The 57,671-nt window shown below is 61.3% G+C and carries 51 protein-coding genes and 1 pseudogene (2 of these 52 running past the window's edge); 27 read left to right on the plus strand and 25 right to left on the minus strand.

What is annotated here, in order from left to right:
* The 7 genes in view from tssH to tssA are tightly spaced (at most 32 nt apart) and all read right to left on the minus strand, a layout consistent with a single transcriptional unit that may run on beyond the window.
* Positions 1–259, minus strand: the 5' portion of a protein-coding gene (gene tssH / locus M2397_RS09415) for a type VI secretion system ATPase TssH (protein WP_259242726.1). Its footprint begins 2,309 nt before the window's first position; the window shows 259 of its 2,568 coding nt (coding positions 1–259); it begins with the start codon at positions 257–259; its stop codon lies off the left edge, out of view.
* Between the two features lie 12 nt (positions 260–271).
* Positions 272–1,279 carry a type VI secretion system baseplate subunit TssG gene (tssG, locus tag M2397_RS09420; RefSeq protein ID WP_167655814.1) on the minus strand — a complete coding sequence of 336 codons (1,008 nt, stop codon included), beginning with the start codon at positions 1,277–1,279 and terminating at the stop codon, positions 272–274.
* On the minus strand, positions 1,243–3,030 hold the full coding sequence (tssF, locus tag M2397_RS09425; RefSeq protein ID WP_259242727.1) for a type VI secretion system baseplate subunit TssF: 1,788 nt from the start codon (positions 3,028–3,030) through the stop codon (positions 1,243–1,245). The genes tssG and tssF overlap by 37 nt, the downstream gene beginning before the upstream one ends.
* Positions 3,020–3,421 carry a type VI secretion system baseplate subunit TssE gene (gene tssE / locus M2397_RS09430; protein WP_145337601.1) on the minus strand — a complete coding sequence of 134 codons (402 nt, stop codon included), beginning with the start codon at positions 3,419–3,421 and terminating at the stop codon, positions 3,020–3,022. The genes tssF and tssE overlap by 11 nt, the downstream gene beginning before the upstream one ends.
* Before the next feature lie 14 nt (positions 3,422–3,435).
* Positions 3,436–4,911, minus strand: coding sequence for a type VI secretion system contractile sheath large subunit (tssC, locus tag M2397_RS09435; protein ID WP_131699307.1), 1,476 nt, complete (start codon positions 4,909–4,911; stop codon positions 3,436–3,438).
* A 27-nt stretch (positions 4,912–4,938) separates the two neighbouring features.
* A complete protein-coding gene (gene tssB, locus M2397_RS09440) occupies positions 4,939–5,436 on the minus strand; it encodes a type VI secretion system contractile sheath small subunit (protein ID WP_131699306.1) in 498 nt (165 codons plus the stop codon).
* 32 nt (positions 5,437–5,468) lie between these two features.
* The gene (gene tssA / locus M2397_RS09445) at positions 5,469–7,025 is read right to left on the minus strand and encodes a type VI secretion system protein TssA (RefSeq protein ID WP_259242728.1); all 1,557 of its coding nucleotides are present in this window, start codon (positions 7,023–7,025) and stop codon (positions 5,469–5,471) included.
* Positions 7,026–7,496: 471 nt separating this feature from the next.
* Between tssA and M2397_RS09450 the strand changes: the two genes are divergently transcribed.
* A complete protein-coding gene (locus M2397_RS09450; protein ID WP_048729440.1) occupies positions 7,497–8,012 on the plus strand; it encodes an Hcp family type VI secretion system effector in 516 nt (171 codons plus the stop codon).
* Positions 8,013–8,065: 53 nt separating this feature from the next.
* Here M2397_RS09450 and M2397_RS09455 read toward each other — a convergent pair whose 3' ends face one another.
* Entirely contained in the window at positions 8,066–8,887 is an 822-nt protein-coding gene (locus tag M2397_RS09455) for an aldo/keto reductase (RefSeq protein WP_259242729.1), read from the minus strand.
* Between the two features lie 106 nt (positions 8,888–8,993).
* Between M2397_RS09455 and M2397_RS09460 the strand changes: the two genes are divergently transcribed.
* The 12 genes from M2397_RS09460 (at position 8,994) to M2397_RS09515 (ending at position 24,939) form a co-directional block, all read left to right on the plus strand.
* The gene (locus tag M2397_RS09460; RefSeq protein WP_131699303.1) at positions 8,994–9,488 is read left to right on the plus strand and encodes a DUF1543 domain-containing protein; all 495 of its coding nucleotides are present in this window, start codon (positions 8,994–8,996) and stop codon (positions 9,486–9,488) included.
* A 588-nt stretch (positions 9,489–10,076) separates the two neighbouring features.
* Complete coding sequence (locus tag M2397_RS09465; RefSeq protein ID WP_044274278.1) at positions 10,077–10,358, plus strand: peptidylprolyl isomerase; 282 nt, start codon at positions 10,077–10,079, stop codon at positions 10,356–10,358.
* Positions 10,359–10,488: 130 nt separating this feature from the next.
* Positions 10,489–12,348, plus strand: coding sequence for an extracellular solute-binding protein (locus M2397_RS09470; RefSeq protein ID WP_259242730.1), 1,860 nt, complete (start codon positions 10,489–10,491; stop codon positions 12,346–12,348).
* On the plus strand, positions 12,348–13,409 hold the full coding sequence (locus M2397_RS09475) for a microcin C ABC transporter permease YejB (RefSeq protein ID WP_027608619.1): 1,062 nt from the start codon (positions 12,348–12,350) through the stop codon (positions 13,407–13,409). The genes M2397_RS09470 and M2397_RS09475 overlap by 1 nt, the downstream gene beginning before the upstream one ends.
* The gene (locus M2397_RS09480) at positions 13,409–14,431 is read left to right on the plus strand and encodes an ABC transporter permease (RefSeq protein ID WP_259242731.1); all 1,023 of its coding nucleotides are present in this window, start codon (positions 13,409–13,411) and stop codon (positions 14,429–14,431) included. The genes M2397_RS09475 and M2397_RS09480 overlap by 1 nt, the downstream gene beginning before the upstream one ends.
* Positions 14,432–14,441: 10 nt before the next feature.
* Entirely contained in the window at positions 14,442–16,016 is a 1,575-nt protein-coding gene (locus M2397_RS09485; RefSeq protein WP_131699300.1) for an ABC transporter ATP-binding protein, read from the plus strand.
* On the plus strand, positions 16,013–17,404 hold the full coding sequence (locus tag M2397_RS09490) for a sigma-54-dependent Fis family transcriptional regulator (RefSeq protein ID WP_131699299.1): 1,392 nt from the start codon (positions 16,013–16,015) through the stop codon (positions 17,402–17,404). Before M2397_RS09485 ends, M2397_RS09490 begins: the two co-directional genes overlap by 4 nt.
* 292 nt (positions 17,405–17,696) lie before the next feature.
* A complete protein-coding gene (locus tag M2397_RS09495; protein WP_131699298.1) occupies positions 17,697–19,088 on the plus strand; it encodes a GntP family permease in 1,392 nt (463 codons plus the stop codon).
* A 7-nt stretch (positions 19,089–19,095) separates the two neighbouring features.
* Complete coding sequence (locus tag M2397_RS09500) at positions 19,096–19,869, plus strand: 3-hydroxybutyrate dehydrogenase (protein ID WP_131699297.1); 774 nt, start codon at positions 19,096–19,098, stop codon at positions 19,867–19,869.
* 162 nt (positions 19,870–20,031) lie between these two features.
* The gene (locus M2397_RS09505) at positions 20,032–21,984 is read left to right on the plus strand and encodes an acetoacetate--CoA ligase (RefSeq protein ID WP_259242732.1); all 1,953 of its coding nucleotides are present in this window, start codon (positions 20,032–20,034) and stop codon (positions 21,982–21,984) included.
* A 140-nt stretch (positions 21,985–22,124) separates the two neighbouring features.
* Complete coding sequence (locus M2397_RS09510) at positions 22,125–24,632, plus strand: PAS domain-containing protein (RefSeq protein WP_259242733.1); 2,508 nt, start codon at positions 22,125–22,127, stop codon at positions 24,630–24,632.
* A 31-nt stretch (positions 24,633–24,663) separates the two neighbouring features.
* On the plus strand, positions 24,664–24,939 hold the full coding sequence (locus M2397_RS09515; protein WP_010564624.1) for a peptidylprolyl isomerase: 276 nt from the start codon (positions 24,664–24,666) through the stop codon (positions 24,937–24,939).
* Between the two features lie 139 nt (positions 24,940–25,078).
* On the opposite strand, the gene M2397_RS09520 is transcribed toward M2397_RS09515, so the two are convergent.
* The 8 genes from M2397_RS09520 to M2397_RS09555 all read right to left on the minus strand — a co-directional run bounded on the left by M2397_RS09520 (position 25,079) and on the right by M2397_RS09555 (position 31,512).
* On the minus strand, positions 25,079–25,990 hold the full coding sequence (locus M2397_RS09520) for a sugar kinase (protein WP_259242734.1): 912 nt from the start codon (positions 25,988–25,990) through the stop codon (positions 25,079–25,081).
* Positions 25,991–26,000: 10 nt separating this feature from the next.
* A complete protein-coding gene (locus tag M2397_RS09525; protein WP_145337517.1) occupies positions 26,001–27,209 on the minus strand; it encodes an amino acid deaminase in 1,209 nt (402 codons plus the stop codon).
* A gap of 9 nt (positions 27,210–27,218) precedes the next feature.
* Positions 27,219–27,983 carry an IclR family transcriptional regulator gene (locus tag M2397_RS09530; RefSeq protein ID WP_259242735.1) on the minus strand — a complete coding sequence of 255 codons (765 nt, stop codon included), beginning with the start codon at positions 27,981–27,983 and terminating at the stop codon, positions 27,219–27,221.
* A gap of 106 nt (positions 27,984–28,089) precedes the next feature.
* Positions 28,090–28,479, minus strand: coding sequence for a RidA family protein (locus M2397_RS09535; protein ID WP_010210958.1), 390 nt, complete (start codon positions 28,477–28,479; stop codon positions 28,090–28,092).
* A 16-nt stretch (positions 28,480–28,495) separates the two neighbouring features.
* Positions 28,496–29,278, minus strand: coding sequence for an amino acid ABC transporter ATP-binding protein (locus tag M2397_RS09540; protein ID WP_131699291.1), 783 nt, complete (start codon positions 29,276–29,278; stop codon positions 28,496–28,498).
* On the minus strand, positions 29,275–29,937 hold the full coding sequence (locus M2397_RS09545; RefSeq protein ID WP_131699290.1) for an amino acid ABC transporter permease: 663 nt from the start codon (positions 29,935–29,937) through the stop codon (positions 29,275–29,277). The genes M2397_RS09540 and M2397_RS09545 overlap by 4 nt, the downstream gene beginning before the upstream one ends.
* 11 nt (positions 29,938–29,948) lie before the next feature.
* Entirely contained in the window at positions 29,949–30,611 is a 663-nt protein-coding gene (locus M2397_RS09550; protein ID WP_115488214.1) for an amino acid ABC transporter permease, read from the minus strand.
* Between the two features lie 52 nt (positions 30,612–30,663).
* Positions 30,664–31,512, minus strand: coding sequence for a transporter substrate-binding domain-containing protein (locus M2397_RS09555; RefSeq protein ID WP_027608633.1), 849 nt, complete (start codon positions 31,510–31,512; stop codon positions 30,664–30,666).
* A 332-nt stretch (positions 31,513–31,844) separates the two neighbouring features.
* On the opposite strand from M2397_RS09555, the gene M2397_RS09560 reads away from it, so the two are divergent.
* On the plus strand, positions 31,845–32,093 hold the full coding sequence (locus tag M2397_RS09560; RefSeq protein ID WP_131699289.1) for a hypothetical protein: 249 nt from the start codon (positions 31,845–31,847) through the stop codon (positions 32,091–32,093).
* A 74-nt stretch (positions 32,094–32,167) separates the two neighbouring features.
* Positions 32,168–32,458: pseudogene (locus M2397_RS09565) on the plus strand (thioredoxin family protein); the annotation flags it as partial.
* Between the two features lie 19 nt (positions 32,459–32,477).
* Here M2397_RS09565 and M2397_RS09570 read toward each other — a convergent pair.
* The 3 genes from M2397_RS09570 to rpiB all read right to left on the minus strand — a co-directional run bounded on the left by M2397_RS09570 (position 32,478) and on the right by rpiB (position 35,861).
* A complete protein-coding gene (locus tag M2397_RS09570; RefSeq protein WP_131699288.1) occupies positions 32,478–34,046 on the minus strand; it encodes a TerC family protein in 1,569 nt (522 codons plus the stop codon).
* Positions 34,047–34,355: 309 nt separating this feature from the next.
* A complete protein-coding gene (locus tag M2397_RS09575) occupies positions 34,356–35,336 on the minus strand; it encodes a sugar-binding transcriptional regulator (protein ID WP_027608636.1) in 981 nt (326 codons plus the stop codon).
* A 63-nt stretch (positions 35,337–35,399) separates the two neighbouring features.
* The gene (rpiB, locus tag M2397_RS09580) at positions 35,400–35,861 is read right to left on the minus strand and encodes a ribose 5-phosphate isomerase B (protein WP_016969738.1); all 462 of its coding nucleotides are present in this window, start codon (positions 35,859–35,861) and stop codon (positions 35,400–35,402) included.
* Between the two features lie 283 nt (positions 35,862–36,144).
* On the opposite strand from rpiB, the gene M2397_RS09585 reads away from it, so the two are divergent.
* From M2397_RS09585 to dhaL, 7 genes are all read left to right on the plus strand, one after another.
* Complete coding sequence (locus tag M2397_RS09585; protein WP_167655805.1) at positions 36,145–37,632, plus strand: sugar ABC transporter ATP-binding protein; 1,488 nt, start codon at positions 36,145–36,147, stop codon at positions 37,630–37,632.
* The gene (locus tag M2397_RS09590) at positions 37,629–38,606 is read left to right on the plus strand and encodes an ABC transporter permease (RefSeq protein WP_145337513.1); all 978 of its coding nucleotides are present in this window, start codon (positions 37,629–37,631) and stop codon (positions 38,604–38,606) included. The genes M2397_RS09585 and M2397_RS09590 overlap by 4 nt, the downstream gene beginning before the upstream one ends.
* Before the next feature lie 36 nt (positions 38,607–38,642).
* Positions 38,643–39,650 carry a substrate-binding domain-containing protein gene (locus M2397_RS09595; RefSeq protein WP_259242736.1) on the plus strand — a complete coding sequence of 336 codons (1,008 nt, stop codon included), beginning with the start codon at positions 38,643–38,645 and terminating at the stop codon, positions 39,648–39,650.
* An 89-nt stretch (positions 39,651–39,739) separates the two neighbouring features.
* Positions 39,740–40,495, plus strand: a complete 756-nt coding sequence (locus M2397_RS09600; protein ID WP_259242737.1) for an SDR family oxidoreductase — start codon at positions 39,740–39,742, stop codon at positions 40,493–40,495.
* Positions 40,496–40,522: 27 nt separating this feature from the next.
* Entirely contained in the window at positions 40,523–41,638 is a 1,116-nt protein-coding gene (locus M2397_RS09605) for an alcohol dehydrogenase catalytic domain-containing protein (protein WP_167655803.1), read from the plus strand.
* Positions 41,639–41,782: 144 nt separating this feature from the next.
* Positions 41,783–42,784, plus strand: coding sequence for a dihydroxyacetone kinase subunit DhaK (locus M2397_RS09610; protein ID WP_259242738.1), 1,002 nt, complete (start codon positions 41,783–41,785; stop codon positions 42,782–42,784).
* 3 nt (positions 42,785–42,787) lie between these two features.
* The gene (gene dhaL / locus M2397_RS09615; protein ID WP_167655802.1) at positions 42,788–43,435 is read left to right on the plus strand and encodes a dihydroxyacetone kinase subunit DhaL; all 648 of its coding nucleotides are present in this window, start codon (positions 42,788–42,790) and stop codon (positions 43,433–43,435) included.
* On the opposite strand, the gene M2397_RS09620 is transcribed toward dhaL, so the two are convergent.
* The gene (locus M2397_RS09620) at positions 43,392–44,288 is read right to left on the minus strand and encodes a LysR family transcriptional regulator (RefSeq protein ID WP_131699281.1); all 897 of its coding nucleotides are present in this window, start codon (positions 44,286–44,288) and stop codon (positions 43,392–43,394) included. The genes dhaL and M2397_RS09620 overlap by 44 nt on opposite strands.
* Positions 44,289–44,438: 150 nt before the next feature.
* Here M2397_RS09620 and M2397_RS09625 point away from each other — a divergent pair, with 150 nt between their 5' ends.
* Positions 44,439–45,947, plus strand: a complete 1,509-nt coding sequence (locus tag M2397_RS09625) for an MFS transporter (protein WP_259242739.1) — start codon at positions 44,439–44,441, stop codon at positions 45,945–45,947.
* Positions 45,948–46,061: 114 nt separating this feature from the next.
* On the opposite strand, the gene sohB is transcribed toward M2397_RS09625, so the two are convergent.
* Positions 46,062–47,087: a protease SohB gene (gene sohB, locus M2397_RS09630; protein ID WP_131699279.1), complete on the minus strand. Its 1,026-nt coding sequence runs from the start codon at positions 47,085–47,087 to the stop codon at positions 46,062–46,064.
* Between the two features lie 195 nt (positions 47,088–47,282).
* On the opposite strand from sohB, the gene M2397_RS09635 reads away from it, so the two are divergent.
* Together M2397_RS09635 and M2397_RS09640 are read left to right on the plus strand one after the other, a co-directional pair.
* Positions 47,283–47,993: a histidine phosphatase family protein gene (locus tag M2397_RS09635; RefSeq protein WP_167655800.1), complete on the plus strand. Its 711-nt coding sequence runs from the start codon at positions 47,283–47,285 to the stop codon at positions 47,991–47,993.
* 56 nt (positions 47,994–48,049) lie between these two features.
* Complete coding sequence (locus M2397_RS09640) at positions 48,050–48,364, plus strand: SCP2 sterol-binding domain-containing protein (RefSeq protein WP_005788868.1); 315 nt, start codon at positions 48,050–48,052, stop codon at positions 48,362–48,364.
* Positions 48,365–48,431: 67 nt separating this feature from the next.
* Here the strand turns inward: M2397_RS09640 and M2397_RS09645 are convergent, their stop codons facing one another.
* Both M2397_RS09645 and M2397_RS09650 read right to left on the minus strand, forming a co-directional pair.
* Complete coding sequence (locus M2397_RS09645) at positions 48,432–51,107, minus strand: MGH1-like glycoside hydrolase domain-containing protein (RefSeq protein ID WP_145337504.1); 2,676 nt, start codon at positions 51,105–51,107, stop codon at positions 48,432–48,434.
* Between the two features lie 69 nt (positions 51,108–51,176).
* Positions 51,177–52,586: an OprD family outer membrane porin gene (locus tag M2397_RS09650; RefSeq protein ID WP_167655799.1), complete on the minus strand. Its 1,410-nt coding sequence runs from the start codon at positions 52,584–52,586 to the stop codon at positions 51,177–51,179.
* Between the two features lie 298 nt (positions 52,587–52,884).
* Here M2397_RS09650 and M2397_RS09655 point away from each other — a divergent pair, with 298 nt between their 5' ends.
* Entirely contained in the window at positions 52,885–54,261 is a 1,377-nt protein-coding gene (locus tag M2397_RS09655; RefSeq protein WP_259242740.1) for a VOC family protein, read from the plus strand.
* A gap of 256 nt (positions 54,262–54,517) precedes the next feature.
* Here M2397_RS09655 and M2397_RS09660 read toward each other — a convergent pair whose 3' ends face one another.
* A complete protein-coding gene (locus M2397_RS09660; protein WP_053128262.1) occupies positions 54,518–54,742 on the minus strand; it encodes a DUF465 domain-containing protein in 225 nt (74 codons plus the stop codon).
* 175 nt (positions 54,743–54,917) lie between these two features.
* Here M2397_RS09660 and tkt point away from each other — a divergent pair, with 175 nt between their 5' ends.
* The gene (gene tkt, locus M2397_RS09665; RefSeq protein ID WP_259242741.1) at positions 54,918–56,981 is read left to right on the plus strand and encodes a transketolase; all 2,064 of its coding nucleotides are present in this window, start codon (positions 54,918–54,920) and stop codon (positions 56,979–56,981) included.
* A 67-nt stretch (positions 56,982–57,048) separates the two neighbouring features.
* Here the strand turns inward: tkt and uvrA are convergent, their stop codons facing one another.
* Positions 57,049–57,671: the end of an excinuclease ABC subunit UvrA gene (gene uvrA / locus M2397_RS09670; protein ID WP_259242743.1), read on the minus strand. 1,897 nt of this gene lie beyond the right edge of the window; the window shows 623 of its 2,520 coding nt (coding positions 1,898–2,520); its start codon lies off the right edge, out of view; it ends in the stop codon at positions 57,049–57,051.

Raw genomic sequence — 57,671 nt, forward strand, 5'->3', positions numbered from 1 at the left:
GGGTAAACACAGGATTACGCGAGGCACTCGTGCCAGCTTGGGGATGCAGGGCCGCCTGCAGCTCGCCTGGCTCCACCCCCGCATCCACCAACGCCCGCACCAGAATGCCGTGGGGGTATTCCAGCAGGGTCAGCAGCAGGTCCTCCACCAACACTTCCCTGCCGCCGCGTGCCACGCAACGTTCCGCCGAGCGTTCAAGGTCTCGGCGCGCCTGGGGAGCCAATGTCTGTATAAGTTGTTGCAGGTCCACATTCATCATAATCATTCGTCCCTAATCAGCATTGCTGGTCACAATGACCACACCGTCGGCACACCCATGCGCCAGCCAAGTTGTCCAGCCGAGACGGCAGACGTTGTGTTCGCCGATGTGCAATGGCCTGATTTCCTCCTTGAGCAGTACCAGGCGCAGGTCATAGGCCAGAGGGTCGCGTGCCGTCAGCCGTAGCAATGCGCACAGCAACGGATAGTCCCCACCCGTGGGTAAAAACTCATGAAAACGCTGCCAGCCCAGGCCCTGCACATGCACCCTGAACTTGCCGCTGCGGTCAGTGACCCGACTACCCAGCACCTGGTCATGACCGAGCACACTGTTGGTGGCACCCAGCCGATTTTGCTGGGGGACGGCAATGACCACCGAGCGTTCTACCCACTGCTCGACGAACAAGCGGGTGTGCTTGAAGTAGTAACGCAGCACCGTCTCGATCAAGGCTGCCGAATGGGCTCGCAGGCTGAGTAACCCCAGGTAGGGCAATAGCCGTTTGCAGTTCAATTGGGTAGTCGCGCGGAGGTGCTGGCCCTTCAACCCGATCAAGGCAAACATCTGCTCGGAAAAGACATCCCGGGCGCCAGCCTGGAAAAACGCCCGGTAGCGGTACTTGCGCCAGATCGGCAGCATCAGCCGTTGTAACCGATGATGAAACAGGTCGAGGAAGTCCCGGGTAGCCTTGCCGCCCGCACCGTCAACAATCGCTTGTTCGCCATAAAACGCCGGCAATGGCGAACAAGCGCCGCACAGCCCCAACACGTTGAGGCAAAGACGCGCGCGCAATTGACCGTGTTCAACAAAAAACTCCACCCGCTCAATATCGTGACCGGGGAAACCAAGACCCGGGTTGGCCTGAAACTCCAACAAGTCATACAGCGCGTCGTCATCCAGCATCGGATGAGCATCGCGCAAACGCCTGATCACCTGCAAAACCGCCTGGAACAGCGAGTATTCGCGGATGACGCTGGACAGTGCCGTCAAAGCAGGGGCTGCTGGCCCATCCGGGGTGGCCATAGGTACACGTCTCCTTGTGTGCTGATGACTCGCAATTCGTGATAGGTATTAAGGCTGGCGTAAAGCGCGAAGAATTCGTTGAGTACCGACGCGAACACAAACACCTCGCCCTGGCCAAGAAAACCTTGTGGATCAATCGTCAGGTCGATTCGTAAGCCCCTGAACGGCAAGCCACGGTGCAGTCGGTCGACAGCCGAGTGCCTGATGGATCGCAATGCGCCAAGCTTTCGCTCACTGACTTTCTGCGCCTGTCGGTCGTGGTAGCGCGGCAGGTCGTAGGTTTCGAGAATGACCTTCAAGGCATTGATGTCGGTCAATGACAGGTAGTTGAGCGACATGTTGCTGATGAGCCGCCAGAGAAAGTCCTGCTCCAGGGGGGGCGAATAGCTCGCGGTCGGCATGCAGATATTACGAAACGACAACCCTTCCGGTGTCTGCTCGCAAGGTTGGTTGATCTCCCCGATCTGAAGCAGCCGAGGCAGGTCGTGGTTGGTACACGTCAGCTCGATCGACAGGGTTTCCGGGCCATGCTCCGGAGCATTGGAAAACCCTAGCCAGGTATCGAGGCCCGCGTGCTGTGCCGATGCATGTTGGCGAATGCTGTAGCTGGCGGAGGCCGCCGACAGTGCGTCATCGCTGTCATGCTCGAAGGACTCAAACGGTACGTAGGTCCGATATCCCGACCCGCCGGGGCGCCAACCCGTGACACTGTCCACGGAAAATACACAGGCGTTTTCCCGTGAGTATTCCCCCGGTATCACCAGGTATTCGTCCTGCTTGCCGTCCAGGCGGATCGGCACGGCGTCATGTTTGAACAAATTGGCGATGGGCGTGCAGTACAGCTTCACGTTGTCCAGGGTGGGGTGATGGGGATCACGCCATGGGTTACGCAGTTTGAAACGCAGCACCACCGCACACACCTGCTTGAGCAGCTCATAGGGCAAACCGTGCAGTACATCCAGGCCCACCACGTCGACAAACAGGTACTTGTCAGGAAAGGCAAAGTACTCCTGCAAATGACGATATCCACGAAAGGTATTCATTGGATACGGAATCAACGCCTGCTCCTCGCTGAATCCCACCGGGCGTACCCGGTCGGCGCCCAATCGCAACGAGAGGGGTTGCCCATCCTCCCCACTGACCGGCAGGCCATCGCGCCCCAAAGGTAGCAACTCGATACCCTCGAGATGACGCAACAGGCTCAGGTACAGCCCTTGGCTGATGCAGCGATCACCCGCCAGGTGCAGACGTAGTTGATCGAACGTCCATTCACTGAAGTTGCCCCCGACACTCATGTCCAGGTGCAGGCTCAACAGCGCAACCTCGCCCTGGAGGCTGTATTCCAGAGCGCTCAGTTGCAGCGGCAGGACTTGCGTGGCGTAACAGGTACGGAAGCGACAACGCTCACCCTTGAGGGCAGCACTTTCGACCGGGGTATCCCGCGCGACAATCACCCCAGGGCCGACGTGCTTCAACGGATCAAACTGCAAGATGCTGAAGGCGGGCATCGGCCGCATGTAGTTGGGCCACAGCAAATGCATCAAGGAATGAGTCAGCTCAGGCAGCTCATCATCCAGTTTCTGGCGCAAGCGACCGGTGAGAAACGCGAAGCCCTCCAACAACCGTTCCACATCCGGGTCCTGCCCTGGGTCGGCAAGAAACGGCGCGAGCGCAGGGTTACGTTCGGAGAAACGCCGCCCGAGTTGACGCAACGCACTCAGCTCGCTCTGGTAATAACGATTAAAGGACATCCGGCAAAACCTCGACTCGTCCGGGCTCGCATAGTCGCGCAACGAACACCACGGGCTGCTTGACACCCGCCACCATCAGCGTGGCCTCAATGGAGAACGCCTGGGCCAGAGGGTCGTGATCGCGCGGCAATGCAGTAACCTGCACCTGCTTCAATCGTGGCTCGTAGGCCCGTATGAATCGCTCGATCAACAAGCGCGACTGGCTCAATGACTCATGCAGGCTCTGGTTCATATCATTAAGATCGGGCAAGCCGTAGTCCGGCAATGTCTGAACACTGCCCGCACGGATACTGAGCATTTTCCCCAGGTGGCTGGCAATGGACGTCACGCCACAGGCATGTGCGGCCGCCGGGCGTTCGAGGCGCTCGAAAAGGCTATGTTTGTGGGGCATCCCCTGACCTTCTTTCATTCTTTGTCGAGCTTGCCAACCAGAGACAAAGTGAAGTCCGCCCCCATGTACTTGAAGTGCGGTCGCACACTCAGGTTGACGCGGTACCAGCCAGGCTCGCCATCTACGTCACTGACAACGATGCGGGCCGCTCGCAGCGGACGCCGCCCACGCACTTCGGCACTGGGGTTTTCCTGGTCGGCGACGTACTGGCGAATCCACTTGTTGAGCTCCAGCTCGAGGTCTGTGCGCTCTTTCCACGAACCCAACTGTTCACGCTGCAATACCTTCAGGTAATGGGCCAGCCTGTTGACCACCATCATGTAGGGCAACTGGGTCCCCAGGCGATAGTTCAGCTCGGCGTCCTTGCCCTCTGCGCTGATGCCGAACTGTTTGGGCTTCTGCACCGAACTGGCGGAAAAAAACGCGGCATTGTCACTGCCCTTGCGCATCGTCAAGGCAATGAAGCCCTCTTGCGCAAGTTCGTATTCGCGGCGATCGGACACCAACACTTCGGTGGGGATCTTGGTCTCGATTTCGCCCATGCTATGGAAGTGATGCAACGGCAAGTCTTCCACGGCCCCTCCGCTTTGCGGACCGATGATGTTCGGGCACCAGCGGAACCGCGCGAAGCTCTCGGTCAGGCGTGTGGCGAAGGCATAGGCGGTATTGCCCCACAGGTAATGCTCGTGGCTGCTCACCACGTTTTCCTGGTAGGCAAAGGTCTTGACAGGACACTCAAGGGGATCATAGGGCGTACGGAGCAGGAAGCGCGGCACGGTCAGACCGATATAACGCGCATCTTCGCTCTGGCGAAAGCTTTGCCATTTGGCAAATTGCGGCCCTTCGAAATGGTCCTTGAGATCCTTGAGGTCAGGCAGTCCCGTGAAGCTTTCCAGGCCGAAGAACGCCGGCCCGGCTGCGGCAATAAAAGGCGCGTGCGCCATGCACGCGACACTTGAAGCGTATTGCATCAGTTTCACATCGGGCGCGCTGGGGGACAGGAAGTAATTGGCAATGATCGCGCCCACAGGCTGACCACCAAATTGACCGTACTCAGCGCTGTAGACATGTTTGTACAACCCGGATTGAGTCATTTCCGGTGAGTCTTCGAAATCATCCAGCAAGTCTTGCCGGGAGACGTTCAACAGTTCGATCTTGATGTTTTCACGAAAATTGGTGCGGTCGACCAGCAATTGCAAACCTTTCCAGGAAGCTTCCAGGGCCTGGAACTCCGGGTGGTGCAAAATTTCATCCATTTGCTGGCTGAGCTTCGTATCGATCTCGGCAATCATTCGGTCGACCAGGCGCTTCTTGACGGGCTCGCCGTGGTTCTGTGGTTTGATCAACTCCTCGATAAACGCCGAGACACCCCGCTTGGCGATGGCATAGGCCTCGTCATCCGCACTCAGCAGTGTCTGGGCAATGATGTTGTCGAGGATGCTGTAATCCTCACTGGTGTGTTCCGGTATCGGATTCTGTTGGGTGGTCATGCGGTCAGTGTCCTTTTACTGAAAATGTCAGGCGGTGTGGTTGCCCAGTTCCAACTCGGCCAATACCCGGGCGCGGGACTCGTCATCCGCCAGGGCGTGCTCAATGGCTTTGCGAAAGCTTGGTGTATTGCCCAGCGGTCCTTTGAGAGCCATGAGTGCTTCACGCAATGCCATCAGCTTGTGCAATTCGGGTATCTGCTCCACCAGGTTCGCGGGATTGAAATCCTTCATGGCATTGATACGCACCTCAATGGCCAGCTCCTCGACCTCAGCACACTCCTGCAGGCGATTGGGTACGTTCAGCGTCAGGCTTAGCGCTTGCTTGGCCAGCACGTCATCAAGGGTGTTCTTGTCGATGGCAATGGGCTTGCGGTCTTCAAGCTTGCGTACATCCTCACGCTGGGTGAAGTCACCCAGCACCAGCAGCTTCAACGGCAGTTCGACTTCATCCTGCGCCCCACCGATGGCGGGCTTGAAGGTGATATTGATACGTTCCCTGGGCGCTACCGAACCTTCTTTGGCCATTGTGTTTCTCCTTTTCCAAGTGGCTCGAAAGCCTATTCAAGTACCGCTTCAAGATCGAAGAGGCATAGCCTGCGATGGGTGTCTTCCTTACGCTCGCGCACGGCCTGGTTTTGTGGCAACAAGTCACAGCAACGATGAAGCAGTTGGGTCACTTGCAAGGCCAACTCCGGCTCCCAGTGTTCCAGGCCCCTGCGTTGCAGCTCGTTGTCCAGATGTTCGAGCTGGATCTTCGCCAACTCGTGTTTGCCCGCCTGCCCACATAGACGCGCCTGCGCAAGTCGCCAATGAAAACGGGCACGATCGCTGTGAGCGGCATGCATGCCCTGCTTGAGTTCATGGACGGCCGCCTTGAGCCCGTCCTTGCGCAGCCGCAGTCGTGCCGCTTGCAAGGCCGCCTCCCAAGGCTCGGCATCGGCATCCACCACTGTCAGTGATTCGGGCAACTGCAGATGACGGGCAACCTGCTGCGCGATCCAGTTGCGCGTGGGGACATCGGCAAAGGGAGCACCATCGTGAAAACGAAACTCGGGCAGGTTGGGCAAGCGCTGCAGCAACAGAGCAAAGTTCACTTCCAGCTCAGTCATGGCCAGGTCGGCCTGCAGCGCTTCCAGGCACTGCCAGACCATGTACAACCCGTCAAACCAGAACAGCGCACCGGCGAGACTGGCCTCGAGTTCGAGCATCAAGTCGGTGTAATGGCCTTGGGCAAGCCGCTCCTGGTAACGCTTGAGTTTGTCGGGTGCAGGCCCGCGCAAGGTGGTGATCCGTTCGCTGTCAGCGTCCGGGTAGCTGACGAGGGTCAGCCAGGTCAGCGCGCGATTCAGGCGCAGTGCGCGCAGGTCAGCGGCGTTCTGGCGCAACCACCAGGCACACAAAGGACGAGCCTGATCCTGTAAGGCGCGCAGCAACTTGTGGGCATCTTTCTCGGTGCCCACCACAACCTCGGCATTCTGCAACAGGGTGGTCACCTGCTTGACCTGCCCCTGCCCGGCAATATCGTCCAAGCTCGCGACCGGAGAATCGTCTTGCGCAACACGCTCCAACCGCTGGGCCAGTTGCCTGCGAGTCGGCAGGAACAGCGGCGCGTTATCTTCCAGGCGCTCGACACAGCACTTATCGAGACACACCAGATGTTCAAGCACGGATTCGAACAAGGGCTGCTGACCCTGCAGCGACGGGCTTTGCGCGAAGAGGGACTCGAGGCGCCCCGCCAGCCAACTGAAGGCTGCGCCACGAGTACGCGGTTTTTCGGGATAGACCGCAGACCAATGATGCTCACAGAGATAGCGCAATAACCCAAGGCCGGCCAACAGCCCTGGAAAGGATTCCCGTTGATACAATGCCCAGGTCAGCCAGACGACGACCCGCAGATCCTTGGATTGTTGACGCAACAGGTACTCGCCGATTTCCAGGACCTTCTGCCAGTCGGTCTGGACGCCCGCATGAATCGATTGCGCCTTGCCCAATTCGAACTCCAGAACTTCATACTCACTTGAATAGCGCATATCGCTGCCGGCAAAACTCGTCCGCGTGCAGGGCGACCGTGCAAGTTCAAGGTAATCGTTATAGAGTTTTTCTGAATAAGACATTCGGCACAATTACCCAAAACAAAAAGTTCAAAGCATTAACATTTAAACCATATATCAAAGCGCCATCCAATCTTCGCCAGCGCCACCGCAAAGTTCGTAAACCTTAGCCATGCAAACAGCATTCAACAAGCAGCGCCTCGACACTTAAGTAATTTCCTACAATCACTGCAATTCAAGGCCTGCGCAGGGTTTTGCGCAGTTAAACCCTCATCTGTTTCCGAATATCCTTGCCAAGCCCAATACCAACAAACCAAACTCCATGAGCAACTAAATGCGCACTTATGCGCAACGTATTCTGCATATATTCGATTAAATCATGCACCTCCAATCAAAAAACCACCCCACTGACCGCCGGACCCACTGTTTTTATTGGGACTGATACTTTCGGGCACGCTTCTTGTTAATGAGAGTTGCCCGACCGGCACCATTACCGGTTGGAACGACCTCATCAATCAGGCAAGGAAACCCGTCATGCCAACACCCGCGTATCTTTCCATCACCGGTGTCAAACAAGGTTTGATTACGGCAGGCACTTTTACCCAGGACTCGGTAGGCAACATTTATCAGGAAGGCCATGAAGACCAGATTCTGGTCCAGGCCTTTGCTCATCAGGTGATCATCCCCCGCGACCCGCAGTCGGGTCAGCCGACGGGCCAGAGGGTCCACAAGCCGTTGATGATCAGCAAGGTCTTCGATAAGTCATCGCCCTTGCTGTTCAGCGCATTGACCAGCGGTGAAGAGGTCAAATGCCGACTGGAGTGGTTCCGAACATCATCGGCCGGCACCCAGGAGCACTACTTCACGATTGAACTGGAGGGCGCGACGCTCGTGGACATCCAATCCCGCATGCCCAATTGCCAGGACCCGGACAATGCCCACTTCACTCACCTGGAGGATGTGTATTTCACCTATCGCAAGATCGTATGGACCCACGAAGTGTCCGGCACATCCGGATCGGATGACTGGCGCAGCCCGGTAGCGGGTTAAGTCGGACCTGTGCAGGAACGGGTGCCAGGGATGGCACCGTTTCTGCCAAGCAGCTACACCATCGCCAAGGGATGCTTGCGCTTGGGTGCGCCGAACACCCGATCGATGGCATCCAGGTCGTGCTCATCCAGCACCACCTTGGCGGCGGCCGCATTGAGCCGTACATGCTCCGGGGTGACCGCCTTGGGGATGGCGATCACACCGTCCTGGCGCAGCACCCAGGCCAGGGCGACCTGGGCGGGCGTGACCTCGTGGCGGCGGGCGATCTGCTTAAGGGTCTGGCTGGACAGCAACTCCCCACCCTGGGCAATCGGGCAGTACGCCATCAGCGGCAAATGGTGTTGTTGCCACCAGGGCAACAGGTCGAATTCGATCCCGCGCTCTTCGATGTTGTACAGCACCTGATTGGTCGCGCAGGCCGGGGATGCGAGTTCCTGCAGGTCGGCCACATCGAAATTGGATACGCCCCAGCGGCCGATCTTGCCCGCCTCACGCAGGCGCTCGAACGCTTCGACGGTTTCTTCAAGCGGGTACTGGCCACGCCAATGCAACAGATACAGATCAATGTAGTCCGTGCCCAGGCGCTGGAGGCTGGCTTCACACGCACGGGGCACGCCCTTGTGGCTGGCGTTGTGCGGGTAGACCTTGCTCACCAGGAACACCTGGTCGCGCCTGCCGCTGATGGCTTCGCCGACGACCTCCTCGGCGCCACCCTCGCCATACATCTCGGCGGTATCGATCAAAGTCATGCCCTCGTCGATCCCCAGTTGCAATGCCGCAACTTCGGCGCGGCGCCGGTCTGGGTCTTCGCCCATGCGCCAGGTTCCCTGGCCGATGACAGGGACGGGAACGCCCGCCAGATCAATGGTGCGCATGACAACCTCCTGATGAATTCGCGGATTAACAGTGTGGCATTGCCCGGACAAAAGGGTTCAATCGAAGTATGGTTACCCTTTGCCAAGTCGCCAGGAAGGACCTGCAATGCTGTTTGTCGTGATGCTCGGGGGCAAGCACCCACGGGCAAGAATTGAAGTTCACGATGTGGTGTTCGCCGTAGCGGACACGCTGGAAGGCACCTACCCGCAATTGCGCGAGGGCTGGTTTGGCAGCCCCAAGGGTGTGCATATTGATTCGTGGATGGCGGTGGATGGCGTCGACGGCTGGAAGGTCGAACTCAGCCAACTGGCCCCCGCTGCCGACGCCCATCACCTGTACTTCATCAACCTTGGCGGCTATGAAACCAACAGCTTTGGCGAAGCCCACCACTACCTGCTGGTGGTCGCCCGCAACAAACAGGAGGCAACCCGCAAGGGCAAGCAACAAATGTTGCGCCACTGGTCCCAGGCCCACACCGACGGCGTGATGGATATCGACGACTGCCTGCCCATCGACCTGGTGGACGGCCGCTACCTGCACCTGGTGCAAGGTGACCATCGGCCGATCATTCAGCAGAATGACTACATTGTCTTGAATTGATGGGGGCTTATTCGACCGGACATCAGATGACTTAGGTAATGTCAGACGTAACACTGCTGTTGCTCGGCTCTGGCTCTGGCTCTTGATCTTGATCTTGATCTCAGGCGCCCCATCAAACACGCTGGCCGAACGCAGGCTTGAATCCGTGGCTAACCCGGCAGGACGCCGGGTTAGCCACGGATTCAAGCCTGCGTTCGGGCACACCGAGCCTAGGCGAGGTGCCGAGTGTTGGGGCAAGAGCCCTTTTGGTTACTTTGGGCTGGGCCGGCATTCCGGCTCTTTTCCAAAAGTGACCCGCCGTAAGGGCGGAACCCTAAGTGGCAGTTACCGCAGCAACGGATATGTACTCGGTCTGATCCAACATCCTGGTCGGCTGTCATGCCGCCATCGGGAGCAAGTCGAATCGTCGCACCGCCCCTCCCACATTTGATCTCTATGCATCAGGCAGATATCAGTCTGCTCTGGATCTCACTCCATCACGCCAATACCCAAGCTCAACGCACCAACCAGAAACCCAGCGGAACTTTGCCAGGAAATAACCGCCTGAATCCGGTACGCTCACCGTTTTTACTCAAGGAGTTAATCCCCATGGCCAAAGCCACCGCCCGTCACATCCTTGTTGCCACTGAAGACAAGTGCAACGAACTCAAGGCCCAAATCGAAGGCGGCGCCGATTTCGCAGAAATCGCCAAAGCCAACTCCAGCTGCCCATCCAGCCGCCAGGGCGGTGACCTGGGTTCGTTCGGTCCAGGCCAGATGGTTAAAGAATTCGACACCGTCGTCTTCAGCGCCCCGGTCAACACCGTGCAAGGCCCGGTGAAAACCCAGTTCGGCTACCACCTGCTGGAAGTCACCAGCCGCCAGGACTGATCCCGTCCGCGCTGCTGCTTGAAACAACGGCCCGCCTTTTGGTGGGCCGTTGTGCATGTGACGACTGGCGACGCTGATGCTGTTAGCGTACAAATCCTTATTCTTCTTCACCCGGCGTTCAAGGCTGACAATGCGATTGGCTTTTTCCAGACTGCTCAGTACCTCCCTGGCCCTGCTGCTGGCCAGCACCGCCGTGATCGCGGCGCCCCAACCGTCAATGACCGTATACGGCGAGCCGGCCAAGTATCCCGCCGGTTTCAGCCATTTCGACTACGCCAACCCCAACGCCCCCAAGGGTGGCAGCCTGCGACGCTCGGCGATTGAAATCGGACGTTTCGACCATGTGCTGCCGTATATCGACAAAGGCATCGGCGTCTCCCAGGTCGACGGCTGGCTGTATGCGCCCCTGGCCCTGCGTTCCCTGGACGAACCCTATACGGTGTATGGCCTGGTTGCAGAGAAGATGGACCGCGCGGACGACGGCCTGTCCCTACGTTTCTTCCTCAACCCCAAGGCGCGTTTTGCCGATGGCAAGCCGATCACCGCCGAGGATGTGCGCTACAGCTTCAACCTGCTGATGACCCAAGGCAGCCTGCGCTTTCGCACGTTGTTCGCTGATGTCAAGCACGTCGAAGTCGAAGGCCCGCGCCAGGTCCGTTTTGATTTTTCCAGCAACGAAAACCGCACCCTGCCCCTGGATATCGCCACCCTGCCGGTGTTCCCCGAGCACTGGTGGAAGACCCGCGACTTCGCCAACGGCGGTGGCTACGAAGCCCCCCTAGGCAGCGGCCCGTACAAGGTCGGCAAGATCGACTCGGGCAGCACCATCACCTTTACCCGCGACCCCGACTGGTGGGGCAAGGACCTGCCCGTCAGCCGCGGCCTGTACAACTTCGATCACCTGAGCCTGGAGTACTTCGGCGACACCGAAGTGGCCCGCCAGGTATTGCGTGGGGGCGCCTACGACTTCAACCGTGAGTTTTCCGCCACCGGCTATTCCATCGGCTACAACGGCCCGGCCCTGGACGATGGCCGCCTGCAACGCGCGCACTTGGCCAAGGACATGCCGCAACCGGCCCAGGGTTATGTGTTCAATGTGCAAAAACCAATGTTCAAGGATCGTCGCGTGCGCCAGGCCCTGGCGATGCTGTGGGACTTCGAATGGGCCAACCGGCAGATGATGCGCAACGTGTACATCCGCCAGCAAAGCTACTTCTCCAATAGCCCGTTGGCCGCCACCCAACTGCCCACTGCGGAAGAACTGGCAATTCTCGAACCCTTGCGCGGGCAGATTCCCGACGAGGTGTTCACCCAGGTGTTCAAGGCGCCGGTCACCGATGGCAGCGGCATGATCCGTGACAAGCAGCTGCAAGCCCTGGCGCTGCTGGAAGACGCCGGCTGGAAGCCAGACGGCGACAAACTGGTCAACGCCGAGGGCGAGCCGCTGGCGTTCACCTTCCTCAATGCCCAGAACGGGCTGGAACGCCTGTTGTTGCCGTACAAACGCAACCTCGCGCAGATCGGCATCACCTTGAATATCCGCCGCATCGACTCTTCGCAATACGTCAACCGCTTGATGGCCCGCGACTACGACATGATCGTGACGGGCTTCCCGGTCACCACGTCGCCCGGCATGGAGCTGTACAACTACTTCGGCTCGACCGCCGCGTTCGATCCGGGCGCCAACAACTACATGGTGCTCAAGGACCCGGCCGTCGACAGCCTGATCAAGGGCCTGGTCAAGGCCGACACCCAGGCGCAGATGCTTACCTATGCCCATGCCCTGGACCGGGTGCTGCAATGGAATTACCTGTGGATCCCCAATTACTACCCGCCCGGCACCTCCGCCGCTTGGTGGAACCGCTTCGGCCGCCCGGCCATCGAGGCCAGGAATGATGAAGCCCTGGAAACCTGGTGGGAAATCAGCCCTACCCCGCTGACAAATGAACAAATGAATGCCGAATTGAAAAAACGCGCAGGAGCTCGCTGATGTTTGCCTATATCGTGAGGCGCCTGCTGCTGATCATCCCGACGCTGGTGATCATCCTGCTGGTGAATTTCGTGATCGTCCAGGCCGCCCCCGGCGGGCCGGTGGAACAAGCCATCGCTCACTTGCAGGGCATCGGCGGCGGCGCGGTCGGCGGCTCATCCGGCGACGGTGTCAGCAGCGGCTCCCGCGCCAGCCGTGGCCTGGACCCGAAACTGATCAAGGACATCGAAAAACAATACGGCTTCGACAAGCCCGCGCCGGAACGCCTGTGGCTGATGCTCAAGAGCTACGCCCAACTGGATTTCGGCAACAGCTTCTTTCGCGGCGCCACCGTGATCGACCTGATCCTGGAAAAGATGCCGGTCACCATTTCCCTCGGCCTCTGGGCTACGCTGATCACCTACCTGGTGTCGATCCCCCTGGGCATTCGCAAGGCGGTGCGCCATGGCAGCAGTTTTGATGTGTGGAGCAGCACCGCCATTGTGATTGGCTACGCGATGCCGGCGTTCCTGTTCGCGATGTTCCTGATCGTGGTGTTCGCTGGAGGCACTTCATTGAACTGGTTCCCGGTGCGCGGGCTGGTCTCGGAAAACTTCGCCGAGCTGAGCACCGTGGGCAAGATCGCCGACTACTTCTGGCACCTGGTACTGCCGGTCAGCGCGCTGGTGATCGGCGGGTTCGCCACCCTGACCATCCTGACCAAAAACTCGTTCCTCAATGAAATCACGCGCCAGTACGTCGTGACCGCCCGCGCCAAAGGCTTGAGCGAACGGCGGGTGCTGTACGGCCATGTGTTTCGCAACGCCATGCTGCTGGTGATCTCGGGGATTCCCCAGGCGTTTATCAGCGTGTTCTTTGCCGGTTCGCTGTTGATCGAGGTGATCTTTTCCCTCGATGGCCTCGGCCGCATGAGCTACGAAGCCGCCGTGTCCCGGGACTACCCGGTGGTGTTTGGCTCGCTGTTTATCTTCACGTTGTTCGGCCTGCTGATAAAACTGATCGGCGACCTCTGCTACACCCTGGTGGACCCGCGTATCGACTTCGCCGCGAGGAACGCCTGATGCTTAACCTGTCTCCCGTGGCCCGTCGGCGTTTCGAACGGTTCAAGAAAAACCGTCGCGGCTGGTGGTCGCTGTGGCTGTTTATCGGCCTGTTTATCCTGACCCTGGGCGGCGAGTTGATCGCCAACGACAAGCCCTTGGTGCTCAGCTACAAGAACGAGCTGTATTTCCCGGCGTTCAAGCGCTACACCGAGCAGCAGTTCGGCGGGCAACTGCCGTTCCAGGCCGATTACCGCAGTGACTACGTGCAAAAGCTGATCAAGCAGGGCGGCGGCTGGATGCTGTTCCCGCCGATTCCGTTCAGCGACGACACGCCCAACTACGAATTGACCCGCCCGGCCCCCAGCCCGCCCTCGACGGTGAACTGGCTGGGCACCGATGACCAGTCGCGGGATGTGTTGGCGCGGGTGATCTTCGGCGCGCGGGTGTCGATCCTGTTTGCCCTGGCGCTCACCACCATCAGCGCCGCCATCGGCATCGCCGCCGGGGCCTTGCAAGGCTATTACGGCGGTTGGGTGGATCTGCTCGGCCAACGCATCCTTGAAGTGTGGTCCGGGCTGCCGGTGCTGTACCTGCTGATCATCCTGTCGGGGTTTGTCGAGCCGAACTTCTGGTGGTTGCTGGGGATCATGGCGCTGTTTTCCTGGCTGGCGCTGGTGGATGTGGTGCGCGCCGAGTTCCTGCGTGGGCGCAACCTGGAGTACGTCAAGGCCGCACGGGCGCTGGGCCTGGGCGACGGCAAGATCATTCGCCGGCACATCCTGCCCAACGCCATGACCGCCACCTTGAGCTACCTGCCGTTTATCCTCACCGGGGCGATTTCCACCCTGAGCGCCCTGGATTTCCTTGGTTTCGGCATGCCTGCGGGCAGTGCTTCACTGGGCGAGTTGATTGCCCAGGGCAAGCAGAACCTGCAAGCGCCGTGGCTGGGCTTGACGGCGTTTTTCACCTTGGCGCTGATCCTGTCGCTGCTGGTCTTTATCGGCGAGGCATTACGCGATGCCTTCGACCCACGCTCATGAGTGATTGCGTATGAACCTGATCGAAATCCGCGACCTCAGCGTCGCGTTCAGCGGCCAGACCGTGGTGCGCAACCTGAGCCTGGACGTCCGCCCCGGCGAGTGCCTGGCGCTGGTGGGCGAATCCGGCTCCGGCAAGTCGGTGACGGCGCACTCAATCTTGCAACTGCTGCCCGAGGCCGGTACCGACACCCGCGGTTCCGTGAAGTATCGCGGCCAGGAACTGATCGGCGCCTCGGCGTCGACCTTGCAGAAACTGCGCGGCAACCGCATTGCGATGATCTTCCAGGAGCCGATGACCTCCCTCAACCCGCTGCACAGCATCGAAAAACAGATCGGCGAAACCTTGCTGCTGCATAAGGGCATGGGCGGCAAGGCGGCGCAGGCACGCATCCTTGAATTACTCGAACTGGTGGGCATCCAGAAACCCCAGGAACGCCTCAAGGCTTACCCGCACCAACTTTCCGGAGGCCAGCGCCAGCGGGTGATGATCGCCATGGCCCTGGCCTGTGAGCCGGAGCTGTTGATTGCCGACGAGCCCACCACCGCCCTCGACGTGACCGTGCAACGCAAGATCCTGCTGCTGCTCAAATCCCTGCAACACCGCCTGGGCATGTCGCTGCTGCTGATCAGCCATGACCTCAACCTGGTGCGCAGCATTGCCCAACGCGTATGCGTGATGCATGCCGGCGAGATTGTCGAGCAGGCCGGCTGCGAGACCTTGTTCACGGCACCGCAACATCCCTACAGCCGCCTGTTACTGGACGCCGAGCCGTCCGGCGATGTGCTGTGCAGCGACCCACGGGAGACCGTGCTGGAGGTGGACAACCTGAGCGTGCAATTCCCCCTTGGCGGCGGCCTGTTCCGGCGCAAGACCTACCTGCGCGCGGTGGATGGCATCAGCCTCAGCGTGCAGCGCGGCAAGACCCTGGGGATTGTCGGCGAGTCCGGTTCGGGCAAGTCCACTCTCGGCCAGGCGATCCTGCGCCTGCTGGACTCCACCGGCAGCATCCGCTTCCAGGGCGAGGCCCTCGACCCGCTCAACCACAAGCAGATGCGCCCCTGGCGCAAACAGATGCAGGTGGTGTTCCAGGACCCGTATGGCAGCCTCAGCCCGCGCATGTCGGTGCAGCAGATCATCAGCGAAGGCCTGGAAGTGCATGCGCCGTGCAGCCTGGCCGACCGCGATGCGCAAGTAATCCAAGTGCTCAAGGACGTGGGCCTCGACCCCGCCAGCCGCCATCGCTTCCCCCATGAATTCTCCGGCGGCCAGCGCCAACGCATCGCCATCGCTCGTGCGCTGGTGCTCAAGCCGGCGTTGATGCTGTTGGACGAGCCCACCTCGGCCCTTGATCGCACCGTGCAGAAGCAGGTCGTAGCGTTGCTGCGTGAGTTGCAGGAGAAGTACGGCCTGACCTACCTGTTTATCAGCCATGACCTCGCCGTGGTGCGCGCTATGGCCCATGACATGATCGTGATCAAGGACGGCAAGGTGGTGGAGCGCGGGCCGAGCCATGCAGTCTTCGACGCGCCGCAGCACCCGTATACCAAAGAACTCCTGGCGGCGGCCGGCGGGCTGTCGTCATGAGTACCAGCCTGACGGATTACCAACAGGTTCGCGGCCTGGCGATCCAGTCGCTGTTCGAGATCATTGAGCAGTCCAGCGAAGGCACGGTGATTGTCGACCGCGACGCCAATATCGTCTGGATGAACGAGCGCTACGCCAAGCGCTTCGGCCTCAAGAGTGCCGATGAAGCCATCGGCCAGCCGTGCGAGCGGGTGATTTCCAACAGCCTGTTGCGCCAGGTGGTACGCACCGACCGGCCGATTCTGCTGGACATCCAGGACACCCCCAAAGGCCCGTTGGTGGTGATGCGCCTGCCGATCCACAACGATGCCGGGGCGGTGATCGGGGCGATTGGTTTTGCCTTGTTCGATGAGCTGCGTAACCTGTCGCCGCTGATCGAACGCTACCTGAGCATGCAGCAGGAACTGGCCTCCACCCGTTCGTTGCTGCGCTCACGCCAGAGCAAGTACAACTTCGCGCATTTTATCGGCACCAGCGCCGCCAGCCTGGAAGTCAAACGCCGTGCACGGCGCAGCGCAAGCGCCGAATCGCCGGTGCTGCTGCTCGGCGAAACCGGCACGGGCAAGGAATTGCTCGCCCAGGCGATCCACGGCGCCTCACCGCGTGCGCACAAGGCCTTTGTCAGCATCAACAGCGCGGCGATTCCCCATGACCTGCTGGAAGCAGAATTCTTCGGCACCGCGCCGGGCGCCTTTACCGGCGCCGATCGCAAGGGCCGTCCGGGTAAATTTCAGATTGCCCAGGGCGGCACGCTGTTCCTCGATGAAATCGGCGACATGCCTCTGCCGCTGCAAAGCAAACTGCTGCGGGTGTTGCAGGAAAAGGAATTCGAACCGGTGGGTTCCAACGAGATGCTGCACAGCGATGTGCGGGTGATCGCGGCCACCTCCATGGACCTGGAAGCGGCGATCAAGCGCGGTGAGTTTCGCGCGGACTTGTATTACCGCCTGAATGTGCTGCCGATCCGGGTGCCGCCGCTGCGTGAGCGGCTGGAGGATATCCCGGCGCTGAGCGAAGCGATCCTCGAAGACCTGCGCAGCCAGCATGAGCTGGACCGCGAAGCCCTGGCGCTGTTGGCGCAGCATGCGTGGCCGGGGAATATCCGCGAGCTGCGCAACGTGCTGGAGCGCGCGGCGTTGCTGAGCGATGACCTGGTGCTGGACGCCAGGGAAATTCGTGCGGCGATTGGCACGTTCAGCCCGGTGGAACGCGGGGCGGTGGACACGGTTGCGGGTGAGACGTTTGCAGCAGCGCGGGAGCGCTTTGATCGGCAGGTGATTACGGCGGCGCTCGAGGCGTGTGGTGGGAATGTGGTGGAGGCGGCCAGGCGATTGGGGCTGGGGCGGTCGACGCTGTACAAGAAAATGGTGGCACTGGGGATTGCCTAGTCTCCATATAGAGACTCCATTCTCCAGACAAAGACAATCCCTGTGGGAGGGGGCTTGCCCCCGATGGCATCAGGTCAGTTAACACATATGCTGGCTGATACACCGCTATCGGAGCAAGCCCCCTCCCACATTTGATCTTCACTTGTCTCCAAATTGAGACAAAATTCAAAAATCCTCGAAAAAAATTCAAAAATACCCATATATTTCAACAAGTTGAAAACATGGCACACATCTCGCTATAGCCCTCCCCACCGCTTCACCCACAACAATAACAATCCGATGGAGACACACCATGAGTGTGATCATTGCCCTGGCAGCGCTCGCGCTGCTGATGCTGGCTGCCTACCGTGGCTATAGCGTTATCCTGTTTGCCCCCATCGCCGCCCTCGGTGCCGTGCTGCTCACCGACCCGTCCGCCGTCGCCCCTGCCTTTACCGGGGTGTTCATGGAGAAAATGGTCGGCTTTATCAAACTGTATTTCCCGGTGTTCCTGCTCGGTGCGGTGTTCGGCAAGCTGATCGAGCTGTCGGGTTTCTCGCGCTCTATCGTGGCCGCGGCGATCCGTTTGCTCGGCACGCGCCAGGCGATGCTGGTGATCGTGCTGGTCTGCGCCCTGCTCACCTACGGCGGCGTGTCGCTGTTTGTGGTGGTGTTCGCGGTGTACCCGTTCGCAGCGGAGATGTTCCGCCAGAGCAATATCCCCAAGCGCCTGATCCCGGCGACCATCGCCCTCGGTGCGTTTTCGTTCACCATGGACGCCCTGCCCGGCACGCCGCAGATCCAGAACATCATCCCCAGCACCTTCTTCAACACCACCGCCTGGGCGGCGCCGTGGCTGGGGCTGATCGGCACGATTTTCGTGTTCTGCGCCGGCATGCTCTACCTGGCGCGCCAGCGCAACAAGGCCCAGCGCGCGGGTGAAGGCTACGGCACCGAGCTGCGCAACGAGCCTGAGACCGCCGAGAACATTGCCCTGCCCAACCCTTGGATCGCGCTGTCGCCGCTGATCCTGGTGGGCGTAATGAACCTGCTGTTCACCCACTGGATCCCGCAGTGGTACGGCAAGACCCACAGCCTCAGCCTGCCGGGCATGAGCGCGCCGGTGACCACTGAAATCGCCAAGCTCACCGCGATCTGGGCGGTGCAGGCGGCGTTGCTGGTGGGGATCCTGATGGTGCTGGCGTTCGGGTGGTCGGCGATCAAAAGTAAGCTCGCCGAGGGCAGCAAAAGCGCGGTCAGCGGCGCGTTGCTGGCGGCGATGAACACCGCTTCCGAATACGGCTTTGGTGCAGTGATTGCCTCGCTGCCGGGCTTTCTGGTACTGGCGGACTGGCTGAAAGGCATCCCCAACCCGCTGGTCAACGAAGCGATTACCGTGACCCTGCTGGCCGGTATCACCGGCTCTGCGTCCGGTGGCATGAGCATCGCCCTGGCGGCCATGTCCGAGAGCTTTATTTCGGCGGCCCATGCGGCCAATATTCCCCTTGAAGTGCTGCACCGGGTCGCAGCCATGGCCAGCGGCGGCATGGACACCCTGCCCCACAACGGCGCGGTGATCACGCTGCTGGCGGTGACCGGCCTGACCCACCGCGAAGCCTACAAGGACATTTTCGGCATCACGATTATCAAGACCCTCGCGGTGTTCGTGGTGATCGGTACTTTCTACGCCACCGGCATTGTGTGAGGTTTTCATGACGACATTGAACGGCAAGACCGCCCTGGTTACCGGTTCCACCAGCGGCATCGGCCTGGGCATCGCACTGAGCCTGGCCAAGGCCGGCGCCAACCTGATCCTCAACGGCTTCGGCGACGCCAGTGCGGTGGTCGCCCAGGTGCAGGCGTTTGGCGGCAAGGTCGGCCATCACCCGGCGGACGTCAGCGACCCGGCGCAGATTGCCGACATGCTCGCGTACGCCGAGCGTGAGTTCGGCGGTGTCGACATCCTGGTCAACAACGCAGGCATCCAGCATGTGGCGGCGGTGGAGGACTTCCCGGTGGAGCGCTGGGACGCGATCATCGCGATCAACCTGTCGTCGGTGTTCCACAGCACACGCTTGAGCTTGCCAGGCATGAAAGCCAAGGGGTGGGGGCGTATCGTCAACATCGCCTCGGTGCACGGCCAGGTCGGCTCGGTGGGCAAGGCCGCGTATGTGGCAGCCAAGCACGGCGTGATCGGCTTGACCAAGGTGGTGGGCCTGGAGACCGCCACCAGCAACGTGACCTGCAATGCAATCTGCCCCGGCTGGGTGTTGACGCCGCTGGTGCAGAAGCAGATTGATGATCGTGTGGCCAATGGCGTCGACCCGCAGCAGGCGCAGCATGATCTGCTGGCGGAGAAACAGCCGTCGCTGGAGTTCGTGACACCGTCGCAGTTGGGTGAGCTGGTGCTGTTCTTGTGCAGTGAGGCCGGTGCGCAGGTGCGGGGTGCGGCGTGGAACATTGATGGCGGCTGGCTGGCCCAATAAAACCAGACACTGGAGATCTAAACTGTGGGAGGGGACTTGCTCCCGATGGCGGTGGGTCAGTACCACACGGGCTAGCTGATACTCCGCTATCGGGAGCAAGCCCCCTCCCACAGTAGAATTCTATTGTTTTGAAGACCTGCATAAAAACAAGAGACCTTGCTGATGTCCGAGATCCTCTGGCAACCCTCCCCGGAACGCATCCGCACCACGCGGATGGACCAGTTCCGACGCTTTATCAATGATCGCCACGGCGTGCAGCTCAACGACTACCCGGCCCTGCACCAGTGGAGCATCGACCAGCGTCCGGACTTCTGGCAGGCAATCGTCACGTTCTTCGAAGTGCAGTTTCGCAGCCCGCCCAGCGCAGTGTTGATCGAAGACGCCGAGATGCCCAGCGCCCAGTGGTTTCCGGGCGCGAGCCTGAATTTTGCCGAACACCTGCTGCGTCGACGCGACGATCACCCGGCCGTGGTCGCGATCAGTGAAGACGGCCAGCGCGAACAACTCACCTATGCCGAACTGGCCGCCCATGTCGCCGGCCTTCAAGACAGCCTGCGGGCGGCCGGTGTCGGCAGCGGTGACCGGGTGGCCGCGTGCATGCCCAACACCTGGCAAACCCTGGTCGGCATGCTCGCCACCACCAGCCTGGGCGCGATCTGGTCGTGCTCCTCACCAGACTTCGGCACCCAAGGCGTCATCGACCGCTTCGGCCAGATCGAGCCCAAGGTGCTGATCACCTGCGCCGGCTACCGCTATGCCGGCAAAACCATCGACCAAAGCGCCAAGCTCAATGAAATCCTCGAACGCCTGCCGTCCCTGGAACAATTGATCATCGTCCCGTATGCACGGCCCCACGCCTGCGTCGAGGACTATCAGACCCAGGCCCGCGTTGCCCTGTGGAACGACTTCTACCAACCCGGCGGCGAGCCTGCGTTCGTCGCGGTGCCGTTCGATCATCCGCTGTACATCCTCTACTCCAGCGGCACCACCGGCGTGCCCAAATGCATCATCCACGGCACCGGCGGCGTGCTGCTCACCCACCTCAAGGAACACGGCCTGCACGCGGACATATCCCGCGAGGACTGCCTGTTCTACTACACCACCTGCGGCTGGATGATGTGGAACTGGCTGGTCTCGGTGCTGGCGATCGGGGCCACAGCGGTGCTGTATGACGGCTCGCCGTTTCATCCCGGCCCGGAACGCTTGATCGACCTGATCGACGCGGAAAAGATCAGCGTGTTCGGCACCAGCCCCAAGTTCCTCGCCACCCTGGAAAAGGCCGGGCTGCAACCGCGCCTGAGCCACGACCTGAGCAGCCTCAAGGGCCTGATTTCGACCGGCTCGCCCTTGTCGCCCCAGAGCTACGACTACGTCTACCGCGAGATCAAGGCCGAGCTGTGCCTGTCCTCAATGTCTGGCGGCACCGATATCGTCTCCTGCTTTGTGATCGGCAACCCGGTGTTGCCGGTACGGCGCGGTGAAATGCAATGCAAGAGCCTGGCGATGGCCATTGAGGTGTGGGACGACCAGGGCCAACCGCTGCTCGAGGAAAAAGGCGAACTGGTGTGCACCCGGCACTTCCCGGCGATGCCCATCGGCTTGTGGAACGACCCGGACCAGAAGAAGCTGCGCGCCTCGTATTTCAGCCAGTTTCCCGGCGTATGGGCCCAGGGCGACTACGCCGAACAACGCGCCAACGGCAGCTTGCTGATTCACGGCCGCTCCGACGCGGTGCTCAACCCGGGCGGCGTGCGCATCGGCACTGCGGAGATTTATCGCCAGGTGGAAAAAGTCCCACAGGTGCTGGAGAGCCTGGCCATCGGCCAGCGCTGGCAGGACGATGTGCGCGTGGTGCTGTTTGTGCGCCTCGATGACGAGATCGAACTGGATGAGGCCCTGGAGCAGCAGATCCGCCAGGTAATACGCGCCAACACCACGCCGCGCCATGTGCCGGCGAAGATCCTCGCCGTCAGCGATATTCCCCGTACCATCAGCGGCAAGATCGTCGAACTCGCAGTGCGCAACGTGGTGCACGGCGAGCCGGTGAAAAACACCGACGCCCTGGCCAATCCGGAGGCCCTGGCGCAGTTTCGCGACCGACCTGAGCTGGCGTAAAGATGAAAGGTTTCAGCGTTAAAGCACTCATTTGAAGACAAACCCTCAATGCATGCTATTTTTCGAGGGTAGTCACCCATAGGTTTCCCACGGGATAATGGGTGTTGTCTTTTTTCAAAGCGTTACGCTCAGGGCTTTTTATGAAGGGAACAACCACCGGTAGCGAAGCCGCTGCATTGATTGCGCGGCTGGACTGGGCACACAGCCCCCTCGGTGAGGCCAATGATTGGCCGCAAAGCCTGCGCACAGCCGTGGACATCGTCATCCACTCACCGATGCCGATGCTCCTGCTGTGGGGCAGCGAACTCACCCAACTCTACAACGACGGCTTCGCCCTGCTGGCGGGCAACAAGCACCCCGACGCCATGGGCCAGCCGGCGCACCAGACCTGGCCGGAACTCGAAAGCTTCACCGCACCGATCTACGACGCCGTACTGACCGGCCAGGTGCGTACCTTCAGCGAGCAGCGTTTCGTCCTGCAACGCAACAATCGCGACACTGAAATCTGGCTGGACCTGACCTACAGCCCGGTCCGCGATGAAAGCGCCAGCGTGGCCGGCATCCTGGTCACGGCCATCGAAACCAACGAACGTCGCAGAGCCCAGCACAACACCGAGCAGCGCCTGCAACTGGCCCTCGCCGCCACCGACGCAGTGGGCACCTGGGATTGGGACATTGGCGAAGACCGCTTTATCGCCGATGCCCACTTCGCCTACCTGCACGGGGTGGACCCGAGCAACGCCAGCCTGTTGCCCATCAGCGACTACCTGCACGGCGTACACCCCGAAGACCGGGGCACCGTGACGCGCAGCATCAAGCACTGCATCACCCACGGCACCGAATACGCCGAGGAATACCGCCTGCAACAAGCCGACGGCCAGGTACGCTGGGTGTTTGCCCGCGGGCGTTGCTACAAGGATCATCAAGGCCGCCCCGCGCGCTTCCTCGGCGCGGCACTCGACCTCACCGAGCGCAAGCACACCGAGCAGGCCCTGCGCCAGAGCCAGACCGAGCTGCAGTTGATCATCAACGCCATGCCGGTGCTGATCGGCTACGTCGACCACGAGCAGCGCTTTCGCCTGAACAACAGCGCCTACCTCGAGTGGTACGGCATGACGCCCCAGGAGCTGTACGGCAAGACCATCCGCGAGGTGCTCGGCGACGAGGTGTACGCCGGGCGCGAGGACAAGATCGCCGCTGCGCTCAAGGGCAAGGCCTGCAGTTTCATGACCATCACCCCCCATCGTGATGGCCGCCCACGCCATGCGCTGATGAAATACCTGCCACGCTTCAGCAACGACGGTTCGGTGAACGGTTTCTATATCTTTGTGATCGACGAAACCGAACGCAAACTCACCGAAGAAGCCCTGCGCCACCTCAACGAGAACCTCGAGGAGCGTGTGGCCCAGCGTACCCAGGCGCTGGCCGAAGCCAACGAACGCCTGAAAACCGAGATGTTCGAGCGTGAGCGCGCCGAAGACGCCCTGCGCCATGCGCAGAAGATGGAAGCGGTGGGCCAGCTCACCGGCGGTATCGCCCACGACTTCAACAATATGCTCACCGGTATCATCGGCAGCCTGGACCTGATGCAGCGCTACATCGCCGCCGGGCGCAGCGAGGAAATCGGCCGCTTTACCGAAACCGCCGTATCCTCGGCCCATCGCGCGGCCGCCCTCACCCATCGCCTGCTGGCTTTCTCGCGACGCCAGTCGCTGGACCTTCGCCCACTGGACCCCAACCAGTTGGTGGCGTCCCTGGAGGAGCTGTTCCAGCGCACCAAGGGCGCCCATATCACGCTCAAGGTGCAACTGGGCCGCGATATCTGGCCGGTCAACACCGACGCCAGCCAACTGGAAAATGCCCTGCTCAACCTGGTGATCAACGCGCGCGACGCCATGCCCGACGGCGGCGAACTGCTGATCGAAACCGCCAACAGTTACCTCGACGGCACCGATATCACCACCCTCGAACCGGTCAGGGCCGGCGACTATGTGATGCTTGGCGTGTGTGACAACGGCAGCGGCATGGCACCGAAGATTCTCGCCAAGGCGTTCGACCCGTTCTTCACCACCAAACCCATCGGCCAGGGCACTGGCCTGGGGCTGTCGATGATCTATGGGTTTGCCCAGCAGTCCGGTGGTCACGTGACCATCCAGAGCGAACCGGGCCAGGGCACCTGCGTGCGCTTGTACCTGCCGCGCCTGCACGGCACCTCCCTGGAAAGCAGCCTGCCCGCTCAATTGGGCGAAGTTCCGGTAGCCCTTGCCGGCGAAGCGGTGGTGGTGGTCGAGGATGACCCGGCGGTGCGCATGCTGGTGGTCAATGTACTCGACGAGTTGGGCTATACCGCGCACCAGGCGGCGGATGCGCGTGCGGCGCTGCCATTGCTGGAGTCGGACCTGCGCGTGGACCTGCTGGTGACCGATGTCGGCCTGCCCGGCATGAACGGCCGCCAACTGGCGGAGATCGCCCGCCAGCATCGGCCGGGCCTCAAGGTGCTGTTCATGACCGGCTACGCGGAGAAAGCCGCTGAGCGCCAGGGCTTCCTGGAGGACGGCATGGACATGGTCGCCAAGCCTTTTTCCATCGACCTGCTGGCGACCAAAATCCGCAGCATGATCAGCGTCGATGATTCAGTTCAGGCATAATCGCGCGCCGTCGCACACCTGGTAGAGATCAATGAAAGCCCAAGCCCGCCATATCCTGGTGAAAACCAGCGAAGAAGCCGAACAACTCAAGCAGCGCATTGCCAAGGGCGAAGCCTTCGATGTGCTGGCCAAGAAGTACTCCACTTGCCCGTCCGGCAAGCGCGGCGGCGATTTGGGTGAAGTGCGGCCTGGGCAGATGGTCGGGGTGATTGATGCGGTGATCTTCAAGAAGCCGGTGAAGGTGGTTCACGGACCGATCAAGAGCAAGTTCGGGTATCACCTGGTGCAGGTGTTTTACCGCGATTGAGGCGTTGACTTAAGACCGCTATCGGGGGCAAGCCCCCTCCCACACTTGACCGCATTTCATCTGGAGGAATGCGGTCAACTGTGGGAGGGGCGGTGCGACGATTCGACTTGCTCCCGATCCGCCGCAGGCGGCCATTCACCTACTCCCTGGGGATCAGCGCACCCGGCACCTGGATAACCCGGCTCGCCAGCCGATGCCCGGCCAAAGCGGCCTCCTGCGGCGAACCACCCTTGAGCCGACTGGCCAGGTACGCAGCACTGAACGAATCCCCCGCCGCCGTGGTGTCCACCACCTTCTCCACCTTCAATGCCGGCACACCAAAGCGCTCGCCGTCGCAACGAATCAAACACGCATCCGCTCCGCGCTTGAGCACCACTTCCGCAATCGCCGGGTACGCCGCGAACACCTGCTCGCTGTCGGCATAACCAAACAGCGCGCGCTCGTCATCTTCAGTCAGCAAGGCGATATCCACCTCGGCCAGTACGGTGCGATAAGCCTCACGGGCAACGTCCACCGTGGCCCACAGCCGTGGCCGGTAGTTGTTGTCGAACACCACTTTGCCGCCACGTCGGCGGGTTTCGATCAGGACTTCGAGCAAGCGCTGCCGCCCGACTTCACCCAGCACCGCCAGGGTAATGCCGCTGAAATACACCACGTCGTACCCCGGCAATGCCGCCAGGATCGGTTCGGCGGCTGGCGTGGTAAAGCAGTCGCGCACCGCCGCTTCGTTACGCCAGTAGAGAAATTTTCGCTCGCCGTTGGCGTCGGTCTGGATGCAGTACAAGCCGGGCAAACGTCCAGGCAGGCGCTGGACTCTCTCCAGCCCAAGCCCCTCTTCCTGCCATTGCCGGCACATGGCATCGCTGAAGCTGTCATCGCCCAGGGCGGTAACGTAGTCGACACTGCCGAGATCGCCCAGCTCACGGCGCAGGTACACCGCCGCGTTCAGGGTGTCGCCGCCGAAGCTCTGTTGCAGGCTGCCGTCGGCGCGGTGTTGCAGTTCGATCATGCATTCGCCGATCAGGGCAATGCGTGGAGAGGCGGTGGTCATGGCTTTACACTCAGAAACGGGTTTCCAGGGACTCGATCACCTGCAACTGCTCATCCACCAGGCAACCGACCTGCCACTTGTCGAAGGTCAGGCAAGGGTGCGAGGTGCCGAAGGAAATGATGTCGCCGATACGCAGCTCGACACCTGCCGCCACAGTCATGAAGGCGTGCTGGTCCATCACTGCGGTGACGGTACAGGCGCTCACATCATCGCCTTCAGCCGGGAGAATCCCGGCCCGATAGCGTTTGAGCGGCACCGGCAAACCGGCGTCGTAGGCCACGTCGCGCTTGCCCAGGGCGATCACCGCAAACCCCGGCTCAGGCAACGATTGCACATGGGCCCAGACTTCCAGGGCCGGGCGCAGGCCTTCATGAAGGTCGCTGCGGCGGTCGAGCACGCAGCACTGCGCCGCTTTGTAGATACCGTGGTCGTGGGCCACATAACTGCCGGGGCGCAGCACACTGAGGAAACGGCCGGCGGCGTTTTGCGTTTCGAAGGACTCGGCGATCAGGTCATACCAGGCCGAACCCGACGCCGTGATAATGGGCTTGGGCAGGTCGAAGGAACCGTTGTTTTGCAGGTCCACGGCCAGGCGAACCAGGCTCGCGGCGAAGTCGCGGATGCCACTGATGGCGTGCTCGCCGTGGATCACCCCTTCATAGCCTTCGATACCGGTGAGGGCCAGGGCCGGTTGGGCCTTGATCGCCTTGGCCAGGTCGCGCACTTCCTGCTCGCTGCGGCAACCGCAACGGCCGCCGACCACGCCGTATTCGATCATCACGTTCAAGCGCAGGCCACGGGCGGCGAAGAACAGGCCCAGGTCGGCGACGTTGTCCGGGTGGTCAACCATGCAGTGGAAGTCAAAATCCTTGTCGGCCAGCAGGTCGGCGATCAACGCCATGTTCGGCGCGCCCACCAACTGGTTGGCCATCAGCACACGGCGCACGCCACCGGCATAGGCGGCGCGGGTCTGCACGGCGTTGGCCAGGGTGATGCCCCAGGCGCCTTGGGCGATCTGGCGCTGGAACAGCGCGGGCATCATGCTGGTTTTGCCATGGGGCGCAAGTTCGGCGCCGCTGTTGCTGACGAAATCCTGCATCCAGCGAATGTTGTGTTCCAGGGCGTCGCGGTGCAGCACCAGGGCGGGCAGGCTGACGTCACGGACCAAATGGGCACCGACGGCGGCGGCGCCCTTTTCAACGGCATTGATGGCAGACATGGAAAACTCCTATTCGTTGATGCGACGGGCCAGGTTATTGGCGCTGTCGATCAACACCCGGCGATAGTCGTTGTAGTTTTTGCTCGCATCGGCGCGAGGGGCGACGATACACAGGGTCGCAATGCTGATGCCCTGCGCGTCCCGGACCGGGGCGGCAAAGCAGTGGGTAAAGGTGTCGGCCACGCTGTCGAAGGAAAAGAACCCATCGAGGGTGGCCTGGCGGATCTGCGCGAGGAAGGTCTCCAGCGGCAGGCGCTGGCCATCCGGCAGGATAAAGTCGTCGTAGTCGATCAGGTCGATGATCTGCTGGTCGCTCAAGTGCCCCAGCAACAGGCGCCCGGAGGCCGTCCACGGGATCGGCGCGTTTTCACCGATGTCCGAGGAAATGCGGAAATGCCGCTCGCCTTCTCGCATCAGCGCCACCGTGTATTTACGCCCGTTGAGCAGGCACATCTGCGCGGTTTCGTGGGTTTGGCTGACGATCTCCTGCAAGGCGTGGTCGGCCTCGCGGGTCAGGTCGAAATGACGCAGGTGCGCCTGCCCGAGGAAGTACAGCTGGCGGCCGAGGTAGACGTGACCGTCCTTACCCACGGTTTCGAGGATGCGCCGCTCCAACAAGGATGCCACCAGTTCATAGACCGTGGATTTGGGGCTGCCGATGCCGCTGGCAATATCATTCGGGCGCAGGGGCTGGCCGACTTCCTTGAGAAAATCGAGGATATCGAATGCACGGTCCAGGCCTTTGGCGCGGCGTTTGATGGTGTCTTCGGTCATGGCAATTTCGGTCCGGTCGAAATGGTAGGGCTGGCGCAGGTCCACTGTGGGAGGGGCAAGCCTCCTCCCACATTTGATCTCTGGTGGGCTTAAGAGTGGGGGCAATTTAGCCCTTTTTCTTGTAGGCCACGCAATCAATCTCGACTTTGCAGTCCACCATCATGTTGGCCTGCACACAGGCCCGCGCCGGGGCGTGTTCCGGGGTGAAGTACTCGCCGAAGACCTTGTTGAAACTCCAGAAGTCCCGTGGGTCTTCCAGCCACACACCCACCCGCACCACGTCTTTCAACTCGTAGCCGGCTTCTTCGAGGATCGCCACCACGTTGCGCATGGTCTGGCGGGTTTGCTCGATGATCCCGCCAGTGATGATTTCGCCGTCCACCGCAGGCACTTGGCCCGAGACGTACAGCCAACCGTCCGCTTCCACCGCGCGGGCGAAGGGACGAGGCTGGCCACCGCCGGCAGTGCTGCCGGCTCCGTAACGAGTGATGCTCATAAAACGATGCTCCTGATTAAAAACGAATGTTCTTGAGAAATTCCGCCAGGCGCGGCGATTGCGGCCGCTCGAAGATATCCTTCGACGAGCCCTGCTCTTCAATCCGGCCCTGGTTCATGAAGACGATCTTGTCCGAGACTTCATAGGCAAAGCGCATTTCGTGGGTGACCAGCAACATGGTCATGCCCTCTTCCGCCAAGCCCTTGATCACACTGAGCACCTCGCCCACCAGTTCCGGGTCAAGGGCCGAAGTGACTTCGTCGAACAGCATCAGGCTCGGGTTCATGGCAATGGCACGGGCAATCGCCACACGCTGTTGCTGCCCCCCGGACAACTGGCCCGGGAAGTGATTGCGGCGCTCCAAAAGTCCTACACGGTCCAACCATTTTTCCGCGAGTGCCACCGCCTCGTCCTTAGGCATTTTCTTAACTTTCAACAGGCCGAGGGTGACGTTCTGCAACGCGGTCAGATGGGGAAACAGGTTGAACTGCTGGAATGCCATGCCGGTCATCGCCCGGTGCTGGGCGATCACGCGCTCGGGGTGACGCACGCGCTTGCCGCCGATGTCGCTGTAGCCGATGGACTCGCCATCCAGGGTGATCTGCCCGCCCTGGAATTCTTCCAGCAAGTTGACACAACGCAGCAACGTGGTCTTGCCCGAGCCGCTGGAGCCGATCAACGTCACCACGTTGCCGCGCTGCATGGACAGGTCGACGCCCTTGAGCACTTCGACCTCGCCGTATTGTTTACGCAGGCCGCAGATATTCAGCAGCGGTTGGTTGGTTTGAGGTTGGTTCATGGCAAGGCCACCCGCTTTTCAATGTAGCGCCCGAATAACTCGATGGCGTAGTTGATGACAAAGAACAGAAACCCGGCGAACAGGTAAAACTCCAGGGTCATGAAGGTACGTGCGATCACCTGCTGGGTACTCAGCAGCAATTCAGCGACGCCGATCACCGAGAGCAAGGTCGAGGCCTTGACGATTTCCGTCGAGGAATTGACCCAGGTCGGCAGGATCTGCCGCAGCGCCTGGGGCAACAGCACGTAGGCCAGGGACTGCCGGAACGTCAGGCCTATCGCCTTGCCGGCTTCCAGTTGACCACGGGGAATGGCTTGCAGCGCACCGCGCACGATTTCCGCGACGTGGGAGCCGCAGAACAGCGTAAGCCCGACGGCGCCGGCCTGGAACGCGCTGATTTTCCAGCCGAGCGCCGGCAGCATGTAGAAACACGCCAGCACCAGCACAAACACCGGGGTGCCACGGATCAGGTCGACATACAGGCGAAACGGCGCACGCATCCAGAATCTGCCGTAGGTCAACACCAGCCCGACGAATATGCCAATCAGGGTGCCAAAGATAATTGCCAGCGCCGAGCAGTAAATGCTGGTCTGAAACCCCGCCCAGAGCGTATCCCGGGCGATCCACAACTCATGCAGCCAGCTGGGGGACTCGTACATGGAAACCCTCCTTAACGACGGATCGCCAGACGCTGTTCCAGGTAACGGAGCAGCATGGCGATGAGATAACAGGCCGCCACGTAGAGCGCGGTCGTGACCAGCCAGGTTTCAATCACCCGGTAGCTTTCGACGTTGATCTTGCGGGCGTAATAGGTCAGCTCGGGCACCGCGATGGCGGCGGCCAGGGAGGTGTCCTTGAACAGCGAGATAAAGTTGTTCGACAGCGCAGGCAGTACGTTGCGCAGCATCACCGGCACGGTGATATACGCGCGGATCCGCCATTCGCCGAGGCCGATGGCCAAGCCGGCCTCGCGCAAGCCCTTGGGAATATTCAACAGCCCGGCGCGGAACACTTCGGTCAGGTAGGCGCCGGCGTACAAGGACAAGGTGATGATGAACGACGGAATCTTGTCCAGGCGGATGCCGAGGCTGGGCAAGGCGAAGTAGATCAACAGGATCAGCACCAGGATCGGCGTATTGCGGATCACCGTCACATACACCGAGGCCAGGATGCGCAACGCGCGGTGTTTGGACAGCATGGCAAACGCCATCAACAGGCCGATCACGCAACCGATGGCGATCGACAGCAATGCCAGTTGCAGGCCCAGGCCGAGCCCCGCCAGCAAGGTGTCGAAATCACGCCATACGGCGGCAAAGTTCAACTGATAGTTCATGGTCAGCAGTACCTGATGGGGGCGCCGTTGGCGGCGCCCCGGTTTTCACGAATCACTTGAACTCGACGGGGAAACCAATCGCAGGTTCCGGCAGGTCCACACCGAACCACTGCTTGAACGACGCCTTGTAGGTGGGGAACTCCACACCGGTCATGGCTTCATGCAGTGCGGTGTTGACGAAGTTCAGCCAGTCCTGGTCGCCACGCTTGACCGCACACGCGTAGGTCTGCGGGCTCCAGGCATAGGCCGGGCTGCGGTAGCGGCCGGGGTTCTGCACCATCAGGTACTTGACCGAGGACTGGTCGGTGGCGGCGGCATCGGCGCGACCGGAGTTCACGGCCTGGTACATCAGGTCGACGCTGTCGTACTGGTCGACCTTGGCCTTGGGCAGCGCCTGGTGCACCAGTTCTTCGGCATACACGTTCTGCAGCACGGCCACGGTGACGCCATCGCCCGCCGCCTGCAGGTCTTCGATTTCCTTGTACTTACTGTTGTTCGGCAGCAACAGGCCCACGCCTTCGCGGTAGTACGGCAGCGTGAACGCCACTTGCTGCGCGCGGCTGGCGGTGACGGTGATGAACTGGCAGCTCATGTCGACCTTGTCGGTCAGCAGGTTGGGAATGCGTGCGTCGGAGGACTGCACCACAAACTCGACCTTGCTCGGGTCGTTGAACAAGCCCTTGGCCACGATGCGGCCGATGTCGATATCAAACCCCTGCAACTTGCCATCCGCTCCCTGGAAGTGCCACGGCGCATTGGTACTACCTGTACCCACGATCAGGTGCCCACGCTTGAGCACATCATCGAGCTTGCTGTCCGCCGCCTGCACGATGCCTGCGAGGGAAGCCGATGCGGCGAAGAGAAAAACACACGCTTTAAACACGGAAGGTCGGTGATGCATGACAAGCACTCCAGGAGTTGTGTATTCCGCTATACCGGAACTTAGTATGTAACAACGGAACAGACAGCAGAAAGTGTGCCACACGCACCGAGTGAAACCTATGACTACGATAAAACGCTTAGTAATCAGACAGATAAATCGCGACGTGAGATGCGGCGTTGCGCCAGCACTTGCAGGCAGATTGCTACCCAAGGCCTCACATGAGGGTGACAGCACGATTCAAGTGCGTCACCGCCCCGTTACTACGCACATCGGCGGTGCACCCTCCCATGGAAAATCCGCGGTGCTGGACTAGCCTTTGGCACACGCCTCATGACAAGGACCGCACTCCGATGAAGTTCAGTCTCACCCTGGTTTTGCTGTGTTTTCTGGCGGCCGGCAGCGCGCAGGCCAGCAACGACCGCCGCGAATGCAAAGAAGAACTGCGCAAGCTCAAAGCAGCGTTCGACACCAACTACACCAGCCAGAATCACCATGGCTATCGCCGCGCCAAGGCGTCCCGTGACAATGAGGAATATCGCAAGTGCGCGAGCCAGGCGCGCAAGGCCCGGGAACGTGCGGAGCGTGATGCGGACCTGTGAAGGTTGACAGTAGACGGTAGTGGTCCCCCAGCTTAGCGTTGGCGAAAGCCTGTTCGGCTCAAAGGGAGATGATCATGGGGATTGCCACAGCAACCATTGCCAATGCAGAAGACTACCGGCGCGCGCTGAGCACTTCGCGCCCGGTGTTCATGCTGTTTGTCTCAGATCACTGCCCGGCCTGCGGAGTAGCCGGGCCGCTGTTTGAACTGATCGCAGCCCGGTATCGATCAGTGGTGAGCATGGTACTCGATTGCGCGAAAACACCGAGGCACCCAGAGGTTACAGGCACCCCGACGCTGCTGATCTTCCAGAACGGCACCTTGAAGGAAACATTCAAAGGTTTCGGACCGGAAGAGCAGCAAGCGCAGTTTGTGGAAGATACCTTCAGGCGCTATGCACGCCGCAAGGGTGCAATAACACCTGCGTCACCCGCCGCTCCTCCACCGCTGCCACCGTCAGGCGCCAGCCCTCATGCTCCAGGCTATCGCCCACCATCGGCAGGCGGTCGAGCAGGCTCATGACCAAGCCAGCCAGGGTCTGGTAATCCTCGGTCGCGACAGCCTTGAAGCCGGTGCGCTGACGAATCTGGGTGAGGTTCAAGCCGCCATTGGCACGGAAGCCAGCGCCTTCCTCGACAATATCCGGCCCTTCGATCTCACTGGCATCCGGCAATTCACCGGCGATGGATTCAAGAATGTCGGTCATGCTCAATACGCCCATGAAGTCACCGAACTCGTTGATCACGAAGGCGATATGGGTCGATTCCTGGCGCATCTGCTCCAGGGCATTGAGGATCGAGAAGCTTTCCAGCAGGTTGATCGCCCGACGCGCGAGGTGCTCCAGGTTCGGCTCGTTGCCGGCCAGGTATTCCTTGAGCAGTTCTTTCTTGTGCACAAAGCCCAGCGGCTCATCCACCGCGCCATTGCGGATCAACGGCAGGCGCGAATAAGACGAATGCATCAGTTTCAGACGAATCGTGTCGGGATCGTCAGCCAGGTCGATAAAGTCGACGTTGGCCCGCGGCGTCATCAAGGTGCGAATCGGCCGCTCGGCCAGTTGCAGCACACCGCTGATCATCACCCGTTCACGTCGGTCGAATAGCGGCCCTTGCGCAGCATCCGTCTCGCCCAACAGGTCCGCCACGTCTTCGCCCACCTCTTCCACCGCCAGGCTGCGGCCGCCGAGCAAGCGCATCACCGCATGGGCCGTCCGCTCACGCACCGGCAACACACCCTGCGCAGATTTCTTGCGACGCGCGCGGGCAATCTGGTTGAACACTTCGATCAGGATCGAGAAACCAATCGCCGCGTACAGGTAGCCCTTCGGAATATGGAAACCCAGGCCCTCGGCGGTCAGGGCAAAACCGATCATCATCAGGAAGCCCAGGCACAGCATGATCACCGTCGGGTGGGCGTTGACGAAGCGCGTAAGCGGCTTGCTCGCCACGATCATCAGGCCGATGGAAATGATCACCGCGATCATCATCACCGCCAACTCATCGACCATGCCCACGGCAGTAATCACCGCATCCAGGGAGAACACCGCGTCGAGCACCACGATCTGCGCCACGATCGGCCAGAACATGGCGTACGCCACATTGCCGGTGCGCTGGGCCACATGACCTTCCAGGCGTTCGTGCAGTTCCATGGTGGCCTTGAACAACAGGAACACACCGCCGAACAGCATGATCAGGTCACGCCCGGAGAAGCTCTTGTCGAACACCTCGAACAGCGGCTGGGTGAGGGTCACCAACCAGGAAATACTCGCCAGGAGGCCCAGGCGCATCAGCAGCGCCAGGGACAAACCGATCAACCGCGCACGGTCACGCTGCTCCGGTGGCAGCTTGTCCGCCAGGATCGCAATAAACACCAGGTTGTCGATGCCCAGCACCAGTTCCAGCACAATCAAGGTCAACAGGCCGAGCCAGGCCGTTGGATCCGCTAACCATTCCATTTATATAAGTCTCTTTACAGGTTTCAGAATGCCGGACACGGCAACGCACGATCGGTGGACCGGGACAAGGCTAGCAGTCGGAATACGGGATGTTTCAGCGGGAACAGCGGCAGCAAATGTCTTGGGGAAAGACGACCGGGAGGCTCCAAGAGGATGTTCATGCACGTCCTGAAATAACAAAAGGACTTGAATCGTACAGTCGAAACACAAATGTCCCACAACGCAAAAGTATTACAAAACCTGTCTTCGAACCCCACACAAAATCATGTGGGAGGAGGCTTGCCCCTCCCACACTTGAGCACTGGCGTGTCAGGTCTTACGGGTTGCATCGTCCAGCGCGAGGATGGTGTGGGCATTAGTGACGGTGGTTGCGAGGGTATTGATCACCCCCGACCGCAACGCCCCCAACGTCGCCGCCGCCTTGGTGTTCTCACTGGCAATCGCCACCACGTCCGGGATGCGAAACAACTCCTGCACCGTCAACCCGATCACCCGCCCCTGAATCGCGTTGACCGCTGGCTGGCCGTGAATATCGATGAAGTCATAGCCCATCATGTCGCCCACGGTGCCGGATAGGCGCGCCTGGGCAATCTCCTGGGGAGAGAACCAGCCCATGCGCACCATGTTGCTGTTTTCGCTCATGTCACCGATGCCGATCAGCGCCATGTCTGCCCGCCGCGCGCGGTCGAGAGTGGAGCGCACCGTATCGTTATTGATCAACACCCCGCGCAGCTCCGGGTTGGCCACCAGGGCCGGGGCGTACAGGCTTTCACTCTCGCCGCCAAAACGCAGGGCCAGGCGCCGGCAGATGTGATCGGGGTTCATGTATTCGCCGGCCTTGAGCGAACCGCCAATGGCGCAGACAAATGTGCAGTTGCGCGTCACCGGCAGGAACACGTTATCGGCCACGGCACCGACATTGCGGCCCATGCCGACGGCGACGATCATGCCGTCGCTCAAGGTCTTGTTCAGGTAGTTGGCCACCAGGCTGGCGACGGCCGAGCGCTGGGTATCGGGATCACTGTGATCGACTGCGATCAACGCGCGATCCAGCTTGAAGCGCGCCACCAGCGCCTGTTCCAGCTCGTTATTCATCGCCGGATGCTGCAAAACGCGCACCTCGACAATGCCTTCATCCCGCGCGCGCTTGAGCAATCGGCTGACTTTTGCCCGCGACAGGTCGAAGCGCTTGGCGATGGCTTCCTGAGTGACGTTCTCGAGGTAATAGAGCATCGCCACTTCAGTCATCTGATCAATATCGCTGGCCATGCGCTGGGTACTGTCACTCATGGGGACGGGCTTCCGTTTCGGCGTCAAAGGCGCATTCTCCCGACTCTTGCCCTGCTACGTCCACTATTGATGCCCATCGCGCTCGATCGCATTGATGCGCTCGACCTTGGCCCCGGAACGGGCCGCCTCGAACTCCGACTCAAGGAACGACTTGACGATGCTTTTCGCCAGTTCGGCGCCGATCACCCGCGCGCCGATCGACAGGATCTGCGCATCGTTACTCTTGCGCGCCCGCTCTGCCGAGTAAGTGTCATGGGCCTGGGCCGCACGGATCCCCAGCACCTTGTTGGCCGAAATCGCCATGCCAATCCCCGTGCCGCACACCAGCACGCCCAGGCGCTGCTGCCCCGCGTTGATGGCGGTGGCCACGGCCAGGGCGATGTCCGGGTACAACACCGGCGCGGTGGAATGGGTGCCGAAGTCGGTCACCGGATAGCCCAGCGCCTCGATATGGCGCTTTAACAGCTCCTTGAGCTCAAAACCCGCTTCATCGCATCCGATAGCCACCGGGAAAGGTGTGTTCATGGCGTCTGGCTCCGCTGCCGAGGTCGTGCTTACGACTGATCAATTGATCAATCAATGAAATTTCTCTCATTCATTTCGCGGGCTTTACCCCCTTCCTGTCAAGCATGATTTAACTGACCTGCCAGTCAAAGCCGTCTAAAAAAGGATAATTGGCGTAAAAGATCAGAATCACACCATTTACATGAAAGAGATTGACTGATCAGAATTTCATTTGATACACATATGATCACAGCGAAACATGACTGTGCGACCTAATAAGAATTCACAGCACGAGGACACGCCGATGGCCACGCCATTACTGCTCCAGGCTGAACACGTCGCCAAGGCTTACGCCGGGATCCCTGCCCTGCGTGACGGGCGCCTCTCTCTGCGGGCCGGCAGCGTCCACGCCCTGTGCGGCGGCAATGGCGCAGGCAAGTCGACTTTCCTGAGCATCCTGATGGGCATTACCCCGCGTGATGCCGGCAGCATTCTGCTCAACGGCACCCCCGTACAGTTCAACCGCCCCAGCGAAGCCCTCGCGGCGGGGATCGCGATGATCACCCAGGAACTGGAACCGATCCCCTACATGACCGTCGCCGAAAACATCTGGCTGGGCCGCGAACCGCGCCGCGCCGGCTGCATCGTCGACAACAAGGCCTTGAACCGCCGCACCCGCGAGCTGCTGGAAAGCCTGGAATTCGAGGTCGACGCCACCAGCCCCATGCACCGCCTTAGCGTGGCGCAGATCCAATTGGTGGAAATCGCCAAGGCGTTCAGCCATGACTGCCAGGTGATGATCATGGACGAGCCCACCTCGGCCATTGGCGAGCGCGAAGCCGAAACCCTGTTCAAGGCGATCCGCCGTCTCACCGCGCGCGGCGCCGGCATTGTGTATGTGTCGCACCGCTTGAGCGAACTGGCGCAGATCGCCGACGACTACAGCATCTTCCGCGACGGTGCCTTTGTGGAAAGCGGACGCATGGCCGATATCGACCGCGACCATCTGGTGCGCGGCATCGTCGGCCAGGAACTGACCCGCATCGACCACAAGGTCGGCCGTGAATGCGCCGCCGACACCTGCCTGCAAGTCGACAGCCTCAGCCGCGCCGGCGAGTTCCACGACATCAGCCTGCAACTGCGCCAGGGTGAAATCCTCGGTATTTACGGCCTGATGGGCTCGGGTCGCAGTGAATTCCTCAACTGCATCTATGGCCTGACCGAGGCGGACTCCGGCAGCGTCACCCTGCAAGGCAAGCCCATGCCCATCGGCCTGCCCAAGGAGAGCATCAATGCCGGCATGTCGCTGGTCACCGAAGACCGCAAGGACAGCGGCCTGGTGCTTACCGGCAGCATTCTTTCCAACATTGCGCTGTCGGCCTACAAGCGCCTGTCGAGCTGGTCGCTGATCAATGCGCGCAAGGAAACCCAGCTGGCCCAGGACATGGTCAAGCGCCTGCAGATCAAAACCACCTCACTGGAACTGCCGGTGGCGTCCATGAGCGGCGGCAACCAACAGAAAGTGGTGCTCGCCAAATGCCTGTCGACCGAACCGGTATGCCTGCTCTGCGATGAGCCGACCCGGGGGATCGATGAGGGCGCCAAGCAGGAGATCTACCACCTGCTGGATCAATTCGTGCGCGCCGGTGGCGCGGCCATCGTGGTGTCATCCGAAGCCCCGGAACTGTTGCACCTGAGTGATCGCATCGCCGTATTCAAGGGCGGCCGCCTGGTGACCATCAGCACCGACACCGCCCTTTCCCAGGAAGCCTTGTTGAGTCTTGCCTCATGAATGCCAAAACCATTGCCGCCCCTATCACAACAGCGCCACGCAACCGCCTGCGCCTGTCCCTCGACCGTTTCGGCCTGCCGCTGGTGTTTATCCTGCTGTGCGTGGTGATGGCGTTTTCCAGCGAGTACTTCATGACCTGGCGCAACTGGATGGACATCCTGCGCCAGACCTCCATCAACGGCATCCTCGCGGTGGGCATGACCTACGTGATCCTGACCAAGGGCATCGACCTCTCCGTCGGCTCGATCCTGGCCTTTGCCGGGTTGTGCAGCGCCATGGTCGCGACCCAGGGCTACGGGCTGCTGGCGGCGGTGAGTGCGGGGATGTTTGCCGGGGCGATGCTCGGCGTGGTCAACGGCTTTATGGTCGCCAACCTGTCGATCCCACCGTTCGTGGCCACCCTCGGCATGCTCAGCATTGCGCGCGGCATGACCTTCATCCTCAACGACGGCAGCCCGATCACCGACCTGCCCGACGCCTACCTGGCCCTGGGCATCGGCAAGATCGGCCCGATTGGCGTGCCGATCATCATCTTCGCCGTGGTCGCGCTGATCTTCTGGATGGTGCTGCGCTACACCACCTACGGTCGCTACGTGTACGCGGTGGGCGGCAATGAAAAAAGCGCGCGCACCTCCGGGATCGGCGTGCGCAAGGTGATGTTTTCGGTGTACGTGGTGTCCGGCCTGCTCGCCGGGCTGGCGGGCGTGGTGTTGTCGGCACGCACCACCTCCGCCCTGCCCCAGGCCGGGGCGTCCTATGAGCTGGACGCGATTGCCGCCGTGGTCATCGGCGGCACCAGCCTGTCGGGCGGCACCGGCAGCATTGTCGGCACGCTGTTCGGCGCGCTGTTGATCGGCGTGATCAACAACGGCCTGAACCTGCTCGGCGTGTCCTCCTATTACCAGCAGGTCGCCAAGGGCCTGATCATCGTGTTTGCAGTACTGATCGACGTGTGGCGCAAGAAAAAACGCTAGAGAACGACCACTACAACAATAACCGGAGTTCCCCCCATGAAACTTGGTACCACCCTGGCCGCCGCGGCGGCTCTCTCCCTGCTCGCCGGCAGTATCGCAATGGCTGCCGATGGCAAGACCTACAAAGTCGGCGCGGCCGTCTACGGCCTCAAGGGCCAGTTCATGCAGAACTGGGTTCGCGAGCTTAAGGAACACCCGGCGGTCAAGGACGGCACCGTGCAGTTGACGGTGTTCGATGGCAACTACGACGCCCTGACCCAGAACAACCAGATCGAAAACATGGTGACTCAGCGCTACGACGCGATCCTGTTCGTGCCGATCGACACCAAGGCTGGCGTCGGCACGGTCAAGCAAGCCATGAGCAACGACGTGGTAGTGATCGCCTCCAACACCAAAGTCGCCGACGCCTCGGTGCCCTACGTCGGTAACGATGACGTCGAAGGCGGCCGCCTGCAGGCCCAGGCCATGGTCGACAAGCTCAACGGCAAGGGCAATGTGGTGATCATCCAGGGCCCGATTGGCCAGTCGGCGCAGATCGACCGCGAAAAAGGCGAGCTGGAAGTGCTGGGCAAGCACCCAGACATCAAGATTATCGAGAAGAAGACCGCCAACTGGGACCGCGCCCAGGCCCTGGCGCTGACCGAAGACTGGCTGAACGCCCACCCCAAAGGCATCAACGGCGTGATCGCACAGAACGACGACATGGCCCTCGGCGCCGTGCAGGCCCTCAAATCCCACGGCCTGACGTCCAAAGATGTGCCTGTCACTTCCATTGACGGCATGCCGGACGCGATCCAGGCGGCGAAAAAAGACGAAGTCACCACCTTCCTCCAGGACGCCCAGGCTCAGTCCCAAGGTGCGCTGGACGTGGCCCTGCGCGCACTGGCCGGCAAGGACTACACGCCGCAGTCGGTGATCTGGGAGCGCTATGCCAAGGACGTGAAATGGGGTGATGGCACGGCCAAGACCTACATCCTGCCGTGGGTGCCAGTGAGTAACGCCAACGCCGATGCGCTGTACAAACAGGTCAGTGGCGGTAAGTAATCATTGGCTTGAAATACAGTCAAGTGTGGGAGAGGGCAAGCCCCCTCCCACCCGAGATCTTCACTGTTTTCGAAAATGGAGTCATGTAAATGCCTGGATTCTGGAACCAAGCCTTCGACCTCAGCGGCCATTGCGCGGTGATCACCGGTGGTGCCGCCGGTATCGGCCTGGCCTGCGCCAGCCTGCTGGTGCAGCGCGGCGCCCGCGTGGCCTTGCTCGACCGCGACCCGGCGGTGGTTGAAGTGGCAGCAAGCCTGGGTGCCGGGCATCTGGGCATTACCGTCGACCTCAGCCAGATCAACCAGGTGCAACACACCATCGATCAGGTCTTCGAACACTTCCAACGCCTGGACTACCTGATCAACAGCGCCGGCGTGGCCCTGCTGGACAAGGCCGTAGATGTCAGCGAAAGCGCCTGGGACACCACCCTGGACATCAACCTCAAGGCCAGCTTTTTCGTGGCCCAGGCCTGCGCGCGGCACATGCTGGCCCAGGGCAGCGGGCGCATCGTCAACCTCGCCTCCCAGGCCGCGGTGATCGGCCTCGACCGCCACGTCGCCTACTGCGCGAGCAAGGCGGCCATTGTCGGCATGACCAAGGTGCTGGCCATGGAATGGGCGCCGCACATCAACGTCAATGCCATCTCCCCCACCATCGTCGAGACCGCGCTGGGCAAGAAGGCCTGGGCCGGTGAAGTCGGCGAGCGGGCCAAATTGCAGATCCCGGCGGGCCGCTTTGCGCAGCCGGAGGAAATCGCCGGGCTGGCGCTGTACCTGCTCAGCGATGCCGCGCAGATGATCACCGGCGCCAACATGGTGATCGACGGCGGCTACAGCATTCAGTAATTCATTTATCTGTCGTGAGGTTTTGTCATGTCCACCGTCACCGAACGCACACCCGAACAACTCTTCCCGGTCATCCCGAAAACCATGCAGGCCGTGGTCTGCCACGGCCCGGAAGACTATCGCCTGGAAACCGTCGACGTGCCCACGCCCGGCCCCGATGAAATCCTCACCAAGGTCGAGTTGTGCGGCATTTGCATGGGCGACATCAAGACCTATCGCGGCGCACCGTCGTTCTGGGGCGATGCCGAGCAACCGCGCTACGTCAAGCCGCCGATGATCCCCGGCCATGAGTTCGTCTGTCGTGTGGTTGCCCTGGGGCCAGGCGCGGAAAAGCGCGGCGTGAAGGTCGGTGACCGGGTGATCTCGGAGCAGATCGTGCCGTGCTGGGGCTGCCGCTTCTGCAACCACGGCCAGTACTGGATGTGCCAGAAACACGACCTGTATGGCTTCCAGAACAATGTGCAGGGCGCCATGGCCCAGTACATGATCTTCACCAAGGAAGGCATCATTCACACAGTGCCGGAATCCATCGCCCCCGACGAAGCGATCCTGATCGAACCCCTGGCCTGCTCACTGCATGCAGCGGAGCGAGCCAACGTCGACCATGACGACGTCGTGGTGGTCGCCGGCGCCGGCACCCTGGGCCTGGGCATCATCGGTGCCGTGCGTTTGCGCAACCCGAAAAAACTCATCGTGCTCGACATGAAACCCGAACGCGCCGCCCTCGCCCTGCGCATGGGCGCCGACGAAGTGTGGAACCCGGCCGAAGTGGACGTCATGGCCAACATCCGCGCGATCACCGACGGCTACGGCTGCGACATCTATATCGAAGCGACGGGGCACCACAAGGCGGTGAACCAGGGCCTGGCGATGCTGCGCAAGCTGGGGCGCTTCGTGGAGTTCAGCGTATTCAACGACGAGGCGACGGTGGACTGGTCGATCATCGGCGACCGCAAGGAACTGGACATCCTCGGCTCGCACCTGGGGCCCTACATGTACCCGAGGGCCATCGACTTTATCGGCAACCGCAAGATTGATATGCGTGATGTGGTGACTCACAAGTTCGCCCTGGCGGACTTCAAGGAAGCGTTTGCGGTGATGGAGCGTGGCGACAAGTCGCTCAAGGTTGTACTCGAACCCTAGGAACACACAACCGCTTTTACTGTAGGAGCCGAGCTTGCTCGCGAAGGTCGACAACGATAACGCGGGGCTTCTGAGTAAACGCGGTGTCTTCACGTTTTTCGCGAGCAAGCTCGCGCCTACAAAAAGAACACAGGAACCCGCGTTATGAATCGAGTCATCAACGATCCGGACCAAGTGGTCGAGGACATGCTGCGCGGCATCCTGGTCGCGCACCCCGAACTGCGCCAATACGAAAGCAACCCACGGGTGATCGTCAAGACCAGGCCTTCCGGGCCAGGCCGAGTCGGCATTGTCACGGGCGGAGGTTCCGGCCATGAGCCGGCGTTTCTCGGCTATGTCGGCCCCGGTCTGGTCGATGCCGTGGCCGTCGGCGAAGTGTTTTCCTCGCCCACCGCCAAGAGCTTTTTCGACGCCTTCCGCGCCGCCGACCAGGGCGCCGGCGTGGCCTGCCTGTACGGCAACTATGCCGGCGATAATATGAATGTGAAGCTGGCGATGAAAATGGCCGCCAGCAAAGACATGCGCATCCGCACCGTGGTCGCCAACGACGATGTGGCTTCCGCTCCCAAGGCCGAGATCGCCAAGCGCCGTGGCGTGGCCGGGGAAATCTTCATGTGGAAGATCGGCGGTGCCGCGGCCGCCCAGCACTACGACCTGGAGGGCGTGATTCGCGTCGCGCAGAAAACCGTCGACCACTGCCGCTCGATTGGCATCGGCCTCACGCCCTGCACTATTGCCGCCGTAGGCAAGCCGAACTTCCAGATCGCCGACGGCCAGATGGAATTGGGCATCGGCCATCACGGCGAACCGGGCATTGAGGTTGTCCCGATCGAATCCGCCGCCGCCATGGCCGAGCGCATGCTCGCGCCGATCCTCGCCGACCGCGACTTCAGCCAGGACGACAGCGTGGTGGTGCTGGTCTCCGGTCTCGGCGCCACGCCGGTGATGGAGCTGTATATTTTCTACGCCGAGGTGGAACGCCAACTCAACGCCAAGGGCTTGAAGATTCACCGTTGCTACGTCGGCAACTACTTCACCTCTCTGGAAATGATGGGCGTGACCCTGACCCTGCTCGGCCTCGACGCGGAGCTCAAATCCCTGATCGACCAACCCTGCCGCTCCATCGGCATGACCCAGGCGGACTGAACCATGAGCCAACATTTTTCCAGCCACGACGGCAGCGCCATCGTCACCGACCTGGTCAGCGTGATCGTGGCCAACCGTGAATACCTCAGCGAAGTCGACGGCGCGATTGGCGACGGCGACCATGGCATCAACATGGCCAAGGGCTTTGCCCATTGCGGGCGCACTATCGAAGGCCGCCAACTGACCCTCGCCGAGGCCCTGGATGAACTGACCCTGAGCCTGATGGAAGGCATCGGCGGCTCCATGGGGCCGCTGTATGGCAGTCTGTTTATCGGCATGGCCGACGAAGTGCGCGGCCGTGACGACATCGACGCGGCCACCTTCGCCCACCTGCTGCGCGGCGGCCTGACCTCGTTGCAGGACATTACCGAAGCGGGTGTGGGCGACAAGTGCCTGATGGATACGTTGATCCCGGCGGTGGAAGCGTTTGAACGCGCACACGCCTCGGGGGCGTCGTTCACCGATGCACTGGACGCGATGAAAACCGCCGCCTCCCAGGGACGCGACTCCACCAAGGACCTGGTGGCGAAGATCGGCCGCGCCAGTCGCCTGGGCGAGCGCTCACTGGGCGTGCTGGATGCGGGGGCGGTGTCGTGCTGCCTGATCCTTACGCGCCTGGCAGATTCGGTGCAGCCACGCCTGAGTGCTTGACCTGCTGGATATACCGCGCCACCGCCGGCGCTTTCTCGAAGCGCCGGTGAATCAGCGACAACCACGACGATGCATCGCTGCCCTGAATGCTGCGGTACACCACGCCCGGCAACTGCACATGCCCGACCATTGACGCGGGCACTACCGCCACGCCCTGCCCCATCGACACCAGCGCCACCACCGCGACCAGCCCGCCCGGCTGTGGCCCCAGGCGCGGGGCATAACCGCCTTGCGCGGCGACATGCAAGGTGCCGCTGATTTGCTCCGGCAAAATAAATGTCTCGTTTTGCAGGTGTTCGCAGCCAATGGCCGCGAGCCCCAACAACCAGGAATCCTGGGGCAGCGCCAAGACAAAACCTTCGCTGTCCAGGCGCACCGCCTCCAGGCCCTCGGGCAAGGTCATCGGCGAGCGGATGTAGCCGATGTCGTAGCGCCCATCCGCCACCGCGCTAGGCAACGTGGCCATGGCGCATTCGCGCACAGTCACGCTCACGTCAGGAAACGCCTGGCTGAACCCCTGCATCTGCCGTTGCAACAGCCCGGAGTACACCGCCGAGGCCACATAACCCAATTCGATATGGCCGATCTCGCCACGCCCGGCGCGCTGGGCATGACGTTGGGCGAATTCGAACTGGCGCACGGTAGCTTCGGCCTCGATCAGCAAGGCCGCGCCGGCTTCGGTGAGGCTGACTTCGCGTTGCCGGCGGATAAACAGGCGAGTGCCCAGGCTGGTTTCCATGTCCTGGATCTGCCGGCTCAGGGTCGGCGGCGCGATCCCCAACTGCTCGGCGGCGCGGGTGAAGTTGCGCTGCCTGGCCACGGCCAGGAAGTAGCGAAAATGGCGGATGTCCATAACAGGATTAGCTCAAAGGTAATGAAGTGCTCCACACGGGCTAACAATGTCAGCAGCAGCCGGGGATAAGCTCGAAGCACTTCAACACTAGAGAGCCTTTGCGATGTGCGTCAACCGTATTCCTCCTATTGCCTGCAAGGTAATTCAATCATGAGCCGGGTCAGCCCACGCCTGACGTTGCTGACCGCGTCCGGCGTTTGCTCGCTGATCGTGCTCGACACCAATATCGTCGCCGTGACGCTGCCGAGCATCGCTCGCGACCTGGGGGCTAACTTTGCCGATATCGAATGGGTGGTCAGCGCCTATATGCTGGCGTTTGCCGCCTTGTTGCTGCCGGCCGGGAGCGTTGCCGACCGGTTCGGGCGCAAGAAATCCCTGGTCTGGGGCCTGAGTATTTTTATCCTCGCCTCCCTCGGCTGCGGGGCGGCGCCGAGTGCGTTGTGGCTGGATATCGCCCGCGCGATAAAGGGCGTCGGCGCAGCGTTATTGCTCACGTCAGCCCTGGCCTCCATTGGCCACACCTTCCACGATGAAGTGGAGCGGGCCAAAGCCTGGGCATTCTGGGGTGCCTGCATGGGCGTGGCGATGACGGCCGCGCCGACCCTGGGCGGGTTGATCACCGAGTACCTGGGTTGGCGCTGGATTTTCTACCTCAACCTGCCCGTGGGCCTGGCGCTGATGGCCTTGGTACTGCGCGCGATTCCGGAATCCCGCGATACCCAATCCGCCCGCCTCGACCCGTGGGGCAGCCTGGCCTTCAGCGCGAGCCTGTTGTGCTTGATCTGGGGCCTGATCGAGGCCAACCGCATCGGCTGGGATAACCCGCTGACCTATGTGCGCCTGATCGGCGGCGCGGTGTTGCTGGGTGTATTTATAGGGGTCGAACGTGTGCAGCAGCGGCCCATGGTGGACCTGCAACTGTTTCGCCACCCGCGCTTTATCGGCGCCTTGCTCGGGATGTTTGCCTATGCCGGCTGCGCCCAAGTGATGATGACGTTACTGCCGTTCTATCTGCAGAACGGCCTGGGCTTCTCCGCGATTATCTCGGGCCTGGGCATGCTGCCGTTCGCCTTGACCATGCTGGTATGCCCACGAATCGGCGCACGCCTGTCGGCTCGCTTCGCGCCGGCAACGATGATGGCAACCGGCTTGGCCCTCGTAGGCGGCGGCAACCTTTTGAGCGCCTGGGCCGTGAATATCGGTGGTTACCTGCCCTTTGCATTGGCTATTGCGGTCACGGGGGCCGGTGCGGGTTTACTCAACGGCGATACGCAGAAAAACATCATGGCCTGCGTGCCACGGGACCGTGCAGGGATGGCCTCGGGCATGAGCACCACCATGCGGTTCAGCGCGATCATGCTGGCGATTGGTGTGTATGGGGCACTGCTGAGCAGCCACAGCGAGCAATTGTTGCGCGCAAGTATCGACCCGCAATGGCAGGCGCAGGTGGCGGGCATTGCTTCACGGGTAGTGGCTGGGGATATGCCGGCGGCAATGGGCTTATTGCCGGAACCCGCACGGGCTGTGGTGCAACCGCTGGCGCAGCAGGCGTTTGTGGACGGGTTCAGCAGGGTGTTGTGGGTGGCAGGGTTATTGGGATTGCTCGGAGCGCTGGTGGTGGGGAGGCTGATGCGCAAGCCCCTTCCCACACCGAACTAATGTGGGAAGGGGCTTGCCCCCGATGAGGGTGTGTCAGTAAATACAACTGTAACTGACCCACCGCCATCGGGGGCAAGCCCCCTCCCACAGGTATTACCTATACCCCAAAGAGGCTTACCAGAACCGTTGCTGGGTCAGGCGGCTCCACCAGGTCAGCAGCACGCGGTCTACAGAGCCGCTGGCCGCCAGGCCCACCCGTTCCTGCAGGCTTTTACGCTCGGCATAGTGCAGGTGGAACACCTCGGCGGTCTTGGCCTTGGTGGCCAGGTATTCGTCGCTGGTTTGCAGTTCGTCGACCAGTTGCTTATCCAGCGCGGCAACACCCAGCCACACTTCTCCGGTCGCTACGTCGTCAATCGCCAGCTGTGGGCGATAACGCGAGACGAAGTTCTTGAACAGCTGATGGGTGATATCCAGGTCTTCCTGGAACTTCTCGCGGCCCTTCTCGGTGTTTTCGCCAAAGACCGTGAGGGTGCGTTTGTACTCGCCGGCGGTCAGCACTTCAAAGTCGATGTCGTGCTTTTTCAGCAGGCGGTTGACGTTGGGCAACTGCGCCACCACGCCTATGGAGCCGAGGATGGCAAACGGTGCGCTGATGATCTTCTCGCCGATGCACGCCATCATGTAGCCGCCGCTGGCCGCGACCTTGTCGATGCACACGGTCAACGGTACGCCAGCCTGGCGGATACGCGCCAGTTGCGACGATGCCAGGCCGTAGCTGTGCACCATGCCACCGCCGCTTTCCAGGCGCAGCACCACTTCATCCTTGGGCGTGGCCAGGCTCAGCAGTGCGGTGATTTCATGGCGCAGGCTCTCGGTGGCCGAGGCCTTGATGTCGCCGTCGAAATCCAGCACGAACACCCGTGGTTTGACCTCGGGTTTCTTCTTGCTGTTCTTCTTTTCGGCTTTGCTTTCGGACTTGCGCAGGGCCTTGAGTTGCTCTTTGTCGAGCAAGCTCGACTCAAGGCGCTCGCGCAGGCCTTTATAGAAGTCATTGAGCTTGCTGACCTGCAGTTGGCCGGCGGCTTTGCGGCGACCTTTACTGCGCAGTGCCGCGAAGCTGATCAAGACCACCAGAATAGCGACCACCAGGGTGACGGTCTTCGCCAGAAAGCTCGCGTATTCAGCCAAAAAATCCATGTGTCTCCTTAAAAATGCACGGCGCCAGGCGCGGATTGGCCAAGCATACCGACGGGATCGCCGGGCGGCCAGTGCTCAAACCGCCAGCAGATGCGCGCTCTAACGAGGTTTTAAAACAAGCGTATGTTTTTTCATTGACAGCTCCCTGGCATCCTCATAACCTCGCCAGACTTTCAACGTACCGGGAAAACGGACGTGGGCAGCATCTATTTGATTCGACATGGCCAGGCCTCCTTCGGTGCAGACGACTATGACGTGCTGTCGCCCGTTGGCGTGGAACAAGCGCAAGTGCTCGGCCGCCACCTGGCGGATATGGGCTTGGTGTTCGACCGCTGCATAGCCGGCGACCTGCGCCGCCAGCAACACACGGCCACTGCCGCCTTCGATCAATACAACACCCTCGGCGTGCCTGTTCCTGCATTGGAAACCGACAGCGCCTTCAACGAATTCGACGCCGACGCGATCATCCGCGCCCTGCTCCCTGACCTGCTCACCACCGAACCCGAAGCCCTGGACATCCTGCGCAACGCCGCGCAAAACCGCAGCGAGTTCCAACGCATCTTCGCCCTGATCATCGAGCGCTGGCTGGCCGGCACCTATGACACGCCAGGGCTGGAAAGCTGGCTGGGCTTCGTGGAGCGCGTCCAGGGTGGCCTGCAACGCATTCTTGAAGCGGCAGACAACACGCAGAAGATCGCCGTGTTCACCTCCGGCGGCACCATCACCGCCCTGCTCCACCTGATTACCCGGATGCCTGCCGCCCAGGCCTTCGAACTGAACTGGCAAATTGTTAACACCTCGCTCAACCAGCTGAAATTCCGCGGTCGCGAGGTGGCACTGGCTTCCTTCAACAGTCACACCCACTTGCAACTGTTGAAGGCGCCGCAACTCATCACCTTCCGATGAAGTGCGGCCAACCGTGACCCCAAGGTCACTGGACTCACCATAAAAGGATCGAAACCATGACTGACGTAGCCAAAGCTGTAGAAGCAATGAAAGCCAAATTCAACCCAAGCGCTGCTGAAGGCTTGGACCTGGTGTTCGGTTTCCGTATCGACGACACCAAGAACTTTTCCCTGGTGGTCAAAGACAAGACCTGCGAACTGCAAGAAGGCGAAAACCCGGACGCCCAGGTGACTCTGGTCATGGACAGCGAGACCCTGGAAGGCATCGTCGACGGCTCCACTGACGGCATGCAGGCCTTCATGGGCGGCAAGCTGCGCACCGAAGGCGACATGATGCTGGCCATGAAGCTGAGCGAACTGTTCCCTTCCTGATTCACGGGCAACCCTGAATCCCTGTGGGAGGGGTCTTGCCCCCGATGGCGGTTTGTCAGTCGCTTCATCAGTTGACTGATTCACCGCTATCGGGGGCACGCCCCCTCCCACATTTGGGCTGTAGCAGCAACGCCACCAACGCACTCCATCCGGTCTGGTGCGAAGCCCCCAACCCCCGCCCCGTCTCGCCATGGAAATATTCATGGAACAACACCAGGTCACGACTGGCCGGGTCCGCCTCCAACTGCGCATACCCCGCCATCGACGGTCGTGAACCGTTTTCATCCCGGAGAAACAAGCGGGTCAACCGCTGACTGAGGCTGTCGGCCACTTCCTCCAGCGATGCCAGATACCCACTGCCCGTCGGGTATTCCACCGAGAAGTTGTCCGCGTAATAGCGGTGAAATTCGCGCAGCGATTCAATCAGCATGTAGTTCACCGGCATCCACAATGGCCCGCGCCAGTTGGAGTTGCCGCCGTACAAGCGCGAGTCGGATTCCCCCGGCTGGTAACGGGCGCACAGGGTGTCGCCATTCATCTTCAGCGCCAATGGCTGCTCGGCGAACGCCTTGGACAGGGAACGCACGCCAAAGGCCGAGAGAAACTCGTCATCATCGAGCATGCGCCGCAGCAGATCCTTGGTGCGTTCGCCACGCAACAGCGCGAGTAACAGGCGATTGCCCTGCCCCGGTTCGTTCCAGCGCGACACCAGCTTGGCCAGGTCCGGCCGGTGATGCATGAAACCCAACAGCCGTTCACGCAACCCCGCCAGCCCTTCGTGTTCGCGCTGTTCCAGCACCAGCACGGCAAACAACGGCATCAGGCCGACGATGGAGCGCAGGCGCACCGGCTCGTTCTGGCCGTCGGGACGGTGCAGTACGTCATAGAAGAACAGGTCCTGCTCGTCCCACAGGCCTTCGGCGCTGTCGTCGACACGGTTGATGGCGCCGGCGATGTACAGGAAGTGCTCGAAAAACTTCACCGCAATATCGACGTACACGACATTGCGCTTGGCCAGCTCCAGGCCGATGCGCATCAAGTCCAGCGCATACGCCGCCACCCAGGCGGTGCCGTCGGCCTGATCGAGCTGATAACCCGGCGGCAAGTCGGCCGAACGGTCGAACAAGGCGATATTGTCCAGCCCCAGGAAACCGCCCTGGAACAGGTTGCGGCCTTCGGCGTCCTTGCGGTTGACCCACCAGGAAAAATTCAGCAGCAGCTTGTGAAAGATCCGCTCAAGGAAATCCAGATCGCCCACACCGGTCAGCGCCTTGTCCTGCTGATACACGCGCCAGCTGGCCCAGGCATGCACCGGTGGGTTGGCGTCGTCGAAACGCCACTCGTAGGCCGGCAGTTGGCCGTTGGGGTGCATGAAGCGGTCCTTCACCAGCAATAACAACTGTTGCTTGGCATACCCAGGATCCATCAGTGCAAACGCCACCGCCTGGAAACCCTGGTCCCAGGAGGCGTACCACGGGTATTCCCAGGTGTCGGGCATGGAGAGGATGTCGAAGTTGGACAGGTGCCGCCAATGGGTATTGCGGATATGCAGGCGCTCGGGCGGTGGCGCGGGCTGGGCCGGGTCGCCGTCGAGCCACTGGTTCACATCGAAATAATACAGCTGCTTGGACCACAGCAAGCCGGCCAGGGCCTGGCGCTGCACATTGCGCGCGTCGTCATCGGCGATGCCTTGCTGCAAGGCGGCGTAGAAGTCATCGGTTTCCTGGCGACGCTGTTCAAACAGTTTGCGCGCGCTGACCTCGGGCGCATCAACGGGCGCAAAGCGCAGGTAAAGACTTTTGCTTTGCAGCCCCGCCAGCTCAAGGATAAAGCGCGCGGCAACCTTGGTACCGGTGTCGCGACGAATCGCAGCGTCCAGCCCTTCGACCACGTAATCGTTGATCCCGTCCTTGAACGGCCCCGGCGCCGGTTGCCCGTCGAGCAACGGGAAGTTGCTTTCGTTCTCACAGAACAGCCATTCCAGGCCGTCCTGGCCCCAGGCGCTGAGCTGCCGATCGGGCAGTTCATGATGACGGGCCAGCACGTGTTCGCCCTCCAGCCTCAACTGCGGCTTGGGCGCATCGAAGGTCCAGCTCCAGTCATTGCGCGCCCACACCTGCGGCAACACCTGCAGGCGCGTCGGCTGCTGCGAACGGTTGTGCACGGTGACGCGCATGAAAATATCGTCAGGCTGGTGCTTGGCGTATTCGACGCTGATATCGCAGTAGCGGTTGTCTTCGAACACGCCGGTATCGAGGATCTCGTACTCGGCATCGCCCAGCCCGCGACGGGCGTTCTCGGCGATCAGGTCGGCGTAGGGAAAGGCGGCATGGGGGTATTTGTAGAGCATGCGCATGTAGGCATGGCTGGGCACACCGTCGACGAAAAAGTACAGCTCCTTGACGTCTTCACCGTGGTTGCCCTCGGCGTTATTCAGGCCGAACAGGCGCTCCTTGAGGATCGCGTCGCGCTCGTTCCACAGGGCCAGGCCCAGGCACCAGCGTTGCGCTTTGTCGCTGAAACCGGCCAGGCCATCCTCGCCCCATCGATAGGCGCGGCTGCGCGCATGCTCATGAGGGAAGTAAGCCCAGGCGTCGCCGTCGGCGCTGTAGTCTTCGCGCACCGTGCCCCATTGGCGTTCGCTCAGGTAGGGGCCCCACTCGCGCCAACGCTCGGCATCCTGCGTCGCCAGGCGTTGGCCTTCAATCGTGTCCAGTATTCGGGTGTCGGGTGTGGCCGTCATCGGGTCCTCCATCGCCTACCAGGTGAGGAGCAGTGTAGAGCCCAATGACGCCCGGGTGCACATGAAGACTTAGAAGATGGCGTAGGTGTAGTTGAAGATCAGGCGGGTCTGGTCCTGGTCGGCGGTGCCGGTGTTTTTGCCGTGATAGGTACCGGTACGCAAGGTGGTACCGAAGCCTTTCAGAGGACCGGCCTGCACCACGTAGTCCAGACGCAAGTCCGTTTCGTTTTCTTTCTGGTCAGGGCCACCGGCGACCTTCGACTTGATATCCGTACCGTCCAGGTAGGCCACGGACGCTTTCAGGCCCGGCACGTAGGCCTTGAAGTCATACGAGTACTGCCCGAAGTTGACCTGCTCGCCCGCCCGGGAGAACTGGCCCACCACCGCATCGGTGAACAGGTAGAAGTCGCTGCCGCCGGCTCCTTGGGCGTGCGGATCGGCGAGGCTGCCCTGGTTGACCCACACAAAGCCGCCATCGTCACCCACGCCAATGTGGCCGAGCATCAAGCTGCTGCCGCCCAGTTGGTAGGTGAACGCGGCACTGTAGGTTTTGTTGTCCACTTCGTTCGCGTGCTTGGCGTAGCCGCCGTTGTTGTTGAACTGGTAGCCACTCTGGCCATTCCTGCCATCGCTGCTGCTGTCGAAGTAACGCAGGTCGGTCTTGAACGACTGGTCATTGCCCAGCGGCAGCACGTGGGCCAGGCCGAAGTAGTTCTGTTTGTAGAAGTCCTGCAACTGGGCGTAGTAGTACTGCAACGTCAGGTTTTTCGCGATGGCGTTGTCGGACGAACCAAACGGCTTGTAGTCCACCCCACCGAATTTGAAGCTGTCGCTGTCGCGCGTACCGCCGGCCACGCTCAAGCCCGTGGAGTTGCTGGAGGCACGGCCTTCGACGCGGTTCAGCTCGCCGCCGGTGAAGGTGACGTTGGGAATATCGCTGGAGGTAAGGATGCCGCCGTCAAAGGTTTGCGGCGCCACGCGGCTGTCGTTGGAGACCAGGATCGGCAGCACCGGCGCCAAACCACCCCCGACATGCAACTCGGTCTGGGAAATGCGGAACTTCACGTTGCCGGCCGCGCGACCGAAGGCATCCGCCGGCTCGGTGCCGTTGTTCCTGGTCGGGAAGAAGCTGTTGCCATTACCCGCCAGGCCAGGGCCTGCGGCGTGACCATCGCCACCGTCCAGGCGCAGGGCGCCGAAGGCCATCACGTCAAAACCCAGGCCAACGGTGCCTTGGGTGAAACCGGATTTGTAGTCGAAACGCAGCGCGGTTGCCGCTTCGCGCAAGTCGTTGTTGGTCCCCGAGCGGTTATCCGCGCTGTAGTACATGGTCCGCGAACTGACGGACGCATGGCTGTCTTCGAGAAAGCCGCTGTGGCCATTGCCCGTGCCCAGCGAGCCGAGCCCGAAGTCATCAGCGTAAGCCTGTTGCGCAAGAACGGCGGCCGTGATCGACAACGCCAGTGTAGAAATTTTCATTAACTGCGGCCCCTGAATGTTTTTTTATCGTGCTTGGCGTGCAAACCCATCGTGGGCTCTGCAAACGTGACGATTCTTTCATGCTGGCCCGGGCGGACCTCGTGAAGCTTTCTTTAGAAAAGCGCCTGGAAAATGAAATTTTCCTGCCGCCGTTTTTTGTCATATTCACGTCATTTCATTCATTTGCAGAATGAAGTCCAGAGGATTCTTCGTTTGCACGCCCGCCCACAGCCCAACAAAATCCAGGCACAGGCCGCGCCCATCTCCACCCATCTCCATCGCCATCAGGAATTTTTCTATGCACACCACCGCACATGTCAGCCCCGACGAGATCCGCAAGGGCTTTTCCAAGGCCATGTCCGACATGTACCGAGATGAAGTTCCCCTGTATGGCGCGCTGATGGAGCTGGTCGCCGAGACCAACACCCACGTACTCGACACCGAACCGGGCTTGGCGCACCAGCTGCAACGCACCGGCGAGATCCAACGCCTGGACATGGAACGCCATGGCGCCATCCGCCTGGGCACTGCGGCGGAACTGGCGACCATCAGCCGCCTGTTCGCGGTGATGGGCATGCAGCCGGTGGGCTACTACGACCTGACCCCCGCCGGCGTACCGGTGCACTCCACCGCCTTCCGCGCCGTGCATGAACGCGCGCTGCAAACCAGCCCGTTTCGCGTGTTCACCTCGCTGCTGCGCCTGGAGCTGATCGAAAATCCCGAGCTGCGTGCGTTTGCCGAAACCGCCCTGGCCAAGCGCTCGATCTTCACCCCCCGCGCCCTGGCGCTGATCGAGCAATCGGAGAAAGACGGCGGCCTCACTGCTGAGGATGCCGATGAGTTTGTGCGCCAGGCCCTGGAAACCTTCCGCTGGCACCACACCGCGACCGTGACCGCCGCGCAGTACCAGCAACTCAGCGACCAGCACCGCCTGATCGCCGATGTGGTGGCCTTCAAGGGCCCGCACATCAACCATCTGACCCCGCGCACCCTGGACATCGATCAGGTCCAGGCCGCCATGCCCGGCAAGGGCATCACCCCCAAGGCCGTGATCGAAGGTCCACCCCGCCGCCAGTGCCCGATCCTGTTGCGCCAGACCAGCTTCAAGGCCCTCGACGAACCCATCGCTTTCATCGATGCCCAGGGCAGCCATAGCGCGCGCTTCGGTGAAATCGAACAGCGTGGCGTGGCGCTGACGCCCAAAGGCCGCGCACTGTACGACCAACTGCTGAATGCCGCGCGGGACGAACTGGGCGCGTTCCCCAACGAGGGCAATGCCGCGCGCTACATGCAATTGATGGAGCAGCACTTCCAGGCCTTCCCGGATACCCACGCGCAAATGCGTGAACAGGGCCTCGCCTACTTCCGCTACTTCGCCACGGAAAAAGGCCTGGCAGCACGCGGCCAGGCCGATCAACCGCGCACGCTGGAGGCACTGGTCGCCGCCGGCCATGTGGATGTCGAACCGTTGGTGTATGAGGATTTCCTGCCGGTGAGTGCGGCGGGGATTTTCCAGTCGAACCTGGGGGACGCGGCGCAGAGTCACTACGCGGTCAATTCGAACCAGGCCGAGTTCGAGAAGGCCCTGGGGCGCAAGACGATTGATGAATTGAAGTTGTATGGCGAGACGCAGCAGCGTTCGATGGATGAATGCACCCGGACACTGCTGGCGTAAAAACAGCAAGTGCCACCCGGCTCACCGGCGCAATCCTTGCGCCGCAACAGTCCCCTGAGCCGGGTGGGCGAGCGGCATCATAGACAGTGGCGTGAATGATGCCCCTAAGGCAATTCTGAATAAATACGCTGTGCTTTTTGTAGGAGCGAGCTTGCTCGCGAAAAACTTGAGAACGCCGCGTTAAATCAGAAGAGCTGCGTAATCGTTGACGTTCTTCGCGAGCAATCTCGCTCCTACCGGTGGGTCAGATTTTCATTTAACCCAATCGCCCCACGATCTCGTCTTTGACCAACAGCCGTTTCTTTTTCAGCTTCTCCACATCCTCATCGCTGGCTTTGGCCGATTCCGCCTTCAACACCTCCCCGTCGGCAGCGTCGTATTGAGTGAGCAGCGAGTCCAGGCGTTTGTCGCTCGCCCTGCGTTCGTGAACGGCTTCCTTGCTCAACCCCAAATCCTGATACAGGTCGTGTTTCACTGGCATGGCGTACCTCCGCAAGTTGATCAATGGCCTACACCCTTGAAGCTAGCCCATTCCAACCGGTCTTGTCATGTTTAGGCTCAATCCATCCCCGTTCGTCGCGGCGCAGGCAATGGGATCAAACCTTTGCCACACCCTGCCCTCAACTGTAGATCGCCACCCGAGGGAGAACGGTTTCATGACTCACGCTGCCACTGCTGTCGACACCCAATGCATCAACACCCTGCGCACCCTGGCCATGGACGCCGTGCAGAAGGCCAACTCCGGCCACCCCGGCACGCCTATGGGCCTGGCGCCGGTGGGCTATACGCTGTGGAGTCGCTTCCTGCGTTACCACCCCGAGCATCCCGACTGGCCCAACCGTGATCGCTTTGTGTTGTCGGTGGGACATGCGTCAATGCTGTTGTATTCGCTGCTGCACCTGGCCGGCGTGGTCGAGATCGATGCCCATGGCAAACGCTCGGGGCAACCGGCGATCAGCCTGGACGACATCAAGCAGTTCCGGCAGATGAGTTCCAAGACCCCCGGGCACCCCGAGTACCGCATGACCACCGGCGTGGAAACCACCACCGGGCCGCTGGGCCAGGGCTGCGCCAACAGCGTCGGCATGGCCATGGCCGAGCGTTGGCTGGGCAAGCGCTTCAACCGCGACGGCCGCGTGCTGTTCGACTACAACGTCTACACCCTGTGCGGTGACGGCGACATGATGGAGGGCGTCAGCAGCGAAGCGGCGTCGATGGCCGGGCACTTGAAGCTGGATAACCTGTGCTGGATCTACGACAACAACACCATCAGCATCGAAGGCCACACCGAGTTGGCCTTCAGCGAGGACGTGATCAAGCGCTTCCAGGCCTATGGCTGGCACACCTTGCACGTCACCGATGCCAATGATCTGCAGGCCTTGAGCGAGGCGCTGAACACCTTCAAGCGCAACACCGGCGCGCCGACCCTGATCGTGGTCGACAGCGTGATCGGCTATGGCTCGCCGCACAAACACAACACCGCCGCCGCCCATGGCGAGCCGTTGGGCGACGATGAAATTCGCCTGACCAAGGCCGCGTATGGCTGGCCCGAAGACTCCAGTTTCCTGGTACCGGACGAAGCCCGCAGTGTGTTGCGTGATGCGCTGCTGGAGCGCAGCCGGCCGCTCTATGAAGCATGGAACCAGCACCTGGCGCAGCTTGAGCAAGCCGAGCCGGCATTGGCCGACGAGTTGCGCCGCATGCGTGCCGGCGAAATGCCGGAGCACTGGCAGGATGACCTGCCTCGCTTCGACACCGACGCCAAGGGCGTCGCCAGCCGCGCCGCCGGTGGCGAAGTGCTGAATGCGTTTGCCCAGCACGTCCCCTGGTTGCTCGGCGGCTCGGCGGATTTGTCGCCGTCGACCAAGACCAACCTCACCTTCGACGGTGCCGGGCGCTTCAGTGCCGACGACTACAGCGGGCGCAACCTGCACTTCGGCATCCGCGAACACGCCATGGGCGCGATTGCCAATGGCATGGCGCTGTCCTACCTGCGGCCGTACACCTCGACGTTCCTGGTGTTCAGCGACTACATGAAGCCGCCGATCCGCCTGGCCGCGATCATGGAGTTGCCGGTGGTGTTCGTCTTCACCCATGACTCGATTGGCGTGGGCGAAGATGGGCCAACCCACCAGCCCATCGAACACTTGACCCAACTGCGGGCCACGCCGGGGTTGCTGACCCTGCGCCCCGGCGACGCGAATGAAACCCTGGAACTGTGGAAGGTCGCACTGGCGCAAACCCACCGGCCAAGTTGCGTGGTGCTGTCCCGCCAGCCGCTGCCGACGCTGGATCGTACGCAGTATGCGGCGGCGTCGGGTGCGGCCAAGGGCGCGTATGTGTTGGCGGGGGCTGATGATCCTAAAGTGATTCTGTTGGCGACGGGCAGTGAAGTCAGCCTGGCGGTTGCAGCCTATGAGCAGTTGAAAAGCGAAGGGATTGCCGCGCAGGTGGTTTCAATGCCCAGCTGGGAACTGTTCGAAGACCAGGACCAGGCCTACCGCGACAGTGTCTTGCCACCGGCAGTGAAGGCCCGGGTGGTGGTGGAACAGGCCGGGCCACTGGGCTGGGACCGCTATGTCGGCCAAACCGGCGCCAAGGTGGTGATGAACAGCTTCGGCGCGTCGGCGCCGCTGGCGAAGTTGCAGGAGAAGTTCGGGTTTACGGTTGAGAACGTGGTGAAGCAGGCCAAGGCACAGATCCAACTGACCCAACGCTGAGCAAAATGCGGGAGGGGCGGTGCGACGATTCGACTTGCCCCCTCCCACATTTGAACCACACCGCCGGTTAGATAAGCTCTCGAGCCAGGAACGGTGCGGTGCGGCTGGTTTTGTTTTTGGCCACCTTCTGCGGTGTCCCACTGGCAACCACCTTGCCGCCCAAATCCCCTGCCCCCGGCCCGATGTCGATCACCCAGTCGCTCTGGGCCACCACGCGCATTTCATGCTCCACCACGACCACCGTATGCCCCGCCTCCACCAGATGATTGAGCTGGCTGAGCAAGCGGTCGACATCCCGTGGGTGCAGCCCGGTGGTGGGTTCGTCCAATACGTACAACGTCGCGCCGCGGGCGTTGCGTTGCAGCTCGGTGGCCAGTTTGATCCGCTGCGCTTCGCCGCCGGACAGTTCCGTCGCCGGCTGCCCCAGGCGCAGGTAACCCAGGCCGATATCCCGCAGCACTTGCAGCGAGCGCAGTACCCCCGGCTGCTCGGCAAACACCTCCACCGCTTGTTCCACGGTCAGCCCCAGCACCTGGGCGATGTTCAAGCCTTGCCATTTGACGGCCAGGGTTTCGGGGTTGTAGCGCGCGCCGTGGCAGGTCGGGCACGGGGCGTACACGCTGGGCATGAACAGCAATTCAACGCTGACAAAACCCTCGCCCTCGCAGTTCGGGCAACGGCCCTTGGCGA

This window comes from Pseudomonas sp. BIGb0381, from assembly GCF_024809815.1.
In the GTDB taxonomy this organism is placed as follows: domain Bacteria; phylum Pseudomonadota; class Gammaproteobacteria; order Pseudomonadales; family Pseudomonadaceae; genus Aquipseudomonas.

Excerpts from the sequence above, each read along its gene's own strand:
- M2397_RS09515 (WP_010564624.1), top strand. The coding sequence starts at position 24,664 with ATGAAAGCCCAAGCCCGCCATATCCTGGTGAAAACCAGCGAAGAAGCC.
- M2397_RS09520 (WP_259242734.1), bottom strand. The coding sequence starts at position 25,990 with ATGACCACCGCCTCTCCACGCATTGCCCTGATCGGCGAATGCATGATC.
- M2397_RS09510 (WP_259242733.1), top strand. The coding sequence starts at position 22,125 with ATGAAGGGAACAACCACCGGTAGCGAAGCCGCTGCATTGATTGCGCGG.
- M2397_RS09645 (WP_145337504.1), bottom strand. The coding sequence starts at position 51,107 with ATGACGGCCACACCCGACACCCGAATACTGGACACGATTGAAGGCCAA.
- M2397_RS09610 (WP_259242738.1), top strand. The coding sequence starts at position 41,783 with ATGAATCGAGTCATCAACGATCCGGACCAAGTGGTCGAGGACATGCTG.
- M2397_RS09605 (WP_167655803.1), top strand. The coding sequence starts at position 40,523 with ATGTCCACCGTCACCGAACGCACACCCGAACAACTCTTCCCGGTCATC.
- M2397_RS09560 (WP_131699289.1), top strand. The coding sequence starts at position 31,845 with ATGAAGTTCAGTCTCACCCTGGTTTTGCTGTGTTTTCTGGCGGCCGGC.
- M2397_RS09455 (WP_259242729.1), bottom strand. The coding sequence starts at position 8,887 with ATGCGCACCATTGATCTGGCGGGCGTTCCCGTCCCTGTCATCGGCCAG.
- tssA (WP_259242728.1), bottom strand. The coding sequence starts at position 7,025 with ATGTCTTATTCAGAAAAACTCTATAACGATTACCTTGAACTTGCACGG.
- rpiB (WP_016969738.1), bottom strand. The coding sequence starts at position 35,861 with ATGAACACACCTTTCCCGGTGGCTATCGGATGCGATGAAGCGGGTTTT.
- tkt (WP_259242741.1), top strand. The coding sequence starts at position 54,918 with ATGACTCACGCTGCCACTGCTGTCGACACCCAATGCATCAACACCCTG.
- M2397_RS09555 (WP_027608633.1), bottom strand. The coding sequence starts at position 31,512 with ATGCATCACCGACCTTCCGTGTTTAAAGCGTGTGTTTTTCTCTTCGCC.
- tssB (WP_131699306.1), bottom strand. The coding sequence starts at position 5,436 with ATGGCCAAAGAAGGTTCGGTAGCGCCCAGGGAACGTATCAATATCACC.
- tssC (WP_131699307.1), bottom strand. The coding sequence starts at position 4,911 with ATGACCACCCAACAGAATCCGATACCGGAACACACCAGTGAGGATTAC.
- M2397_RS09485 (WP_131699300.1), top strand. The coding sequence starts at position 14,442 with ATGAACCTGATCGAAATCCGCGACCTCAGCGTCGCGTTCAGCGGCCAG.
- M2397_RS09640 (WP_005788868.1), top strand. The coding sequence starts at position 48,050 with ATGACTGACGTAGCCAAAGCTGTAGAAGCAATGAAAGCCAAATTCAAC.
- tssF (WP_259242727.1), bottom strand. The coding sequence starts at position 3,030 with ATGTCCTTTAATCGTTATTACCAGAGCGAGCTGAGTGCGTTGCGTCAA.
- sohB (WP_131699279.1), bottom strand. The coding sequence starts at position 47,087 with ATGGATTTTTTGGCTGAATACGCGAGCTTTCTGGCGAAGACCGTCACC.
- M2397_RS09660 (WP_053128262.1), bottom strand. The coding sequence starts at position 54,742 with ATGCCAGTGAAACACGACCTGTATCAGGATTTGGGGTTGAGCAAGGAA.
- M2397_RS09600 (WP_259242737.1), top strand. The coding sequence starts at position 39,740 with ATGCCTGGATTCTGGAACCAAGCCTTCGACCTCAGCGGCCATTGCGCG.
- M2397_RS09480 (WP_259242731.1), top strand. The coding sequence starts at position 13,409 with ATGCTTAACCTGTCTCCCGTGGCCCGTCGGCGTTTCGAACGGTTCAAG.
- M2397_RS09655 (WP_259242740.1), top strand. The coding sequence starts at position 52,885 with ATGCACACCACCGCACATGTCAGCCCCGACGAGATCCGCAAGGGCTTT.
- tssE (WP_145337601.1), bottom strand. The coding sequence starts at position 3,421 with ATGCCCCACAAACATAGCCTTTTCGAGCGCCTCGAACGCCCGGCGGCC.
- M2397_RS09545 (WP_131699290.1), bottom strand. The coding sequence starts at position 29,937 with ATGTACGAGTCCCCCAGCTGGCTGCATGAGTTGTGGATCGCCCGGGAT.
- M2397_RS09525 (WP_145337517.1), bottom strand. The coding sequence starts at position 27,209 with ATGTCTGCCATCAATGCCGTTGAAAAGGGCGCCGCCGCCGTCGGTGCC.
- M2397_RS09500 (WP_131699297.1), top strand. The coding sequence starts at position 19,096 with ATGACGACATTGAACGGCAAGACCGCCCTGGTTACCGGTTCCACCAGC.
- M2397_RS09625 (WP_259242739.1), top strand. The coding sequence starts at position 44,439 with ATGAGCCGGGTCAGCCCACGCCTGACGTTGCTGACCGCGTCCGGCGTT.
- M2397_RS09535 (WP_010210958.1), bottom strand. The coding sequence starts at position 28,479 with ATGAGCATCACTCGTTACGGAGCCGGCAGCACTGCCGGCGGTGGCCAG.
- M2397_RS09570 (WP_131699288.1), bottom strand. The coding sequence starts at position 34,046 with ATGGAATGGTTAGCGGATCCAACGGCCTGGCTCGGCCTGTTGACCTTG.
- M2397_RS09550 (WP_115488214.1), bottom strand. The coding sequence starts at position 30,611 with ATGAACTATCAGTTGAACTTTGCCGCCGTATGGCGTGATTTCGACACC.
- M2397_RS09650 (WP_167655799.1), bottom strand. The coding sequence starts at position 52,586 with ATGAAAATTTCTACACTGGCGTTGTCGATCACGGCCGCCGTTCTTGCG.
- dhaL (WP_167655802.1), top strand. The coding sequence starts at position 42,788 with ATGAGCCAACATTTTTCCAGCCACGACGGCAGCGCCATCGTCACCGAC.
- tssG (WP_167655814.1), bottom strand. The coding sequence starts at position 1,279 with ATGGCCACCCCGGATGGGCCAGCAGCCCCTGCTTTGACGGCACTGTCC.
- M2397_RS09540 (WP_131699291.1), bottom strand. The coding sequence starts at position 29,278 with ATGAACCAACCTCAAACCAACCAACCGCTGCTGAATATCTGCGGCCTG.
- M2397_RS09590 (WP_145337513.1), top strand. The coding sequence starts at position 37,629 with ATGAATGCCAAAACCATTGCCGCCCCTATCACAACAGCGCCACGCAAC.
- M2397_RS09575 (WP_027608636.1), bottom strand. The coding sequence starts at position 35,336 with ATGAGTGACAGTACCCAGCGCATGGCCAGCGATATTGATCAGATGACT.
- M2397_RS09490 (WP_131699299.1), top strand. The coding sequence starts at position 16,013 with ATGAGTACCAGCCTGACGGATTACCAACAGGTTCGCGGCCTGGCGATC.
- M2397_RS09465 (WP_044274278.1), top strand. The coding sequence starts at position 10,077 with ATGGCCAAAGCCACCGCCCGTCACATCCTTGTTGCCACTGAAGACAAG.
- M2397_RS09620 (WP_131699281.1), bottom strand. The coding sequence starts at position 44,288 with ATGGACATCCGCCATTTTCGCTACTTCCTGGCCGTGGCCAGGCAGCGC.
- M2397_RS09475 (WP_027608619.1), top strand. The coding sequence starts at position 12,348 with ATGTTTGCCTATATCGTGAGGCGCCTGCTGCTGATCATCCCGACGCTG.
- M2397_RS09460 (WP_131699303.1), top strand. The coding sequence starts at position 8,994 with ATGCTGTTTGTCGTGATGCTCGGGGGCAAGCACCCACGGGCAAGAATT.
- M2397_RS09505 (WP_259242732.1), top strand. The coding sequence starts at position 20,032 with ATGTCCGAGATCCTCTGGCAACCCTCCCCGGAACGCATCCGCACCACG.
- M2397_RS09595 (WP_259242736.1), top strand. The coding sequence starts at position 38,643 with ATGAAACTTGGTACCACCCTGGCCGCCGCGGCGGCTCTCTCCCTGCTC.
- M2397_RS09470 (WP_259242730.1), top strand. The coding sequence starts at position 10,489 with ATGCGATTGGCTTTTTCCAGACTGCTCAGTACCTCCCTGGCCCTGCTG.
- M2397_RS09585 (WP_167655805.1), top strand. The coding sequence starts at position 36,145 with ATGGCCACGCCATTACTGCTCCAGGCTGAACACGTCGCCAAGGCTTAC.
- M2397_RS09450 (WP_048729440.1), top strand. The coding sequence starts at position 7,497 with ATGCCAACACCCGCGTATCTTTCCATCACCGGTGTCAAACAAGGTTTG.
- M2397_RS09495 (WP_131699298.1), top strand. The coding sequence starts at position 17,697 with ATGAGTGTGATCATTGCCCTGGCAGCGCTCGCGCTGCTGATGCTGGCT.
- M2397_RS09530 (WP_259242735.1), bottom strand. The coding sequence starts at position 27,983 with ATGACCGAAGACACCATCAAACGCCGCGCCAAAGGCCTGGACCGTGCA.